Below are 57671 nucleotides of genomic sequence, written 5' to 3'. Positions count from 1 at the left end.
TGGCGCCGATGCCAGCCGTGAATCCGCCGCCTTTGCCCCACAGTTCATATCGGGCCTTTTTATCATCATAATCTCTCACACAAGCCAAAAATAATATAGCCACATAATCTTGCACCTTCTTTTCGCTCGTTTCGATGGCACGGACAATCCAATCTTCTCTGGGAGGATACCACCATTGCGAGCCGAAAATCTGATGATGAAACAGCGGCTCATCAATGATGATGAAATCGTTATCGATGAACAGGTTCATGCCAGAGTTCATCCAATAAAAACGGATGCCATCCTCGATCTGGGATCGGATACGATCCAATTCCTCGCGCGGAAGCGGAGGGAGCGGTGGAAGTGATGGCTTCCATCTGGATGTATCTAAGACATTGGTGAAAATGATGGTCGCCATGGGCAAACGCCAATAATGCTTTGTACCAGGCTCGGGTGGTGTAATAAATGCGTACTTTTTTGACATCGCTGTGCTGGGAGGAACTGTTTGAAGTGCCGGGGAGAATTGCAAATGGTAAACAGTCGATGGAGCTAAATGGTCGACGCGAAATTCATGTTTAGTCGCGCTAGAGTTTGAGCCTTTGAACACCAGGCTATCTTTTTTGACCAAGCTCACAGTCGCTTTTTCTGGTCGTTTGTATATGAGACGGATCACAGCCTCACTATTTGAAGGAAAACTGATCTCCGGACTCGGCTCTGTCAGTTCTTTATCCGCAATGATAAACCGACCAGTGCGATAATCCGCAATATAAATTTGCTCATTCTTATCAATACCCAGCCCAAATGGATAAAAGCCATTGATGGATTCAGCAGAGAATTTCTTGATTAGCGTCCCATTTTTATCGAATAGCCGCAGCTCATTTCCCACTGAGATATAGATTTTTTCATCGTGAACCAAGATATCGCGACCCTGCCCACTACCAAACACAAAATCGCGCTGCCATTGTACCTTGCGATTGCTCCATTGGTAGATTTCCACCTGATTCATCCCATTGTTTAAAACATAGATGGTCTGTCCCTCAATTGCCACTGCGGCCGGATGATCGAGTTCTTTCTTCCCGAACTCCGCGAAATATTGGAGATCGGCATCCCATACCTGAACACGATTATTCCCTTCATCCACGATGAAAATAAAGTTTTCAGGATCGACAGCAATGTCAACTGGGAGATTGAGCTGTTGTCGACCGTTACCGAAATAGCCAGCAGAATTTTTCCATTGGCCAGTTTTGGTGAATAGCAATATGCGATGTGTGCCCGCATCGCCAACGACCAGATCGCCGTTGCTTAATTGAGCGATGGAACTGGGACGCTCAAATTGACCCTTTTGGCTGCGAGGGGTTCCTATAGTCCCGATGAATTTCCCATCCCGATCTACCCTTTGAACCAATCCTCGGGCGTTACTGGGTATGATCAGCTCGTTTTTATCCGTGATCAAAAAATGCCTGAGCCAGCTCAATACCACTGCGGGGCGTTTCATGGGAAGCCGTTTGAGCACCACATTATCGAACTCGATGACGCCACCGGAGGATTGGAGCCCGCAATAGCCAGCAGGAAATAGAATCGGTTCATCTCGCGCAATTGGTTGCTCATCGAGCCAGATGCTGTAGCTTTTTTGATCTTGATCGACCCGGAGGGTCAATCGATGCCATTTGGAAAAAACTTGTTCATCGAATCGAGCGCTATGGCTGCATTCGTAGCCAGCCTGCATGAAATGGCCGATCAGCATGGTCTTATTCGATTCAAACCGGCTCATGTGGGAGAAATCTGTGACCTGCTTGTCCTCGGAATGAAAGAAAAACCCAGCGCCGGGCTCCCCTTCTTTGACCCGAAAATCAAAGGCAAGTTCGAACGAGTAATCTATGAAAAGATCGAGCATGGCGCCACAATCGTATTCATGCGTCTTTTGAACCAGACGTCCAGCTTCAATTTGCCAAAGCCCCTTTGAAATGGTCCAAGTCGGAGCACCATCGGATCCATTCTGATAGCTCTCGAAATTGTCCTGAAAAACCGTTGTTGCCTGCTGAGAGAAAATTTCAGGGACTATGGTGAACAAAATGAAGATCAATCCAAAAAACCGTTTCACATTACCTCCCTCAAGTTTGAACTCTAATAATTTAAAAGCCAACCAATTCGGAACCTTCCGAGCTCTCGGGATAATTCACTCAGAATTACTTGACAATCGACTCCAAAATTGAAATGACTTGATTCAGTTCATCGTCTGTATTATAGAAATGAAAAGCAAGTCGAATATGCCCTTCCCTGAGCGAACAAATCACCTTATTGGCCTGAAGATGCTCGAATAATTTCTGGCTGTCCATTTTGGGATGCTTAAATGTCACGATTCCCGCTCGAAGCGCCGCATCCAGTGGAGTCATCACGTGATAGTCCCGTGCCTTCAGAATCGTAATCGCTTGCTCAGTGATATTCAGGATGTTGTTTTCAATCACTTGTGGCGATATTTCATGGATCAGCTTGAGCGATTCCATAAGGCCGATCATCCCGATGAAATTATCATTGACTGGCTGAAATCGCCGGGCATCGGGATAGAGCGGCCGAACTGGGTAGAAGCTGTCCAAATTTTCATAAGCCGCGCCTGCCCAACTGATATGAAATGGGATCAAATCTGGGAGGATCTCATGACGAACGAACAAGATGCCTGTTCCCGCTGGTCCATTCAACCATTTGACACCGCCAGCAGTGAAGAAATCAATACTGGTCGAGTTCAAATGAACCTGAACCGCCCCCAGTCCTTGAATGCCATCAACGATCAGATAGCATTTTTCCTGTCGCTTCAACTGACTGAGCTGCTGCAGATCCAAACGATAGCCAGAAAGAAAATGCACATAATCGACCACAATGGCGCGAGTCCGATCATCGATCTGATGTTGCAATCGTTCATAAAAGTCCGCTCCATTGCTCAACGGGACATACCGCTTTTCCACGCGAGGGAAGCAATAGGCCGCGAGATAAAGACTGGCGGGGAAGGCGTCTTCCTGAACGACCATGTTCTCCCCTTCCTGCCAATCGATCGAATGAAGCGCGATTGCCAAACCGTCGCTGGTGTTTCTCACAAAAGCGATGTCTCTGGGATGGACGTTTAATAAACGAGCTGCTTCTGTACGAAAGTCAGACTGGAGCCCGAGCAGTATTTCCATGCTGGGTTCGCCAACCGAAGCCAGTGCCTCAATGTATTCAGTCATCGCTTCGACCGTGTTTCGAGGGAGCATTCCAGTAGAGGCATGATTCAAATAGATGAGTTCTGGGTTGAATTCAAATAGCGACCGATAATTCTCTGCCACACATCATTCCTTTCGAAGTATTTCCATAACCTAAGAAGAGATTCACGCACCAATCGGGACAAAGAAACTATGAACCGACCGTATGACATCATGCCAATTTTCTAAATTCCTGGATCAGCTCATTGCTCACCGCGTAGGGGGATCGTTGTTTGTTCAGGATTTGTTCGATCAGCGCAGCCAATCGCTTTTGCTGGGATGATTCCCAAAATTTCCGCATGATGCGTTCGTTGACGATCTGCCGGACATAGTTTTCAATGCGACGTTTCCTTTTTTGGATTCGAAGTTGGGTTCGATTTTGAAAGGCCAGATGCTGCTCCAAGCTCTCATGAAGTTGGGAAATCCCTTGCCCACTATTGGCGACTGTCTGAATAATGGGCGGTTTCCACGGCCGAGAATCCTCGCTGAATCCCAAGACGAATTGAATTTCCAGCATCACCCTATCGGCTCCTTCGCGATCCGATTTGTTAATGGCAAAAATATCAGCGATCTCCATCAGGCCAGCTTTCATTGCCTGGATGGAATCTCCAGATTCTGGGACTAAAACCACCACGGTAGAATCTGCAGCTTCGACAACATCCAACTCGGATTGGCCCACTCCCACTGTCTCAAAGATGACAACATCGAAGCCAAAGCCATCCAAAAGATCGGCGACCTCCTGGCTGCGACGTGCTAATCCACCTAAGCTGCCACGACTGGCCATGCTGCGAATGAATACCCCAGGATCAGTGGCCAGGTCGTTCATCCGAATCCGATCGCCCAAAAGCGCCCCACCAGTAAAGGGGCTGGTCGGATCCACAGCGATGATGCCCACTGTTCGATTCTGCTGACGATATTGTTTCGTCAGTTGATCGACAATGGTGCTTTTCCCAGCACCCGGCGGCCCCGTGATGCCAATGCGATACGCTCGTCCAGTTCGATCATAAATTTGATCAAGTATGATAGCTGCCTGTTCGGCTTCATTTTCAATCAAAGAAATCAGTCGAGCCAAGGCGCGCCGATCTCCCGACAAATAGCGTTGAACAATGTCTTCCATCAAATCGTTGATTTCCCAGATTGAGTAAATTTCAGATCAATTTGGTAATTGGATTCATTCAACCGAAGAGCGTTTATTCTTTTCAATCTAATTCAGCGCTCCACCAATTCGAAAAACATTGAAAACTTGAATGGCAATATATGAAAAATTTGGCTTTTTGTCAATGAAAGTTTTGGCTATATGGCAGATAAAAAGCGCATCGAAGACGATCCAATAACAAAGGGAGCAGATCATTCACCGCTCCCTTTGAACAAAATTGACCGGTCGAAGACAGTGGGCGAATAAAAAGCTATTTGAGCAACAACATCTTTCTAACAGCAGAGAATTGGCTGGCTTCGATGCGATAGAAATATACGCCACTTGGCAATTGTTTGCCGGATTCATCCACTCCGGACCAGCAGACTTGGTAGCAACCGGCAGCCTGTTTTTTTTGGATCAATGTCGTTACGCGCTGACCCATCATGTTATGCACTGTCAGCTTTACCATGGTCTCCTTTGGCAATGTATATCGGATTTCGGTCACAAGATTGAACGGATTGGGATAATTTTGTCCCATGCTGAATTCGGTCGGCAAATGAGATAGCGTCGTTTCTTTTACGGTGCTGGGAATCTGCAAATCGAAATTCCAAGCGGAATATCTCATCGGATCGATACTTCCAAATTGGGCATCGATGGTAAAAGTAGGTTCGGAATCATCGATATTTTCGATGTGAATGTTCCCGCATCCGCCCTCGTTATCCCCGCCACCGATGCCGAATTTAAACTCCTGAGCCGACGCGTCGACACCGGCTCGGTACTGAATCTGCATGGTAAAAATGCTATCCCCAGCAACAGCATCGCCGTGAGTGCCGTCATCGAACATCTGATGAGCTAAGTTGTTCATCAAACCAACACCCCAAGTTTCCCAAGCACCAGTTGCAGGGCCATTCATCGCTACTCCCAATTGCAACACTTGATCGGGATCGAATATATCAACAGTTCCCTGCATATCCTTCAAAACTGTGCCAGCTTTAAGCTGGTAGATCGCTGGTCGCACATCGCACAAATAGGACACCAATACATCTCGAGCCAGCAACGAGGTGTTGCGGAACAGCGGCATGCGATGCATCTCGACCTTGCTATCCAATATGTCTTCAATCTGAATGGCGTTCCCGACGATCTTCTCCACAATCCTCTTCTCTGCCTCTCCAGCTTTTCCTCCAGTATACAGGAAGTTGTAATAGATCTCTGGGTACTCCTCCCCATTTTTGATTTTATAGTATTGATAAGCAAGATGGGCACCGACGGTAGTTATGATCGTATCAATCGCCGAATAGCAAGTCGTCGACCCCTGTCGCATCATCATCTTGGAACGAATCTCCGTAGCTGTGCCATAAAATCCACTGCGAACCACCAAGGTATCCCCAAAAGCAAATCCTTTTTTCTCGATGGCATTCTTGAGATCCGCCATGAATGCAACAATCACCACATCGCGATGGATTTTCGTCTGAGGTCGTTTGTTATCGAACCAGAACCAGCAAACGGTGGTATCCACGCCCGACAGCGCTACCTTATTCTGCAAACTCGGATTATAGGCCAGTTTGCTCCAATCCTCATCCAATGGAGCGCCAGCATTATGGACCACTACTTTGAACTCGATCCCAGCACCTGCATATTTTTGGGGGACATGAACTGGTCCGCTGTAAAAATAGTGACCAGGATATTGCTGGCTATCCTTATTAACATGGTCCGATTCCTGGTTCAACAAATAAGTCTTGTTCCAAGAAAGTTCGCCGGTTGGTCCCCAATCGATATTATTAGATCCCCGTACTCCGATCTGCTGGCTGGATGGATCAAAGTCCTCCCAACCTTGGCAATTCACTCGAATCCAAACCACAAAGGTGGAGTCATTAGTCGTATAAGGCCTTTCATATTGTCCTGCCTTATGCTTCCAGCCATTGATGAATTGCAGCGGAAGTGTGGTGTCAGATGATCCAACCACTAATAATCGGTTGCCGGTGCTTGTGGCGAGATCGCCCTCCCAGCCCTGATCTTCCCATTCCACTCCGGGGAAAACGGTGTCATGGGAATTGGTGAAGAATTTGAACTGGACCGACTCCCCTTGCTTGAACTCCACAGTTGCCTTCCAATAATCCCCTCCGATATTTTGCATGAAAATTGGTGAAGCACTATTCCAGGTCAAGGGTCCCCCGACACCGCGAATTTGAACCACAGAATTCGGTCCGATGGTATCCGGCACAGTAGCCGTATTGGCAAGAAAAGTTACTTTAGCTCTATTGCCAATGGCCGAGCGGGGCGTGGGATCAGCCTCAATAAAAGCGATCGCTAAATTTTCGCTGGTCTCGTCGTGCCCAGTAATGCCGTTACCTCCGATAAATTTTTCTCCCACCTCAGCGATAGGTTTTCGCTGCAAAGATTTGCCATCTCGATGCAAGCGACTTGAGTTCAGCGATTTGAGCAAGATTTGATTGGCGAAGGGGGTATCGGGCAAATATTCGGAAGGATTGGTATCAGGATCAGGGCCATCTTTTTTTACCCCAGTTTTATCCACCGCCTCATCGGTATCGCCCCACACCAGATAATCCACATCCTTTACCAGATCGGAAATCCCATCCCAATAGAACAGCACCATAACCTCACTGGCATCAGTGAAACCAGTATTGCTGGCGATGTAGTTATTCCCGGGCGCAACCATATCGGGAACGGTATCCGACTGTGGGATCAATTCAAAATCTGGCTCGATCCCATAAAGCTGATGAAAATCTTTCCCTTTCACGGCCACGACAATGAACTGGCCATGTTCAATTTTAGAACCATCTGGAAATTTTGCCAAGAAATCATAGGATGCGGGGGTATAGCTTTTATCAACAATATTCACGTAGTCATTGTCGCCCTTATTAGGACAATCGGTCAGGTAATATTTCGATAGATCCACCGTAACCCCAGTGCCATTGTAGATCTCTACGAATTCCCCGTTCAGCGGCGAATTGGGCCGATTGGCGATCTCTGTGATCAATAAATGATCCTGAGCAAGCGACCTGGCAATCATCCCCAGCAATACGATCAAGGTCGCTGGTATCAACGATTTGTTCATACCGCGCCTCCTCTTGATGGGTTCATGTTTCTCTGTTACATCGGTGAGCGAGAATGGAGCATATCTTTAAGCTGCAGTCACCTCCATTTCAGCAGTTATGTTGCATAACGTTGAAAAAACCTACATTATCATGCCGTCCGAGAGTCAGCGGACAAGAATAACATCGTTTCTTTAACTCCCGCTTTTTGTGATAGAAGCTAATTAGTTCTTGTTGGAAAATTATCAAAACATGATAAATTGTCATGCCTGCGCATGCAGGCATCTCACTTTTTAGTTGACTTAAGCATCAGTTAAAAAAGAGATTCCTGCATTCGCAGGAATGACATCATTTCATTCGATCTCGATTTTTGCAACAAGAACTAATTCGCCAAACGTGTCTCGATGCCTGGCAAAAGGATTATTCCCGAGAAGCGATCGATTTTCAGCTCGATTTTTCCGTCGACGGCCATAAATGAATTTGCGGTCAGCGCATCAATCCAATATCGGCTATCCACATTTAAGGTTAGCGTTTGGGCACGATCAGAATTGTTAATCACGATCAATGCTGAGGCATTGAGATAATTCCGCTCAAAACAAAAAAGAGAACGGTCATTATCAATCAGGACACCTCTAAAGCTCCCTACCATTAACGCTGGATGATCTTTTCTGATTTTAATGATTGACCTGTAGAAATCGAACAGCTCCCGATCGAACAAAACCTTATCCGCTGGCCGAGGCTTGCCAAATGGATGGCTAACTTCGTCTTCATAATTCAGCTCGGGCCAAACCATAGGCTTGCGGCAATCTGGATCATCCCCTCCCCACATGCCGGCTTCATCGCCATAATAGATCATCGGCGCGCCTGGCAACGTCATTTGGATCACCACGACCAACCGCAATTTCGCCCATTCTGACTGATTCGGCTTGCGCACATCATAATTAGGATTATCCTTCGGTGCTGCCCAATGATCGTACCATCGATCAGGATTTACAATCTGAGAAGCCAAACGATCCACATCATGGCTGTCTATCAGGTTCTGACAGACCAGACTGTGATCCCATCCGTAATCCGAAAAGATGGTCTGCAATGAATCCAGAAACGCCCGCGCTGAAATCTGGTGTTTCTGATCGATAATAAACTGTTTGATCGCCTGAGCCACCCGATAGTTCATCACCCCATCAAAAGCATCTCCCTGAAGCCAAGATTTGGCGTTCATCATCTTGTTTTTCCCCCAATCTTCCCACCAAATTTCTCCTGTAATATACGCCTCAGGGTTGATGGACTTCACCCAGTCCCGAAAATCTCGCCAGAATGCGATACTCACTTTTTCAGCCACATCCAAACGCCAGCCATCGATGCCATCCGAGGGATCACCATCGCCATTGGGATCCATCCAGCGCTTCACAATAGCATGAATGTGCTCCCGCGGCCCAGTCACCAATCCATTCTGATCTTCCCGGAACTCCGGCAGATCTTTCACCCCATACCAGCCTTCGTAATCGAACTCATTCTCTGGCGTGTTCGGATCATCCCAGCATTTGATGGTAAACCAATCTTTGTAGCGCGACGCTTGCTGATTTTTCATCACGTCCTGAAACGCCCAAAATGTCAGTCCCACATGATTGAACACGCCGTCCAAGATGACTTTGATGCCGCGCTCGTGGCACTGCTGGATGAGCTTCAAAAATAAACTATCCGCCGTGGTCCATTGCCAGGTGGAAGGATCTGCTGGATGTTCGTGCACCCAAATTTGGCGGTCCATTTCAGGATCAGGACCGAAATTATTGTCGATGTGATGATACATCGTTGCATCATATTTGTGCAACGACGGCGACTCGAACAGCGGATTAAAATAAATGGCGTTAATTCCCAACTCTTGAAGATAATCTAGCCGATCAAGCACGCCCTGCAAATCGCCACCATAGCGGCGCAGGCCAGCGCACCAGTAAAAATCCTTCTGATACGCTTTCTCCCACGGCTGCAATTGGTACCAGTCCGAGGTCCAGGGATGAATTTGCCACTGTTCTGGCTGAAAATGGGGCCAGCCGCCGGCCAGATCGGTTATTTTTGGATCATTGTTTTTGTCACCATTCCAGAAGCGCTCTGGGAATATCTGGTACCAAATGGCTTGTTTCGCCCAGGAGGGAACGACTGGAATTGTCGCTTTTTTCGGAGAGGTGCAATTCAAAATGATTAATGCCATAATAAGACACAGATTTGATATTTTTTTCATGAGCCTTACCCTTACTTTTTGATATCGCTATTTGCCCAACTGATAGAGGAAGCCAGCGGATTTTTCATGATTATCGCATCCCTTGCCACTTTTATGACGGAGCAAAGCAAGCAAAGTATACTGGTTCCGCAGGAGATTTTTAAAGCGAATGCTTGAATTTCCTCATCCGTTGGTTTCATCAATCCGTTGGGGACGATTCGGAACCAAGCTATTTGATCTGCCATACCTGGATTTCGAATTTATCCAACGACACCCGAATTTTTTGTGGATCAATCTGCAAAGTTTTTTGAGGAGAAGCTTGTAACAGCTCTGTTGCTTCTGCCAGATCTATCTTCATCGGAAATTGGGACAAATCGAGGCTGACAGAATCACTTTTATCACTCAAATTCATCAGCACCAAAATTGCCTGGGCCTCATCCCAGCGCAGGAAGGATAAAACATCGTCATTTTGATCCTCCAAGAATTCTAGGCTTCCAGTTTGGAGCGCGCTGTTGCCGCGCCGCAAACGGATCAACTGCCGATAGCAACTCCAGAGCGAAGTCGGATCTGATTGCTGCTCCTCCAAGGAAATGCCGTCATTATCCTTCAATTCCGATTGATCCCACCAGGGGCCAGTACTTTTGTACCAGAGTGCCATGCCTGGGCCATCAACCGTTCGATACCATTCAAACGCTTCCCGTACTGGGATGTCATTGCCATCGGTCGAGCCAAATTGTCCCAGGCTGTTCGCTCCAGTCATCCCGATCTCCTGCCCGTAATAAATGATCGGCACCCCTTTCAACAGCAGATTCAATGCGGCACATACTTTTAATTTGGACAAATTGCGATCCAGAACTGAAGCGATGCGAGGCATATCATGATTCTCAATGAAGATGAATTGATGCTTGCCCATCGGCGTGATCTGAAAGGTTTTCAACCATTGCTGTTGAACCTTTTTCGAATTAAATTTACGGATCGCCTGGCTGAGCGGAAAAGCGAACACGGCATCCAAATCCGCTTTGGCGAAATATTCTCCCCCATAGCCCCATTCCGCTTGCTCTCCGATGATGATGATGTCCGGATTGATCGCCCGCAATTCTGCAAATAACGGCTTCCAAAAATTGGACAATAGACCAGTCAATTTGCCCTTCCAATCCAGATCGTCCATAATATGATCGATCCGAAAACCGTCGATGCCGTCTTCAAAATTGCCATCGCGATTGGGATCGACCCAATATTTGAATAACTGATAGTGATAATTCCGCACGCTGTCATGATACAAGTTCGTTGTTGCGACCTTAATGATTTTTCCATCATAGGACTTCAGCTCAGTGAGGTTATAGATGATCGATTCTGGATCGGTATTATTGGCGTCATTGTAAAGGATATGGTTGCTATATGGCGAGGCGGGATTCTGATAAGAATCTTTATACCACAGATGATCTTCGGTCACATAATGGATCTCCATATCCATGATTAATTTCATTCCGCGGCGATGCATTTCCTTTAGCAGGCCGAAATAATCCTCTTTGGTGCCGAACTCTGGATCGATCTCCTCAAAATCAATTGGGAAATAGTTGTGATAAAAATCGGAATGATAGAGCGGAGTGATCAAAACCGAAGTGATGCCCAGTTCCTGGAGATAATCTAATTTTTCTTCCAGCCCTTTGAGGTCCCCATGTCCATCGCCATTGCTATCGTAGAAGCTACGGAGAAAGATGTGATAAAACACTTGAGATTCTGGGGAGTTTGATTTTACCACTTGTGCGATAGTTATATGGTTGAGACAATCAAGGATCACAATGAACGCAATAATTGAAATAATCTTGAAGATAAATTTCATTATTGTTCCTTTTTAGTCTTTTTTTTGAGAGACTGATTCCATCGCTCGGAGCGATGGAATCAGCTTTATCTGCCCTTGCGAAAGCGCAAACTCTTCGCAAGGGCATCAGTCGAACTCATTGAGATAAAAGATCGGCTTTGGCTTGCTTCAGGCCATCGCTAATGGCGCTGATTCTAATTTTTCCCTTTTTATCCTTTTCCGTGCGAATGATCAGCATGGCTTTGCCATTGAACAACCGACATCGATCGGCCACGAACGGTTCCAGCGATTGCGGATTGCCGTTGCCCACCCCAGCGATGGTCGCCGGTCCTTCGACGACAAAGCGGACCAAATTATCTGCTTTGGGACAAAGAATCTGATTTTGATCGTAGGCTTCAACCAGGAGATAACATAAATCATCCCCGCTTGCTGCAATGGCCGAGCGATCTGGAGTTAATTTTAAATAGGCCGGCTTTCCAGCGGTTCGTACGACCGCCTCGCCAATCTTCTGACCCTCTTTGTATGCCACAGCCTTTAACTCGCCCGGTTCATAAATCACTCGCTGCCATATCAACCGATAGCGTTCCGCGGCCACATCGGATCTGGGATTTTTCATCTTCATCCCCAACGATTTGCCATTCAAGAACAGTTCGGCAGCATCGCCATTGGTGTAGACAAATACTGGGATCGCCTTTCCCTCGCTTCCCTCCCAGTTCCAATGCGGCAAAATATGAACTGTTGGCTTCTCTGGTGCCCAGTAGCTGCGGTACAAATAATAGCGGTCTTTTGGAATGCCACAGAGATCGACAATGCCGAAATAAGAATTGCGCGAAACCTGTAACTGAGTGATCTTACCCTCCCTTGCCCGCCAATCATCGTATGGCGTCGGCTCACCCAGGTAATCGAACCCCGTCCACACAAATTCGCCGCAAATATAGCGATCTTGTTCCTGCCACATGAAATTGTCGTCCGGTAGATCCGCCCACCAGGGCGCATTCAGGTCATACGAGCTGACCTGTCTGGAATCCGTGAAATCAGTTTTGTGGATTGGCAGCGGCAGTTCATAAAAACCTCGGGTGCTGACGGTTGACCCAGACTCGCTGATGATCACCGGCTTGCTCGGATCGGCATTCCGCGCTGGTAGATAGCGCCGGCCGTAATTCCAGCTATGGACATCGTAATAATCGAAATGGCGCAGATGAACCGTGTTCGGCATGTCGCACGCCATGGTCACCGGGCGCGTGGGGTCGTACTTTCGGACATAGCTGACCATGGCCTGCAATTTCCGCAAGCCACCATTGATATTGGGCTGGACATCGCGCATCTCGTTGCCCACGCTCCAGATGATCACTGAGGGATGATTGCGATCCCGAAGGACAAAATTTCGAATATTGCGCTCTCCGAACTCATAAAAATCGGTCTCTGGCAAAATATCGGCTTTCTCATCATATTTATCGAACGCCTCATTGAACACCAAAAATCCCATGCGATCGCACAGTTCAAGTAATTCTGGTGCGCAGACATTATGGCTGGTACGGATGGCATTGCAGCCCATCTCGCGCATGATCTCCAATTGCCGTTCCATCGCTCGGGGATAAAACGCCGCGCCCAACGGTCCATGATCGTGATGCAGATTGACGCCCTTCAATTGGACGCGCCGGCCGTTCAGATGAAAGCCGTCATCAGCCGTGAACTTGAACGTCCGAATCCCAAAATGGGTGATCGTAGAATCGCAAATTTGATTATCCCGCATCACGATGGTTTTCGCAGCATACAAAACTGGGGTCTGGATATCCCAGCGCCGCGGCCGAATCAGCGTGAACCATTGTTCAAACTCTTCACTTCGGCCAGCAGCGATGCTTTTATTCTCCACCCGTGTGCTGAGAGCCTTTCCTGTCGGATTCAGGATCGCCGTCTCGATCGTCACGTTTCGATCCTGTTGGCCAAAATTATTGACCGTGGTCACCACTCGGACATCTGCCCATGTCTCTCGAACATCTGGCGTGCTGACCCAGGTGCCCCAGATGCCCACATGCACTGGATCAACTATGATCATCTGGATTTTGCGATAGATGCCCGCCCCGGGATACCAGCGACTGCCATGCTTTCGCGTGTCCACATAAACCGCAATGACGTTTTCCCCTTTGAAGTCGACCAGATCGGATACATCCAGATAAAAGGAATTGTAGCCATAATCCCATTGCCCGGCCAGTTGTCCGTTGACGTAAATTTTCGGCTGGGCCATGATGCCATCAAATAGAAAATAAACGCGCTTGCCAGCATCGGCTGGATTCAGCCGGAACTTTTTTCGATACCAGGCTTCTCCGCGCCAGGGCAGCTTGCCGGTCTCCCCATCGCCCAGCGAATCCACCGGGCCGTATATGGCCCAATCATGCGGCAGGTGAATTTTCTGCCAGTTAGCATCATCAAACTCGGCAAATTGGGCATTGGGGGGATTGCCTTTGCTGAACTTCCAATCGCGGTTGAAGTTGATGACCTGTCGAGCCTGGCTTGTTTTCAAGGAGAGAAAAAGCAGGGGTAGAATCAAAACAAGCTTCATCAATTTTGGCTTCATTCCTCCGACTCCTTTAAGATTGAACGTCTATATTTGATTTAGCCTTTGAATTAATACAGACATCTGCCAAATCCGAAAACCCGTCATTCCGAACCGCCATTTGGCGGTGAGGAATCTGGTTGATTAATTGATTTCGTGACAAATAAAGATTCCTCACTCCTCCGTCCCCCAGTCGGCCATAGGCGTCAACTTAAGCGAATACATGGTGAGACGCTGTCATTCTGAGGATCCGCCAATTAACGGAGACGAAGAATCTCTTCAATAAACCCACCCAATTTCGTTAAATTAAGAGATTCTTCGCTCCCTGCGGTCGCTCAGAATGACTTCGTACTCTTAAGTTGACGCCAATTGCCAGTCGGCGGACGGATCCGTTCGGGATGACACGAAAATTTCAATTTTGCAGCAGCCTATTAAAAAATTTTCATCCGTTGGGTTGTTTCAATCCGTTGGAATAAATAAGATTTCGCCCCACGGAATGATGAAGCCAACAGATTTGGTTCTTACAAACAACAGAATCCTATGCTCTCATTGAGAAAGAATCGTTTTCTCTGCGCCAATCAAATTCGGATGACGTGCGCGCACGATGATCTGCCCGGGTTGTTCCCCTACCCGAATCAACGCTGCGGCTACGCCCGCTTCTGCCTGAACCCGATTCGGACTGACCAATCGAGCTGCCCCGGCAACTTCAAACTCGATCCAATCGGAAAAAGTGGGGACTGTTGTCCCATTTTGATCGACCACATGCGCATAAACAAAGAACATGTCTTCACCATCAGCCTTGGGCTGATGGCAAATTTCAAATTTTAGATCTATCGATTTTGGCGCCTCTGGCGTTCGCCGGGTATGCTGGGCCATTGGCTTCCCAGCCAGAAAACCGATCACTTGCAATTCGCCCGGCTGCCACGGGATTTCTTTGAATGTAAATGGCGGATGGAGCAGGTGATCCGAAATGGAATTTTGATCTGGCGTTTGAGTGGCGATCCGTTCGCCGTTCAGCAGCAGTTGCACGCTATCGCAATTGCTGAACACGGTCACATCTCGCGGCGAATTTTCGGTCCAATAATTGGCGATGAAAACCATGGGACCGGAATCAATCCCCTCGACCTTCAAACGCGGATTGCGCTGGCTCTGGTAGAAATAATAAGAAAACTTGGGCAGCCGAAAATAATCGATCACGCCCGAGGGATAGGTCTGGAAATCGATACCCACCCATAGCCCATCGCCGCAGAGGAACGGGAGCGCACGATTGGCATTGAGCGATTCCTGGTGATTTCGCGCCTGGACCAGCATGGCGAGTTCGCCATCCATCCGATCCACATCGCTGGTGCTATTGCCCTCGCCATAGTCCCAATGGCCATATTCGCTGATCACCAGGGGTTTGTTTCCCGAATAAGCTCTGGCCCCATGCTGCGTGGCACGGATGAACACATCGTAAATATCATCGTGCTTCCACCCCGAGACGAAGCATTGGTCCCCGGGGAACTCCTCATGTCCGATCTCCACCGCCCTTCGGGCAAAGCTGGAATCGAACTCGGTCTCATTGAGCGATAGCTCCCATAAAATCACCGAAGGATGATTGCGATCGCGTCGGATCAAATCGCGCATGTCCTGAAACGAGTGCTCCCGGAATCTTTGTCCGCCGATGAACTGAAAACCGGGAATGCAGGCCATCACCAGCAAGCCGAGTTCATCGCAAGCATCGAGAAACGAGGGGTCCTGCAAATTGTGCGATAGCCGCACATATTGAAATCCCGCCTCTTTCAGATGAATAGCATCCCGACGTTGGGCAGAGTTGGGAAACGCCCAGGCCACATAGGGATAATCTTGGACCCGATTGGTGCCCATGAAAACCAATCGCTCTCCATTGATTGAAAAGCCAGCCGTTGGGCTAAAATCGATGCGCCGAATGCCGATGCGGGTCGTTTGACGATCGACCCGTTTGCCTCCATCATAAACTTCGGAGACGAGGGTGTAGAGATAAGGATGATCCGGATGCCACAGCCTTGGATGCTTAATTTTAATAACCTGAACAAAGGTACGATCCTCTTTCCCATTGAATCGATGCGTGGTTTCGGCCACTCCAAAATTTTGGTTGTTCGAATCTTGAATCACGGATCGAAGCCGGCATGTTTTTCGCGATGGGTGTTCATTCAAAATATGGGTTTGAATTCGCACCTCTGCCATTGAATCGGTAATCGAAGGATAGGTCACAAAAATGCCGCCGCCAGCAATCTGATTGGCATAAATGGGGTCGGTAATGTGAAGCCGATCGGTGATGATCAGATGGACATCGCGATATAGCCCGCCATAGCTGATCCAGTTGCCATAGGTCGGAATGTCCGGGTCCCGATGATTATCCACCCTGACGCAAATTAGATTTTCAGCATCGCCAAATCTCAAATGCTCCGTCATATCGACGAGAAACGGGGTAAAAGAGCCAGTGTGTCGGATCAATTTTGTGCCGTTAAGCCATACTTCTGCGGTCTGATCCGCCCCTTCGAAGGATAGGAAAATTTTTTTGTTGGAATATTGAGGCGGAAGCTTAAACTTTTTTCGGTACCAATTTATCCCATGGTTATCTGGGATTGGCCAAGGGTGGCGCAGCGGAGTGATCCTTGGCGCATGAGGCAAATGGACCTGCTCCCAATCATCATCCTGAAATGAGATTTTGATCACCTCCTCCGTGGGCAAATCGCCCCGATAAAAGGACCAGTTAGGATTGAAATTGAGCTGCTGCCGAGCTTGAGCAGTGACATCGTTCCAACCGCTATTGAACAAGAAAATCATCACGATCAAAATTACGAAAATGACGCCTTCGTTCCTTGCCATCGTTTCTCCCTATTTGACTAATGCTAATTTCATCACCTCGATTTTTCCAGCCGCGATCAGGCGACAAAAATATACACCAGCGACAACTGATCGCCCATTCTGATCTGTTCCATCCCAGGTGACCTGATAATTCCCAGCATGCTGCCGCAACTGGACGAGCGTGCAGATCAGCTTTCCGTTTATATCATAAATTTGCAGCGCCACGTCGCTTGCGATTGGCAGACTATAGGCAATCATGGTCATGGAATTGAATGGATTGGGATAGTTCTGGTGCAAAATAAAGCGCTTCGGAATATCTCGATGAATCGTTTCTGCTCTTGTCAGAGGATCGAGCTCGTCGAAATAGACCCAATGCAATGTGGTATCTTGTTTTTGCTCGATCAGCGTTGCTGTGTAAACGAATTCTCTGTTCGGCACGTTTGCCTCCCAGCCATTGAACGGATCGTTTTCGATGTAAAATTTGTACATCAAAGTTTGACCAGGCTGAACCGCCGAGCGTGGGACGTAGCAGGCACCCGACCAAAACGCCCCATTTGAAATGCTGTAAGGTTCGCGCTGCAAAACAATTTTGGTGCTATCCCAACTCAAAGCGCCGGCCGAGGTTCCTGGATCGCCCCTCACTCCCACTGGCCCATGGATCATTGGGTCAAAACGGCCAGCTTTCATTGCGCCGGCCATATTGACTCTGAAGTAAAGCAGAATCGAATCGTGTTTGGCAACGAGAGGAGACCAATACTGCAACCGGCTCTCGCTGGATGAATTGTAGTATTGTACAGCCAAGACCGTATCATGGGAACCAGCTTGGAAAATGCGGGTGTTCTCGCTCGCGCCGGGATATGGGATGATCGGCCCTTCCCAGCCGAGTCGTAGGTAAGTCGCTTTGCTGCGGGTGTAGCCAGTCCAAATTTTATAGGCAAGCTTATCGCCCGGGTACATCTGAAAACTCACCTGCCAATAGTCCCCGCCCATATTTTGCATGATCAGATCGGAGCTGGCATCCCAGGCAACTTTTTTTCCATCAGGCAAATTCAAATATGAGATGCCCTGAACTTCGCCCCGAAGTTGTACAAAATGATGGGGCATGAGCGTATCCCAATGCGTTGCGGTATTCACGATCATCGTTACATTGATCGGGGCTAACGTATCTGGCTCTTCCAGAAAGACATCCATCGACTTCAACACATTGCCATAAAAATCGAACAGCGCATTATTCTCCCAATTGGATGGAAATGTCGGTGTCGAAATATATTCAGGCGCCCAATAGAACAAGCCCTTCCCTCTCCCATCTTTCGTTTGCCGAACGATATTCATCAAATCGCGGATAAACAAAGCCTGACCTTCCACTGAGGCGGGATAGCCAGCATGGAGTTGGCTTTGGCTTCCCACGATGTTATTTTGATTATCGAACCATTGCAACGTCCAGGGATAGGCGTATTCAGCGATGATAATATCCTTTTTATAGCGACTTGCCAGATCGTTCAAATTGCTTTTCACCTGACCTAATGTGCCGTGCCACCATGGATAGAAAGAAAGTCCGATAACATCGAAATTCACTCCATTGGCGACGAGATTGTCGAAGAACCAGCGACAGGTGCTGTTATTTGCAGCATTGGCAATATGGATCATGATTTTGATAGAATCGCCCCAGGCACCGCTTTCGCGGACACCGCGGATTGCCTCTTTCAAAAGCGATGCGAAATTTGGCCAATTCGTATCAAAATTGCCACCAACGCGACCATCGTTCCACAGCATCCCAGCATTAATTTCATTCCCAAGCTGAACCATATCTGGAGGCACCCCGTGCAGTGCTAAAATTTGGATCACTTTTCGGGTGTATTGATAAATGCTATCCTTCAAAGCTGCAAAAGAAAGATTCTCCCAAGCCTTGGGCTTGCGCTGATGCCCAGGATCTGCCCAGGTATCGGAGTAATGAAAATCGATCAGGAGTTTCAGCCCTTGCGTTTTGATTCGGCTGGCCATGTAAAGGATCTTTTCAAGATTATTGTAATTTTCATTCGGAGAGTGCCATAACCTCAGTCTGCTGTAATTAATGCCATGATCCCCAAAAATTCCGATCGGGTCTTTGGGCATGCCTCCCTCTTTGTAAACGCCCCCATTATCCTCAATCTGAGGAATAAAGGAAATATCGGCGCCTTTAATAAAGGCAAATTGATCCGATTTGATCTGCCTTTCAATGCTGCTTTGAATACCAGCAATTCCTCCAGTCGAGGCAAAAATGCTGACATATACCACAAGCCAACGTATCCTATTTTTCATGTGCGCTTTTCCTAACGATCAATCACTTTTTCATCACGCGATCTAATTGTTCTTTGAGATTGTAAGGATCCTTGAAATCTGGGGCAATTTGATACAATTCATTCAACAATTTCTTTGACTGTTGGTATCGACCCTTCAATGCGTAAACCCCGCTCAAGGTGTAAAGCAGTTGCGGATCGCTGGAATTTTCTTGAAATGCCTTTTCCAAATAATGGAGCGCCTGGTCAATCTCATTGAAATTCACTAAGATTTGACCGATCCATTTATTGGCAAAAAAAGTTTCTCCTAACGTCAACGATTTTCTCAGCAAGATGAGAGCCGATCGAAAATTTGCCCCATTGATCAGCATCTCCGCAGCTTTCAAGTAAGGGGAAAGGTTCAACGGCGTCAGGCAGATCAATGCTCGGTACTCCGCATATGCCAGGTCGTATCTACCGGCTGTTTCATAAGACATAGCCAGATCCACATGAGCGTGCTCCAAAGAATAATCGCCTCTCGACCAGACTTTTACTGCGAGCGACTCCGCTTTTGAAGTTGGCACATAATCCAGCATCTCATAACTGAGAGCCGATTTTGGTTTGAAGGGCCAACCGGCCTGCAATATTTTGATCCGAAGATTGCCGTACAGGCTATCCAGCGCCGTCAGCCCCCAGTTCTGGCGGTAATAAGAAGCTGGCGAAATTTTATAATCCAGCCAATAAGGAGCAATCATCCGATGTTGACGCATTGTCTCGAAAAAAGCATCGGCCATTCGAAAATAGCCATCGATATTCGGATGAAGATGTTCCAGGAATAAGTTGTTTCCCATAATTCCCTGAGGCGAAGCGGCTTCGAAATAAGATTTCATTGGAACCACCACGGCCTCGAATTCCTGGGCAACTTGGCGAATAATGTCATTGAACTCTTCTGGCGCACGAAAGCGCAGCGCGTCCAGATCTTTTGCCAAATAATATTTCAATTTTGCCTCTTCAAAGCGCCCTTGCTCTTCCAGTGCTTTGGCCTCCTGATAGACCTGATCCGCAGCAGGAAAATTTTTCGCAGCTACTGAGACAAAGGGCCGTTGATCCCGAATATTGCTGACCAATTCGCTGATCAGCACTGGCACTTTTGCCTGTTTCGCTTTTTTCAAGATGTCGCGAAGGTTTTCCCGGTACTGCTTTTTTCCCGCTTCATAGAGGGCGCTCTGATACGGTATCGTTTGTTCTGCAACAAGTCGCTCCATCAGCGTCGCCGAAGGATTGATTGCATTCTCTTTTTTTGATATGCTAGAAATCCCGTTCCTCACCTGCCAGATAGCGCTTCTCAATAATTGAACTGTCTTCAAGCGTTTTAGTTTTAAATAGATTCTAATCAGTGGCCGAAATCTACCCAACGTTTCGGTCGATCCCACACCCAATGCGCCATAGAATTCATTATGCCCCGCATAAATCAAAATCGCATCCGGCTTTTTTTCTAAAATTTCATCCATGAAGTCTAACACTGCAAAGGAATTGATGGCCGCCATAGCCGTGTTGATCACTTCAATATGCTTCTCAGGAAAAGCGTCGGAGAGCCGCTGATGAAGAATTCTGGAAAACATCAAATTGTTTCCGAACGGATATCCGGCAGCCGTTGAGCCCCCCATCACGAAAATTCGAAAGCCGTTTTCTGGTTTATTTATCAGGAACAAATCGTTGGGAGGAGTGGGAACATTTTTTTGCTTGGCAAAAAAACGGCGCGCGACATTTGGATTTACTTTAAAATATTTCGAATAGTCTCCAGAGGCGGGAATGAACAGATCGGCGTTGTGCCCATAACTTACGACTCTTAAACCAAACTCTAAGATTAGAAATGTGAGTATTGGGATCAATAGCATAATGGCAGTAAATAAAAGCCGGCTATTGGGATCAGTAACCACCATCGATGAGTGAGGTTTTTTATGTCCTTCTTTTCGAAGATTTTTAGAGAATTTTTTTTTCATAGAAGATCAGGATTTAAACGCGCGTGGAATGATCGGATTTTTTGATTTAGATTGAATATAGTTCGATAATGTCTGCAGCCATGGCAAGACCATTCAATTTCTTTGCGCTGTTATGGCCCGATCGGCCTTGGCTTGTAACTTTTCGACAGCCGCTGAAATGAGCCAATTGAGAAATGTTGCATGAAACATCCACTATCGCTATAAATGAATCAGACAGTTGGCAGAAATGAATGAAATTTTATTTGCTGTTGCAAATATTGAATAGAACAGATTCCTCCAAATTTGCTGCTGGTCAGAGTAACATCTTTTTTGTTGAAAACGATAACGATCAATCACCTTCATTCTGTTTATCTTAGCACAAAAGGGCATAAGCCCCAAAGCAGCTTACGCCCTTTTGTTATCAAGCTAGACATTTTTTAATATCTGAGCTCATCGAACCAACATGATCTTATTCACCTGGTTGAAGTTTTCGGTGACCATTTTCACCAGATACATGCCAGAGCCCACATCTTTTCCAAAGGCATCTTTGCCAGTCCAGCGAACAAAATGATGTCCCTGAGGCTGGAAGGCATCGATCAGTGTGGCCACTTCCTGGCCTGCCAGGTTATAGATTTTAATGGTGACATGGGCGCCCTTCGCCATGGTGAAATTGATGGTCGTGCTGGGGTTAAACGGGTTCGGATAGTTTTGTTCCAAAGCGAACTCCAGCGGTTTTTCGGTTGGTCGATTGCTTACTGCCGATGGCTTGGTGAGATCTGGTGGTGGGAATTCGACAAACAGATGCGTGTCGCGCCACGGCACCACGGGCAGATTGTAGCTGGTCGGCCATACGGTAACAGGCCAAGGTGTGCCTTCAAGGACCTTATCAGGATGGATGTACTGCATATATCGTCGGCCCAGTTCTACACCACCGCCAGTATTGACCACATAAACTCCCGGCTCGGCTGTGGAATAAGCGATCTTGTAGCCAAGCTGATACCAACCGTGGGGGAATTTGGGTGAAACTTTAATGGTGTACGAGCCAGAATAGATCATATCACCATCGGGATCTGTGAGTTGGAGAAATCTCCCGCCCCACATATTTTGCCCTTGAGTGACCGCAAGCAATTCGCCATCCCACTGGACAAACACGCTATCAACGCCCGGCCGGAATAGATTACTGGCATTCGCCTGATTGGAGTCTGGATTGGCTGCATTGCGCATATCCACATTCCAAGTCACAGTGAGATCATGATTGAACACCCCGTTAGCTGGCACGCTATTGAAGAACTGGCGTTCAAATCCAAAATCCCCAACAGGATTTTGTAGCGGTGCATTCTGGAACACATGGGTTCTGTTGCCGCCGCCAGTAATCGCTGGCTCTTCCCAGCCGTTGTCCAAGGTGATATTTGGGATATAATTGGGGCTGGCAGGATCGACCCGAGAGGGATCCCAGACGATAAAATATTTGTAATAGATTTCAGTTCCTGGAGGAAGTTTGAACACCTCGTTGGCAGATGTCCACTCTTGAAGCAGCGGCTGATAGTACAGCTCAATTGCTTGATCCATACCCCAGCCGCGAGGTCCTCGCACTACAACCTTATCACCAACACCTCGGTCGAACAAGCCAAGCGCTTCCAGGGCCTCTGTGCTCAACCGCCAAGTGATGATGCTTTCAATGGGTTGGACACCCTTAACCCTCTTGCCGCTGAACCAGGTCCAATGGATCGTGGTATCTTTCAGACCAACAGGATAAGTGAACTTATGATTGGCCCCGTCTTCCCAACTAAAATCCTTGGTGTTCTCAGCGTAGAATTTGAATTCCTGCGTTGCTCCAGGAGTGACCCCAGTTTTTGGGAAATATGCTACGCCAGACCAGAATGAACCATTATAAACGCTCTTCTCTTCCCATTTAAGCAAAACCTTGGTGCTGCCCCAATCCAAAACGCCAGCCGACGCGCCAGGATCGCCGCGGAGACCCACTGGACCATTTTTGGTCGGATCGAAGCGCTCTGCCTCCATCTCACCGCCCATGTTCACTCGAAAATAGATCGCCACACTATCGGGCTTGGGAACGAAGGGCATTTTGTACTGTGGCTGTGGACCCAATCCGATATCAGGATTATAGTATTGCACCGGCACAATCGTATCGTTTTTGCTGGTGATCAAAATTCGCGTGTCGGCAATGGTGTTGTCGAACGGTCCTTCCCAGCCGCCATTTGGATAAGTGCCGATATCTGGCGTATGCCCGGTCCAGAACTTATACCGCAAGGTATCATCGGGATACATCTCAAAAGTGACCGTCCAATAATCACCACCGACATTCACCATGTCCAGATCCGAGGACTTGTCCCAGTTGATCACTTTGCCGCCGGGCAACACTGGACCAGTGGTCCAATTGTTCAAGGCGCCACGGACTTCAACAAAACCGTTCTCGCCGAGCGTATCCAGCACGGTCGAGGAATTGAACTGCAAGGTGACCTTGACAGTTTGTGCGATCGCACCCGAGCCAAACATCAACCCGAGGGCAATCAGCCCTAACATAAATAGCCTTGTAATTTTTTGATGCATAATACGACCTCCAATTTAGATGAAATGATAGGTGAATTACACAGTAAAAAATAATGAATTCAACTGCAATCTTTAAAACAGCAAAGTCAACGTGACTCGATTGGCATTATTCAAGTGAACGAAGCTTTGAAAAGCATATCCGGCAATGAACTTCACGTTGCTGGCGATATTGGTCTTAACGCCTGCCCCGAAGGTCAAACCCTTTTCATTGTCCTCAAGAAACAGTTCACTATAACCGCTCCGAAGCACCAATCGTTCGTTTAAAAAGGCGATCTCGGCGCCGAGATTTATGCTCTGGGCGTTATCGCTCGGATTGACACCATCGGCCGCGACGGTGAGCCGCAAATTCTCCGTCTTCCAAGCATCATACGAGAGGCCTAAGCGCATGACCAATGGGAGGTCGAAGCGCTCCGTTTTCAGACGGCCAACCACGCTCTGGTTATTTCCCAATTGCTCAGGCGCAATATCGACCCGCACATTTAAATCCTCGCCGTCGATGCGCATCTTGGTGCCGAAGTTCGATACACTCACTCCCAGCCGCAGGCCATTCAGCGGAGTATCATACAGCGTCCCCACATCAACTGCAAATCCTGTGGCCTTGCAATTGAAAATCCGCTCGGTAATATATTTCACAGTTCCCCCGATTGAAAATCGATCCGTCAAACTCCGAGCAAAAGAAAATCCGACAGCAATCGATGAGGCATCGAATTTTTCTCCTGTGCCCATTGGATTGGCTGGGGTGGTCACATCCATCTCCTGAGTGGATAAAGCTGCCACACTGATGCCCAAAGTGCCAGCCCCTTGAATCGGGACCACGACGCCGAAGAAATTATAACTCAATCCTGGCAGCCAGGGCGAGTGATCCACGATGAGAGCACGATTTTCATTTCGGGAGAGGCCCCCAGGGTTCCAATAGAGCGAGCTTGGATCATCGGCCGATGCGACAAAAGCGCTACCCATGGCTGCCCCACGAGCACCAACTGGGATCTTTAAAAATGCGGCAGAGGCGGTCCCCACTTTCTTCACTTCCTGCCCGTATCCAGCCATAGCAATTAGCAGTATCATAATGCCCAAAAATAGAATTCGACGGGCTTCTGGCATCTGAATTTTCATTATTGTTCTCATAGTTCTGCACTCATGAATTATTTATGCGCGATTGAATTTTTTGCTGATCATTTTTTTCTTAAAAATGATTATTGCTTGTCCTCCAATTGCCCATTCAGCAGATCAAAGTCCAATGGAACGGCAATAGGATGCATCTGATTTCATTTTATGATAGCGAAAGTACCGGTCTTCTCACCAATGCCGGGCGCAGAAACATGATAGATATAAATGCCATAGGAGATCTCAAGATTGTCCTTGCTGAGTAAATTCCAGATGGCCGTGCCATTATTCAACCCAGTATCGGTTCCATCGGTCAAACGCTCCAGACCATTGATTTCTGCCGCATTGCTTCTCCCGCTATCGTGCTCCAGCTTGGCAATCAATTCCCCAGAGACGTTGAAAATTCGAATGGTGCATTGTGGCGGGAGATTGATAAAATGAATTTCTCGCGGCCCGCGACCTCTGGAATAGGTGTTAAATGGCTCCCAAGATTCGGCCGCAATGTAGGGGTTTGGTACGACTCGGATGCGGGTGAGCTGATCTTTTGCCAACTCTTTCGATAACGATTCGCTCCGCATCCTGAACCGATAGACATCGCTGGAGAGGAACGGCTTACGTAGATAAAGGTTCAGCGTATCGCCAGCTTCTGGGTTACGACCATCGCGAGGCTGCAAATTCAAAATGAGTTGCCAAGTATAGACCAGTTTTCCCAGCCGATTCGGCTCCAAAAACATGATGACATCGGTGAGATTGGCATTTTTGGGATCGATCGAAAATTTGCCGTCATTGCCATGCACCTCTGCGAAGGCGAATTGCACCGGCTCGCCGCCTTTGGACAAATTGATGATTTTGAAATTCACCGGCTTCGACGGCAACTTCACAAAGCTGATCGAAGTATCCTTCGAAACCGACATGCCAACCTCTCCGAAAATCACCTGGTAATCCATTGGGTTCTGGATGCCTTTGATGGTGAGAAATTGAACTGGGCTAAATTGAAATTCGTAAATGCCTTTTTTGCTCCAGCGCGATCTTTCAGGATCGACCTTAACCCGTTCTTCATTTTGGAACGACAGTCGGAAGCCATCGATGATCGGCTGTTCAAAATCCGATTCCAGATGGGTGCTCTTATTGATCAAAACTGTGTTGGTCGTGAGATTGGTCAACGTAAAGTTTTTGGTGGTCAATACATCTAGCACCTTGCCCACAATCAAGGTGTCTTCAAAAGTTAATTGGTACTCGTGACCATTTTTCACCCAACGCGGATCAATGATTTTGAAGAAAATCTGTCCAGTGGACGTTCCGCTGACATGGTCGAACGATTCCACCTCAGACGGCAAGTAGCCGGCGACAGGTGCGCGAGGCCGAACAACCACAACATTCGTACCGGTCACAATATTGCCCTGTTCATCCACATCAATGCGAATTGGGGTCTCGGTCGGTGCGATCTCCGCCTCGGGATAGCCATAGTCGTAGGCGGTCACTGCATAGAAATAGCGCTGCCCATTGATCAAGCCAGAATCGACATAGGTGTGCTGGAGACCAGTGTCATTGCCCAGCCAAAACTTGACCCCGAAAATATCGATCGGATGGTAACCTTTGCGTCCATCTTTCAAATCAAACTGAGCAATCGGCTTGCGAATAATGGCTGCGCCCTGGCCATCGGTGATCACTAATGGATCTCGCATTGCGGCATCGGTGGAGCGATAGATCCGATAGCCCTCAAAATCCCGCGCCATCTCAGCAGCGTTAGGCAGATCCAGCCGCTTGATGAAATTATCGACCGAGTGCTCGGCCGCATCGTCCCAATAAAGCGTCACTTTGCGATCCCCGGGAACAGCGGTTACCGTCACCTGAAGCGGAGCCTGAGCAAAACGATAATCGGCTTCATAAGCAATCTGCGCCTGACGTTGCTTTCGAATCGCACTCTCGATATCGTCCATTTTTGTGACGCCATCCCCCGCCATGGCCACAGCTACAGCCATGCGCTGTCGCTCGCCTGGATTCAACGGGAACCAGCCAGAGGAGACATTTAAATCGTACTCACCAGTCCGACGCGGCAAGCTGAAATATCCCGGCCTCATGTAGCGGAACATCAGCGCCTCGTCTTTGATGGTCGAGAAATTGATGCTAAAGGCCGGATATTGCAGCGCACCGGTGATTCCTATCAAATCGGTCTCGCTCACATCCGTTTTGTCAATATTCGGCTCCCCAGGCCGATCCGTGCCAAAGCCACTCGTCGGACGACCATCTCCCTCCCCAGGATCGCCCGTCTCCTCGGCCCCATCCATCCCTACATCGTCCTGAAAGATATTCCAATCGCGATCGTTATCGAAACCGTCATCGCGAGACTCGTCGATCATGGGGGCGACATTGGCATAGTTTTGCTCTGCCAGCTTTCCCGGCACAACAAATCCGCGTTTAATAGTATCGCCAATAGCAAACGACAGGTAATTGATGTACCGAACCGGCTTGACCGTCTGCGTAATATCGTCAAAGCGCTGGAGATGCAAACTTACCATTTCATCGATCAAGCCATCGAGATCATCATCGATGGAATTAAATAAGGTGTCCTCCTCCACTGTAATCCCTTCGGGTGGCAAATTGATAAGGCGACCAAGGCTCTTGACCGTCCCCCCTCCAGCAGGATATTCTATCACGCGGCGCTCGAACGTGAGCGAATCGATCAGCACGATCTTATCACCTGGCTTGAGCCGCTTCGGGCCGAAGTCGTTTGCCGTGAATATGGGAATCCGTTCATTTGCATTTCCAGAGATCTCAGCTAACAATTGCGGGTGCAGATCCGCGTCTCCATCGTTGTCGATACCATCGAACTGATTACCTGGCGTCTCAATAAATTTGATCGATCCGAGACCGACCAGCGCCCCAGCCCAGGGATCGGTACCGACGCGATCATGATCGGTAATGAAGGCGATATTGGTCTGGAGGTCAACGTACGGCTCATCATCGTTGGAATCACCACCCACCAGATCTGCTACCCAAATGCTAAACACGGTCTTACCAACCCGTTTGGTGCCATCGTTCTTGATGTCGTTAATAAAAAAGGTCACATCATTGATGAGAATCTGGGTCCACGCCATGGCTCGAACATCCATGAGCAAGCCGAGGCCGCCTCGTGTCTTATCGGTATCGTCAGGATAATAATTATAGCGGCGATAGAGATCATCAGAGCAGCGATAGAATAGCTCCAAGTCGGCATTAAAGATGTTTTTCCCGAAAAAGCCGTTCCAAGAGCCGATCCAGCCGGGGTCAACTGGATCATCGCGCTTGTCACGCCAGCCACCATCAGCAGCCCGAGGCCACGATGTCGGATCATCGCTGCGGGCGATCTCCTTTTTGGGATGATCGGGATTAAGGAACCCAGGCACTGGCTGCAAGCTCCAAGGCTCCCCGGCTGGGCTGCTTCGCGAAGTCGATACTTCGGCGATGCTGATCTTTTCGCCAAGCTCATTATAGACTTCGCCGCCCAACCAAATCGATACAAACCAAATATAGGTCCGATTGGTGTTTTTCGGCCATTCGAACCCCCACTGTCCCGGCTCACTGCCCTCGTTGCCGTTCACACCAAAATTATGAACTGTAACCCGAACGTTGTTCCCATCCAGATTCGACCGCCTGCGGAAGTTGGGGTCCGCACGGTTATCCGATGGGACATGATTGATGATTTGCGCTTCTGCAATTCCTGAAAGGAGCAAAATGAACGCGAAAAGAAAGAGTCTGAAAACCTTAGCGGCTATTGAATGAGAATCTTTGACTGTATTCATACCATGCTACCTATTCTTATGGGTTAAAAACTAATTCGTGTGCCAACTTGTACTCGACGGGGTTCGGAATAGAACGACGGATTATCGAACCAGGTTGGGTCTGCCTGCGCGGCCTGGGACAACAACAATAAGGTATAATCCGGCCGCCCAGTATCTCCATAGACCACAATCGGATTCTCCGCATCAAACAAATTGAAGATCTTCATGAATAATTGAAAATTTAAATTTCGGAAACGGACGTTCTTATAAATATTGAAGTCCACTGTAAAGATATTCGGCTTGTTGCGACTATTATCGGGCAAGCCGGCCAGGATGCTTTGGCCAGTTCGCGTGGCAGTTACTGAAACTGGAGTATAAGGCTGACCCGTATTGAACCGCGAAATGAAGCTGGCGCCCCAGGTATTACCACCGACGAACAAATTGGCATTCAGAGTATGCCGCTGATCCCAATCCAATGGCGTCAAAAACTTAGTGGGCTCAGCACCTCCCTGCTGCGAGTAGAACTCCTCTTCTGGATTCGAGTTGGTACCCTCGACGATCTGGAATGTGTAGTCCACTGTGAAAGCATAATTATCGCTGAACTTCTTATCCAGCGAGAATGTAATGCCTCGGACATTGGCAAAATCGCGATTGTTATAAATCACGTAATTCACACCGCTCAGGATGGTTGGCTTCACAGGACTGGTTGAGATCCAGTTCCGAATATCCCGATAGAAGCCAGTGACATCGATCACGAGATTTTCCGCGATCTGTTGTTTTAATCCAAGTTCATACATCGTATTGCGCTCGGGTTTGAGATCAGGATTGCCATAGGGGCCGTATGTCCCGGCAGATTTGGATAGTTTAATCTGGTCGCCGATGTAGAGGCGATAATATTCCGGCACCTGTTGAAAGATCCCAAACGAGAAATGGATGACCCCATGTTCGGTGATAGGATAGGCCACGCCAAGCCTGGGGCTAAGTTGCGTCTTCGGTGTGCTGCTGCGATACCAGTACTTCTCCCGATCCGCTACTGTCAATTGATTATCGGCAGTCCGTTCCTCGAGCTCAATAACCCCATTGCCATTGGTATCTCGGTAAATATTGTTCAACTTGAACGGATTAAAAATGTTGGGATCTTCAGGATCGCGGGGAATTTTTCCATTCGCATCGAAGTAATCGTATCGTAATCCCAAATTGATAATCAGACTTTCGTATTCGATTTTATCTTGAATATACCCAGCGAACTTGAACGGCCTTCTGGTAAATTCGTTGTGGGTGAAAGTCGAAATATCATCGATGTACGGCTGAAACGGTTCCACTTGAATTCCATTTTCATCGACCTTGGGGATAAGGGTGATATCGTTGTAATAAACCTTATCCGATTGAAATTCAACGCCGAATTTTACCTGATGCCGTTTGCTAACCTGGCTGGTCAGATCCCACTTAGCAATTCGGCTGAGGCTATGGCGCTCGAACCAGCCCATATTGGTCCCAGCCTTGGCAAATTGTTGGGCACCAGTGTTAAGGGAATCTGGATGGACATATCGCGGATCATCGTATCGCTCATAGAGCTTGGAGACAAGATCGTTATAACGATATGCCATGGTTAGTTCGAAATAGGTTGTCTTGCCTAGAAGATAGGTGAACTTTGGGATGACACTGAGCCCTTTCTCCTTATCCCCTTTATCGCCGTTAGGATTCAATTTATAAAAGTGGTTGTAGTAGCGCTTTTTCTCGAAGCTGCCCAGTGCATCGATTCGGAACTTGAGTGGGGTAGCGATTTGCCATTCAAGCGCCGCCTGACCGCTCCAGCGATCGTTGTAATTCATGGGCACGGCACTGCTGTCGCCCCTCACCGCAATCGTATCACCGTCAACGATCTTCGATCTCCCCTGAGGCAGATAGGCATTGGGCCCATAAAGCCATCCTTCATTGCGCCACCGGCGACCAGTTAAAAAGAACGACATTTTATTTTTGATGATCGGTCCAGAGAGCGTCCCCTGGTAATTGTAAATGTCCGCAGGATTGTAATCATCAATGTTCCAGAAAATATCCTTTCGGCTGCTGACGTAGTCACCGCTCCATAATTCAAGATTGCCCTGCAATTTTCCGCTGCCGGTTTTGGTGACAACATTGATGACACCGCTCATGGCATTGCCGTATTCGGCATTAAACGTCCCGCTGATCACTTGCAATTCCTGGATAGATTCATTCTCTACTTGCAGCGCCTGGCTCCGCGAGAAATCGTCGGTAATGCTGATCCCGTTGACCATGTACGAGACCTCGGTAGAACGACCGCCACGGATATGAATGGCTCCGCCGGCATCCCTCGTGATGCCCGCCTGAATGTTGAGCAGATCGCCCACTTCCTGAACCGGCATTCGCTTAATATCCTCGGCCTGAACCCGTGCCTCGACCGAAGTCAAATCCTTTCGGATCGCTGGCGCCTCGGCGACAATGACAACTTCCTCCCCAGCGATCGCCTCTGGTTTGAGCACAAAGTTCACCGTGGTCGTCAAGTCAGTTAACACTTGAACATTTTGGATCGAAGTCCTTTGATAGCCAATATAATTAGCGATCAAGGTATAGCGCCCCGGTGGCACACGCATGATGACAAATCTCCCTTCCAGATCACTGGCAGCTCCGAGCATCGTCCCTTCTAAGATCACGTTCGCACCGGGTAAAGCAGCACCAGTCTCAGCGTCCTTCACTGTGCCAACGATCTTACCGGTGTTTTGACCAAGCAAGTTGGAGCTGATGAGTACAGCAAGCAAAATCCAATTGAGGCTGAAAATTTTTTTTCTTTCCATAGCAAATTTGCCTTCACCTAGTTTACCTTTATTTCCATTAATTTTGCTGGATATGAAATTACTTTTGCCTGCGCACGAAGCGAATCGACTTTCTCCTGTCGAACCTTGAACCATAACATTGCCCTTACTGTCTTCTCGACCTCATGCCTCGCTTGCTCAAAGCTTCTGAGTTTAGGGGGTATTTTGTCCACGCATTTCAGCAAAACATAGGAGGAGTTGATCTCCAGCGGGCCGATCCATTCCCCGATATCCATATCAAGCACTTGTTTTGACCAGGCGCCCAGATCGTTCGGAGCTAAATATCCCAAATCTCCTCCCTTTTCTGCCGTGCTTCGATCCTCAGAATAGCGACGCGCAAGCTCGTCAAACGGCCTTCCCCGCTTTAACATTTGGGCAATTTGGTCGATCGTCTCACGATTCGAATGCTGGATCATCTGCAACTGAATGCGCGGCGGCTCTGCAAACCGGCTCGGGTCTTCATCATAATAATGCTTCAAGGTATCCTCGGGAATCTCAAATCCCTGATACATGACCTGTTCCATCCGCTCCAGCAGCGCCGTCTCAAAATCATCCGCCACGCGCTGCCGATACTCCTGCGTCTTATGCAATTTATGCTTTTTAGCCTCTTGCAGAATGTAAGAGCGGACCACCAAGCCAGCGATGAATTCTTTTAGCGTTTCTTCATCCCGGATCCAATTACGTTCCTTGGTGGAAGTGAATTCCGCTGCTCGTTGCAAATCATCCACTGACCATTTGCCGAGCTTCGAGGAAACAATGATTTGCTCCTTCAGGTGGGAACTGGTTTCTCCCATGGGGCTGAAATCGGGCATCAGATCGGTTTGAGGGGTTTCTTTTATGATTTTGAGCAGCTCGCGCACCATCGGACCATTAAACGAGACATTCAGTTCCTTTCGCAATGAATCCACATGGCGCTGCGTCATTTTGTAGGTCTTTCTTTTTTTCCAGTATGTTTCAAGCTTGGAGCGATGTTTGGCGAACTCGGTTTCAGTGAGCAATGGTTTGGTGATCCGATCTTCCAAACGGATAATACTATATCCATCATTGGTTCGAACTGGCTGGGAGATCTCACCGACCTTCAATGCATACGCCGCATCTTCGAAGGCGGGATCCATCTCATCCACAGTAAAATAGCCCACCAGTCCACCAGATTCTTTCAGAATTGGATCATTAAAGCGAGTTTTAGCAATTGCGATGAAATCAGCCCCTTGCTGCAACAACTGATACAGAGAGTCCGCTTGGGATTTGGTAGGAGCATAAAGATGTCTGGCTTTAAGCCGGGTGTTCAGATTGATGAACAGTTGCCGGAGTTCGTCCTCAGAAACCTTGATTTGACCAGATACCTGCTGCCTATGATAAGCGTTCAATAGATGCTGGATCTTGATCCTTTCTAATTCGCGCTGACCGACAGGATCCGTGTCGTAATGGCGGTTCCGGGCTTCCCAGATGAGGACTGCCTCGGCGATCAGGTTATCCAGCACGCTTCGCCGCGCCAAACCAGTATCCTGGGTTCCAGTTTTCTCTCTGAACTCTTTGTAACGTCGGATGAAGTACTCCCGATCGATCACCTTTGTACCTACGACCGCCAGCGCATTGGCATGGTTTTGGCCCCTCTCGCAATGCAAGAAACCAATAAAAGTTACTGCCAATAACAGCACAATTGCTAAAGATTGAATTCTGAGAGCTGATTGTCTCATTGCCAAACAATATTTTTTGATTTATCTGATCTCAGATCTTGTCGCCATTCAGATCGAAACCTATTCCCTCACTCGATGATCGTATCAACAAGTCTCAACCTCGGGCTGGTTATTCAAATTGTATGATTCGAACCACAGGTCTCCCGGATCACCAGCTTAGTTGGAAATGTCATTTGAAAATGATCAGAAACCTTGCCATCAATTTTGGCGATCAACCGTTCGGCAGCCAGAGTACCCATTTCGTACATCGGTTGATGGATTGTGGTCAATCCCAGATACTCCGATAATTCGATATCATCGAAACCGATAATTGCCAAGTCATCTGGGACCCTCAGGCCACGTTCATTAATAGCTTTAATGGCCCCAGCTGCCTGAATATCGCTGGAAATGAACACCGCACTGGGACGATTGTTTCCCAGGTTCAGCAACCGATTCATCGCCCAGTAGCCTGCTAATTTATTGAAACCGTCGTTATAAAGGATCTCGGAATCACCATTGGAATTGACCGAGACAATGAGCGCGTCATCTTGGACAATTTGATATTGCTTCAGCGCCGCCTTGAATCCCGCTAAGCGTTGCTTCGCTGGCGTGCTAATCAGGCAACCATCAATCATGCCGATCCTTCGGTGCCCAAGCCGAATCAAATGCTCGGTGGCCAGAAATGCACCTTGCTTGTTCTCAACGGTGATGTAATCCAACCGATCGTGATAGCTATCCACCAAAACCACAGGCAATTTCGATTCAATGAATTTGGATGCCAATTTGTCTGAAACCGAGATGGAGATCACCAATACCCCATCGACCTTCCGTTCTCGAAGGGTTCGCTTGAGAATCTCCTCTTTTTTTTCGAGTTTATCAATGTTATAAAGAATGAGATCATAGCCGAATTGGCTGAGGACATGCTGGACACCATTCAGCACTTCGTAGTAGAAATAGCCAGTAAATCGAGGTACGACACACGCGATGATGTTGGATCTTTTGCGGGCTAAGCTGCGCGCCATAGCGGAGGGCTGATACTTGAGTTCGCTAATCACTTGCAGGACCTTGGCACGTGTGCTTGGAGCAATTTGAGGGCTGTTGTTGATAACTCGGGACACGGTTCCGATTCCGACGCCCGCTTTTTTTGCCACATCATAAATTGTGACGCTCATTTTCAGCTCCAAATTAGTGGAAGCCCTTCCACAATTTGGCGTAATAATACAAAAAAAATTCTTCTTTGTCAAGCAGTTTTTTTATCATTGTAACTTTTTATTTTAAAAAATGAGCATTCAATTGCTTCACCAACTCCACCAGGCAGCGCTCAACCCCCAAATTTATCCCTTGAACGATTTCAGCGGCCGTTTTTTTCTGCACCGGCACTTTTTGTTCAATCACTGTATGCCAGGATAACTGTTGACTTTTTCGATCTGTCACTTCAAATTCGATTTGCACGCGGGCGTACCATTGATCGCCTTCGTCCCATTCTTCCAGCGCTCGGATCGTCCCCTGCAATAGATAATCGATCCGAGAATATTTTGGAAAAGGAACGACCAGCGCAAATAAATTCGCAGCGCGCAACTGTTCGATTGTTTTGTCAGTAATCATCTGCGCTGGCTGGCTCACCCAGCGATGATAGTGATAATATTTCCCCTCATAAGGCGAATCGCGATAAACGAGTCTTTCTTCCTGATACAAAGGTGCAGCGTCAAAACGCATCACACCCAGTGTAATATTATGAAAAGGGGATTGATTTCCCGAAGCTTGGGTTATCGGAAAGTCGATGAGATAATAATGCATATCAGGTATTCTTCCCCCGCATCGCACTAACAGCAACGCAAGCAACATTACGCATAATGTGCTACGGATTTTCATAGTTTGCTCCTTATCTCTGAATAGCGCTTTGCATTTCAGCTCACCACTAAAGCCCCAATCACCCTTTTATCAGATCGTAATGCACCTATTAATCGCCTCATTGGTTACTACCAGCCCCCCCTGCTCATTCCTTGCCCAGTTTGCGCTCTGGCGGCGCGGATTTTCTGATTAAGCTCCAGGGTCGTTCTTTGATCGACCGAGAAAATTCATTCAAGTTCTGGGTTGTCCGCTGCAAATTTTCCATAATTTGGCTATAGTTGCTCGATTGCATGGTTAGCAACTGATCCGCATTGGCGAGGGTCTGTTGCAAGGTGAGCATAAGTTGTTGAGACTGACCTAAAGCTGCTTCAAGCTGATGAATGGACCGCGCAATGCTGTCTTGGTTCTCAACGAGTATGGTATCCAGTTGAGCGCTCAGATGGCTTAGATTGGCAACGACGTTTGAAGAATTGGTCATGAGCGCGGCAATTGCCCTTTGGTTATCCTCCAACAACCGATTCAAATTGACCAGCAGTTGCTGAATCTGGGTTTGATTTTCCTTCCCTAAAATTTGATTTAAATGTTCGATCGTCACTGATAGTTTTTCACTCAATTGATCGAAACTGTCGGTCAGCATCATCAGCGGGGTGACATCTTTGCAGAGGAGTAAACTGTTAGGTGGCAAGCGTGGTGCTTCTGGTGTACCTGTGCTGATCTCGATATATTCCTCCCCCATAATCCCAATCGAAGTAATGAACGCCTGGGAGTTTGTTTTTACTGGCACATCTGCTCCGACCTCAAGCTCAAATTGGATCAAAGTATTGTCCTCTGGAGCAATCGAAACTTTCTTCACACGACCAACTTCCATCCCGCCGTAGCGAACCAGTGACCCGACGTCAACCCCACTGGTGTATTTGAAGCGAGCGTAATAAATATGTTTGTGCTTGAACAAGTCCAGGCCAGAGATCAAAATGAGAAAGATGACCAGCAATACAATGCCAACGACCACCAGACAACCAGCTTTTATTTCATTGGAACGATAATCCATTTTTCACCATTATTCAATGAGAGAATTCAAATAGCTTTCCCGATCGATATTTTCAGGATCAGGAATTCGATTGAAGAACTGTTGAACCTTAGGATTGCTGGATTGTTTCAACTCTTTTACAGTACCCAGGGCGATGATGCGACCGGCATCCAGCAGGGCCACGCGATCGGCGATGAGAAACACTGAGGCCAATTCGTGGGTAACCACCACAATGGTCATGCGGAACGCTTTTTTCAATTTTAAGATGAGATGATCAATTCCGACCGCCACGATCGGGTCCAACCCTGCTGAAGGCTCATCACAGAACAAAATGTCAGGGTCCATCGCGATGGCGCGAGCCAAAGCAGCCCGCTTCTTCATCCCGCCAGACAACTGCGCTGGCATGAAGTCCTCGAAACCAGCCAGTCCTACCTGATCTAGTTTCATCCGGGTCATGATTTTAATGGTGGATTCTTCCAGCGCAGTATGCTCGCGGAGCGGCAGCGCCACGTTATCCCCCACCGTCATGGAGTTAAATAGCGCAGCCCCCTGGAAGAGCATCCCGATCTTGCGACGAATTGGCAGCCACTCCTCTTCCGATAGCGAAGTCAGGTCCTGCCCTTTGATATAGATTTTCCCAGCACTGGGCCGCGATAAACCAATTAGATGCCGCAAAAGCGTGCTTTTCCCACAACCAGATCGGCCCAAAATGGCCATGGTCTCGCCCGGCATAATTTCCAAATTGATGCCATCCAGCACCTTTCGGGTGCCGTAATGGGTCTCTAAATTTTCAATTTTGATGATCGGTGTCGGCTTCATTGGTTGTTTCTATCTGACTCACAGTTGTTTCAGATGAATTCTTATCTTTGGGCGTATGAAAACCCATTGTGGTTGCAGACGAAAATTAAAAGAAAATCGTTTTCGGATCCTCGTCCCCTTTTTCCCATGTGTCATAGCGTCGAATAAAAAATCATTGTCATGATAAGATCAGCCACGATGATTAAGAATATCGAAGCTACCACAGAAGCAGTTGTCGATTTTCCGACCCCCTCAGCGCCACCTTCCACAATAAATCCCTGATATGCCCCGACCTGAGCAATAATCATTGCAAAGAATATTGTCTTAATGAGCCCAGTAATGAGATCTTTCATCACCAGCGCGTCAGCCGTCTGATGAAAATAGCGGATGAATGAGATATTCAAATTGAATATCGCCAAAAAAAAGCCACCGAGAATGCCAACCAGATTGGCGATGATGGTGAGACATGGCAAAACGATCAGTAGCGCCAGCAACCTGGGAACGACTAAAAAACGAACTGGATTTAACCCCATGGTCTGCAGGGCATCGATTTCCTCATTGACTTTCATCGTACCGATCTCAGCAGCGATCGCCGAACCGCTCCGTCCCGCGATGATGATCGCAGTTAACAGAGGTCCTAATTCTCGCGTCATCGCTACACCAACCAGATCAGCCACATAAATTGAGGCGCCGAATCGCTCCAATTGATAGGCCGCCTGCATCGCCATAATTAGTCCGACAAAAAAACAGATCGTGGCAACGATAGGGATCGAATTGAAACCGATCAATACCATTTGGTGGATGGTGCTTTTCCAGCGAATGCCACCGCGCCCTTTCCATGGGGCGACAAAGGTCCAGAATAGCGCCTTTTTGGTGAGTGCGACCAGCCGCGAAATATGAACCAAATAACCAATAAAAGTTCTTCCCAGAGAACCCAGGGTTTGTCGAACAAGCTTCATTCGGGATTTGTTTCCTTTTGAATCATTGAAATCGTCGTGCTAATATCGATCGTGCTGCACTTCCCTCAGCTCATGGAGTCTAAATCACGAAATGCCCTCGCGCGCCTGCTGCTCGGTTTCATATACATCAAATACCCGATCGAGCCGACTTAGCTCGAATAGATCTTTAATCGGCTGTGCCAGATGAAACAGCCGCAATTTTCCTCCATTTCTCTTTGTCAATTGCAAAGTCTCCACCAATGTGGCAACGCCAGAGCTATCCATATAAGTAACATCCCGAAAATTCACCAGAATTGCCATATTCTTTTTCGTAGCCAATTTTAGCATCTCCTGGCGCAACTGCGGCGAGGTATACAGGTCAATATCCCCGCTCACATGGATCACCGCGTAATTTCGACCCCGTTCAATATTTATTTCCAATTTCGCTCCTATTCTTTTCGCTGAAGAAATTTCACCAACTGCAGTAAATTTCCCCCACCTGGTTGATGCTCGTATTTCACAATATCCATTACGCTTCTGATCAAATGCACGCCCAACCCGCCAGGCCGAATATCATCCAATTGCCGCGATTTGATTGCTTCTGCGCTGACGGTCTTTCCGACATCTTTTAACAAAATTTCCACCCTATCCCCATGCAGTAAACAGATCATCTCAATCACCTGATCTGTTGCTCCACCATAAGCATGCTTAATGATGTTGCTGCATGCCTCATCCACGGCAAGGGTGATATTGTTGCCCTCCTCCGAACTGAACCCCATGCTTTCGCAGATATGACCGATTGCAGCGCGGATGATCTTCAAAAATTTTGGATCCGAAGGAATTTTGATCTCGATGTTTTGTCCCATTGCTGTGAACCCTTTATGCTGTTGCCTGATCATCTTGTGATGACATAGAACTCGACACCACGCATATCACTATGCAGGTCAGATCATTCGTTCGTTCATCACCAATCCATCTAATTTTCTCCAAATTTTGACGCTGGGAAATCCAATTCAAACTCTCGCCCCGATTGACAGCTACTATCATTTCATATTTTTTAGAATGTTCATCTGTTTGATCATCTCGCAGTTTGCTGCCCATGATCTTTTTTGATCATTGCCATTTGATCGCCAATAGCGTAATATCATCATGCGGTTGCGTGCTACGACAATGTCTTTTCACCTGGCTAATCACGGTTTCGATGAGTTGTTTGGGAGTTTGCCACGGATGATTCAGAATCTCTTCCAAACGCCGGGACGAAAACATTTTTCCTCGTGCATTTCGTGCTTCAGTCACACCGTCGGTATATAGCAAAATATGATCCCCAGGCTGCAATCGAATCTGCTCCTGCTGAAATTCAGCATTGGCGAGAATTCCGAGCGGGACGCCAGTCGAGCCGTTGATGGTAACACAGCGCTGATAACAATTGCGATGCCACAGCGGCGGCAAATGGCCAGCATTGCTGATCATCAGTTCCCCATTCTGCCTGTTCAACAACATGAAGATCAGACTGACGAACATCCCCTGATGGCTGCGTTCCACCAAAATTGTATTGATCTTGCTTAATAATTCAACTGGCTGCGGCACGATGAGACTATAGTAACGCAGATCGCTGATCAACCGCGCCATGTAGAGGGCGGCCGGGATCCCTTTTCCTGAGACATCCCCAATCACCAACCCTAAATGGTGTTCATCAATGGGGATGAAATCGAACAGGTCGCCCCCCACAGAGGCAGCTGGGATATTTTTAGCATAAAGAAGAAACTTGTCACCAATGGCATGGGGATAGCTTTGGGGCATAAAGCTTTGTTGGATGCGATGAGCGGATTCCAATTGCTGTTGCAGCCGTTGTTGCTCCAGCATGTAGCGGTGCATCCGAGCGTTTTCGATGGCAAGCGCAACCTGGCGGCAAAAGGTGGTAAACAGCGCCAAATTGTCTTCAGTAAAGGGCTGGGCGTCGCGACGATTGATCACCTCGGCAACACCGATGACTCGATCTTTAATCTTTAATGGGGCTGCGAGGATCGAGCGGGTCTTAAAACCCGTTGAATTGTCGACATCTGAAAAAAATCGGCTATCGCGATCCACGTCTGGTACAATGATCGCTTCACCATGTTGCGCCACCCAGCCCGCAATCCCCTGCCCCAATTTTAAATGGATCTGATTTTTAACTTCCTCATGAACCTGACCCAAGGCGATTTCACATTCTAACTCACCAGTTTCCTCGTTGAGCAACATCACCGAACTGGCCTCTGCGTTCATCACCGCCTGCGCTTTTTCCATCACCAAGTTCATTAGCTCCTCTAAATCCAATGTCGAGCTGATAATTGCTGCCACATCTATCAAACTGGTCAACTCATCGATCTTTTTCTGCAATAATTCTATCTCTCTCATGTTGCCGTCCTGGTTGTCAACATGTTTTGCGCGCAATTTTCCAGCTTTATTGCGACCCAGATCCTATTGCCTGGGATTTCACCATAGCAAGGAGAACTCTTAAAAAACTTCAAATCATAGCCTCCACTTACTTTTTTTAGAAAACAGGTCAAAGATAATGCGGATAAACTTTAAATGCAAGTGGAAAATCCGCGATTTGCAGGAGAGTGACTCGAAAAAGCGGATTCGATCGCGTTGAGCCATCTGGTCAATTGCGAGGGAATCTTTGGTCCTTCACTTACTTCTGAAAAACCATTTTTCGCGAAACGCGATAAGAATCGGTTTCCAGTCGATAAATGTACACTCCGCCAGGCATTCCCGATGCATCCCAGGTGATCTGGTATACGCCTGCGTCCTGATAGGTATCGATCAGCGTAGCAACGATTTGACCGATGGTGTTAAAGACCAGAAGCTTCACCGAACTGGGCGTTGGCAATGCGTATCGAATCTGGGTAGTCGGATTGAAGGGATTGGGCCAATTCTGCTCTAACGAAAATCGTTCTGGCAGCGATGCATTGTCTCTCTCGGCTTGGATATGGGGCATCTGTTCGACTGCCAGTTCCTGGCCCGTGTTCGGATGTTTCGGCATCTCGGCCTTCAGATAAGCTAAAGTAGCAGCGATCTCGGCAGCGTAACTCCGTTCCACATGGTTTAGGGTCAATTTTAGCAGCCTAACCGCCGTTGCGGATGGGATCGAGACGTCCAATCCTTTAGTGATTTTCAAATACAACTCGGCAAGATTTGAGAGGTAGCTCGCGAGTTGGTGAACGATCTCGGCTTCCGATTGAAGCAAAATTCCGGCGTAGGTGGTCATCAGGGTTCGATGTGCTTGTTCTGCAGATAATAGAATGCCCGAGGCGGTGACCACGTTGAGATCAAACTCGCGCGCAAAATCTTCTGCGTAAGCGGCAACCAGGAGTCCAGGGATCGCTGATGATCTGAGCTGCGCCGCTAACAACATCTTTCGGCCAATATTGCCATCCTCGTTTCGCTTGATCAAAATATCAACTGCCAGTTCAGAAGCTATATGGGCCACTGAAGGGGCAAATTCAACGGCAATCGTTTTTGCTTGTTCTGGGTCAATATTGCTTTTAACCAGCACCTGTTCGATCGAATCTTGAAATACAATTTTGAGAGTTTCAACTTGAGCAGAAATATAACCAATACCTGGCGTGGTGCGCCCAGCGTGATGACTGGTGAAGTCCGCTCCCCAGACATCGTTGTGGCTGGCAAAACCAAGGGCGAACGAGTTCAACGTCGAACCGAAAGCTTTGCGCACCACTTTGTCAAACTGAATATGAGTCTCCGACTCCAGATAATCGTAATAGGGGGTGCCAAAAACGCTCTTGTACAGGTCGGGCACCGTCGCGCCGTACATCTCTTGATAGTTCCAAAAGCCAGGCCCTTTGCCGAGATGATCTCCGAAATAAACATGTGTGGCAATTCCCCAGCCAAATACAGCCCAGGGGGCTAATGATATTAGAGCTAAAACTGTGATGCAAAGGTTCATTTTGCTCATGATTGCACCTCACTTTTTGATTTAATGGGTAGTTAAGAAGAGCAGATGGATATTTTTTCGCATTGAATTGCTAAATTCAAGGTAATAACTTTTTTCTTATCAAACAAGCAAAAATTTTGCTCGAATGAAAATATCCGCTTGGTTCAAGAGAATGCGGATCAACATCGGAGCATTCCTGGTGATCGAGAGGTCGGAAAAACCTCATCAGCGACAGTGCCAAGTGATGCACTGGAAGATTGCGGTTTAGTTGTAAAAAAGATGATACACACCGACGTTTACCGAGCCCATTGGCTGGCTGACCAATGGTGTTTTATCTGGTTTTTGTGCGAAATTTTTTGCAGCATTATTGCCCATCTGATCAATGCGGCCCAAACTGTCGATATCGATTACCTCCCCTTTTCTTTAGCTGCGTGAGTGACCGCCATCTGCCAGATCTGATGGATCATTTTCGAGATTTAAATTTGACCACTCATTTCAATCGAATATTTAATAAGCAATGCCTACCGCGCTTTAGCCAAGAAGCAAACATTTTTTTACTCGAATAGTCTCTGGCTTTGATGCATAAAATTTTAAAAATTTCTCTTGACATGTTCAAATTTATTTGTTATCTTCATCACGTGTTTCATGGTGGACCTCATAATATAGATGCCGCTGGGTCTGAAAAAGACCGGCGGCTTTTTTTTTGAACTATCAGCCATGATTCTACTCGCTACAATGATGATTCTTGAAGACTAATTCATAAGCAAGATCGCCGACTTTTTTTGGAGATCAAGGAGATGATCTCCCGATTTTTGATTGTGAGGCATCTGCAAAATTCATAAACTGTAGTTCTACCAAATTAACTTCTTTGGATGCAAGGGTCTCGTTCATTCCGAAAAATAGCACTTCGATAGATGGCTATCTGCCAACCGTCAGACGGCATGACATCAACATTTTGAATTGATCGCCTTCTCATTTGTGGGGGTCTTTTAAGACCTGTTATTTTAATAGCATCCAATCCCGATATTCGATGACAAATCAAATGCGCAGATGATTTATCAGTCTCGTGGAAGAAGGTTCGATCCCACCTTACAGAAATCTCCGCACTATAAAATCGCGTGACTATAAGCAATTCAAATAAAAAGGTTGATTGTTAACCAAATATTTTGTATAATTGGATAATGTTGGACTAGCAAAGGGCTTAATTTAGCTCATGAGAATGAGAGATAAAAAGCATAAGTTTTTTCTGTTCATGATCGGTTCCTGGCTGGTGGCGAAGCTTTTGTGGACACTTGAGGTTTCGCGCCTTGCATTTCACCGGGTGGTAGTTACTAAGAAAATTGATCAAATAGTGTATGCCTCTAATCTACCGCCAGTGAGTGAATGGAGCTATGAGGATGATCGACTGGCGATCGTCAATTACGATCCAGAGCATGGGGCGTTTGTCGTTTACAAACTATCCGAATTGAGCCGGAATTAAATTAGGATTTGAGTCATGGGACAAGTTAAAAAGGCCATTATTTGTCCTAGCTGCGGGAGATTGATCAGCGGTGATGCTCCGGAGTGCATTCATTGCGGTTTGAAGAACCCGGGAAGAATCGGTGCCTTGGCCGGGATGCATAGGCTTTTTCGAGGCAATCTCGATTTCACCACAACGGTGATTTACTTTTGTACTGCTCTCTATATCCTCAGCCTGCTCATCGATGTGAGAGGGATATTCCATGCACGAAATATCCTCTCGTTTCTGGAACCAAGCCAGAAAAGCATTCTCATCATGGGAGCCACTGGCAGCTATCCGATCCATTTCGGCCGTTATTGGACCTTGGTTACTGCCATTTTTCTTCACGGCAGTATTCTCCACATCATCTTTAACATGCTCTGGGTGCGACAAATAGGCCCAATGGTGGAAGAGTTCTTCGGTATTCCCCGATTGATTATCATTTTTCTTGTTTCGGGGATTGCTGGTTTTGCACTGACTACACTTCGGGGCACACAATTAACGATTGGTGCCTCGGGAGCTATTTTCGGATTGCTGGCCGCGTTAATCTATTATGGCCGCGCGCGGGGCGGTTTATTCCGACAATTTGTCTATCCCCAGATTTTAACCTGGGCAATTGTTTTATTCATCTATGGCTTTTTGGTCCCTCAAGTCGATAACCTCTCCCATCTGGGTGGATTCATCGCTGGATATCTATCAGCAAGCTTGTTGGGCTACCGAGAACTAAGGCCAGAAAATTTGATTGATAAAGTGATCGCAACGGCCCTAATCATCGTCGTTGGCGGTGCTTTTATCATTAATTTCGGGGCGCTATTGCTTACACTTAAATGGCTTTAACCCATGAGTGATCCCTTGTGGTATTATCCCACTTGGTGATCATTTTTGAATCATTTTCAAAATAGTGCTTATGACTCATTGGTGGCTCTATACAAATCGAAAATGGACCAATCAGAACATTGCTGCCCTGATCTTCATCTATGCACTGCACCTATCCATTATGAGCCGTTCTCATGCTCAAAACTCTATCAAATTCGCTGGTGTAGAGAGCATGGTAGATGAAGCAATCGAATTGGTTTATCATAAAAATTATGAGGCAGCGATTGAGATGTGTCGAAAGGTGATTCAACGCTATCCGGATAACCCGTTGGGTTATTTTGGTCAAGCGGGCGTTTATCATATTCTTATGCTCAATTATCGCGTGAACTTGTTCGATCAGCAATTTGATAGCCTTTTATCTTTAGCTATACAAAAAAGCGATCTTGCGCTCAAAAAATATCCCAATGATCCGAATGCTTATTTTGTTGCGGGCGCCGCGTATGGCTTTCGCGGATTGAATCGAATTCGCAAGGGACAATGGTTTGGCGCGTTTCGTGATGGTGTCCGCGGTGTATCTAATATGATGAAAGCCCATGAGATGAACCCAGAACTCTGGGACGTTTATTATGGCTTGGGCTTATATTACTATTGGAAAAGCGCAAAAGCCAAAGTATTAACCTTTCTCAAATTGATGAAGGATGAGCGGGAAAAGGGGATTGAATATTTAAAAGTAGCAATCGAAAAAGGTCGCTTTAGTGCGACAGAAGCTGTGTTTGCACTCATCGAAATTTACTATTTCGAAGATCGCTACAAGGAAGCGCTTGAAACCGCACTCTCTCTCGAAAGCCGTTTTCACGACGATCCGACCTGGATCTATCTGACGGCCAAGATTCTTGATAAACTAAATCGCTACTCAGAATCGGAAACGTATTTTCGGCGTCTCCTTGAAATCTTGGAATCAGCTCCATATCAGGCTTATAGCTACTTAGCGGAATGCCACTATGGGATCGCCAGATGCCGATTCGAGGTTGGAGATTATCGCGCGGCCCGTGAATCCTTAACTACGGCCTTTGCGTTCAGCAGTCGCTGGGATAAGCAGCGCGAGCTCGAAGGACCATTACTCGATTTCGATAAAGTGCTTCAGCGGATGAATGAATTGCAACTGAAATTGGCAAGCCTCCCGAATGAATCTTCAAAGGAATAAAAAATGATGATAGTTGATAAACCGCCAGCTCCTTCTATTCACTTGAAAAATGCATTTTATCATTCTCCGATTGGCTGGCTAAAAATTGCTTGCGACGATGCGGCAATCGTAAGCGTTCAATTCGTTGATAACGAGGGAGAACCGTCCAGCCAACAGCCGCCACTGCTGCAAGGATGCATTGCGCAACTGTGCGACTATTTTCAGGGATTACGAAAGAATTTTGAGCTGCCCTTAGCCCCCCAAGGCACCGCCTTTCAAAAATCGGTTTGGAAAAAACTGCTGGAAATCCCCTTTGGAACTACTGCCAGCTATGGGGATATTGCCCATCGCATCGGTGAGCCACGAGCGGTTCGAGCTGTTGGTCGGGCCAATGGTCAAAATCCGATTGCGATCATTATCCCTTGCCACCGCGTCATCGGCGCCGATGGCAAATTGGTTGGATATGGTGCTGGATTATGGCGCAAACAATGGCTGCTCCAACATGAACAACGCATGCTGATTTAAGCATCACTGCTAAAAATAACTGGAGTCATGCTTATCCAAAATTTCATCTGGAAAGTAATTCACTGAAGCTATGGAACTGCGAAATAACATTTATGTATGAAATAACACCGAATTGGTATCAAGAGCTATTTGATAAACTAGGTGAAAAATACCTGGATCTGCCGTTCATTAAAGGAACAATCCAGGAAGTGGACTTTATAGTGGAGCTATTTCAATTAGAACCATCAGCCAAAATTCTCGATGTCGGCTGTGGTGTTGGCCGCCATGCCATTGAACTGGCCCGGCGAGGCTATCAGGTCACTGGTCTGGATTATTCGCAGCGGATGATTGCCATTGCTAAAGAGCGAGCTAAGAAAGAGGGACTCTCGGTCCAGTTCGTTCACGGTGATGCGCGGGTCATGTCGCTTGAAAACAATTTCGATGCTGCGCTATCGCTTTGCGAAGGCGCTTTTGGCATTATGGAAACCGATGAACAAAATATCGCTATCCTAAAAAACATATATAACGCGCTAAAGCCCAATGGCCAGTTGCTATTGAATGTGTTAAACGCTTCTTTTGTGTTTCGCCATCCAGAGCAGGACACCTGTTTCGATCCGAAAACCTGCATCGGTTATTGGGAGGAGAAATTCATCACTGAATCTGGAGCTACCGAAAAGCTTTTATGCTCCAATCGATACTACACCTTCCCTGAGATGAAATTCATCTTGGAAAATATCGGTTTCACCGTGATCGATGGATTCGGATGTACCACTGGCGATTTCCAGCGACGCGATATTCTTTTGGATGATTTCGAAATTTTGATTCACGCCGTCAAAAAATAGCGCGTCTTCCATTGATCAAAATTGCTTTTATCGCTCAATTGCTACATCAGCTTTTAGACACCTACCTGACAAATGATCCTATCCTTCACATCATCCGTGCATGTCCAAAAAGACAGAGCACATAATTTTTTATTTTATGAGATTTCAACGGCTCAATTTCTCACCCCAACCAATCAAATAAATCAAGTTTTTTCCTTGCAATATTCCCTCAAATATCCTATATTTGGATTGCAATGTGGGAATATGAGTTCGGGACAAGATTTGTTTGGGCTTGCATAACTAAAGAGAATCCGTGCAGGCTATCCGTGTTGTACAAAAGCGCGAAATTACCACTATCATTTAATAAATTTGACCAGCTCATTCCTGCAAATTGGTAACGAGTGAAGTGGAATTGTTCGAACAGCTGAGCACACAACCAATATGCTTTCATCAGGGCGCTGCATCTGCACTGAAAGCTAAGAGCTTGTAATCATCCAAAAATAATAGAAAAATTTATGGCAAAAACTGCAAACGCAATCCCACCTTCGACGGTGATCGATCAATTAAAAAAGGGTGAGATCGCGCCAGTTTATGTGCTATTTGGCGAGGAGAAGTTCCTTCAGGACGATCTGGTCGTCAGAATTACACAAGCTTGTTTGGATGGCGCACCGCGCGATTTTAATTGTGATATATTTTATGGTGGGGAGGTTTCGGCTGATAAAATCATTAGCATCGCACGGTCGTTTCCGATGATGGCTCAGCGCCGAGTAGTGGTAGTCAAAGAGATGCAGCAACTGAAAGCATCAGATTTGAAGTACCTTTCGGACTATGTGAATCATCCGTCGCAATCATCGTGTTTGATTTTCACATTGCCAGAAAAGACCGTATCAGGCAAATGGCTAAATGCTATATTCGAAAAAGCGGTAGCTGTGGACTGTCGTCGTCTTTATGACAATGAAGTACCGAGCTGGATTGAAAGCTATGTTCGAAGCAAAAAACTATCCATTGAGCCAGATGCGGTTCATTTGCTTCACGCACAGGTTGGGAACTCGTTGTTAGAACTGGTGAACGAACTGGTGAAAATCGAAATCAATATTCATCCCCGCACTACGATCACCCTTGTGGATGTTCAGACAGTGACTTGCATTTCTAAGCACTATAATGTCTTTGATCTTTGCAATGCAGTAGGTCGGAAATCTCTGCCTCAATCGTTGGGCATTTTGAATAACCTTCTGGACCAGGGCGAGTCGCCCACTGGTCTACTGATTCAGCTCACAAAACATTTTGTGAATCTGATGAAAATCAAGGAAAATATGCAGCGAGGGATTCGGTCGCCGAATGAATTGGCTAGAGTGGTGGGATTGAGTTCCTATTTTGTTAACGATATGATGAAGCAAACGAACAATTTCACTATTGAACAATTTCGAAATTCGTTCCGTCAATTAGCCGAAGCGGATCTCCATTTGAAGACCAGTTATCAACGGCCAGAGTTAGTAATGGAGCTGTTAATATATCGTTTGATCAAAGGATTATGAGTCCGTTAACGCGGTTTTTCCGCTTCGAAAATTTCGGGAACTTTTGAGAATCGGTTCGGTTAAAATTTTAGCAAGGAATTCTGATGTACGAGGAAGAAAAAGGTTCAAGGCTTTCAGACGAGGACTTAATTGAAAAATTTCAGAACGGGGATCTGTACGCTTTCGATTTGATTGTGAAGCGATATAAGAACCAGTTGCTGAATTTTGTGTATAGGTTTTTGGGGAATGCAGAAGAGGCTGAAGACTTAGTTCAGGAGACATTTTTGCGGGTTTACCGGAATCGTAAAGCCTACCAAAAGGTGGCAAAATTTTCTACGTGGATTTACACGATCGCTGGTAATTTAGCAAAAACGGAATTGCGAAAAAGAAAGAGGAGGAAATTCTTTTCAATTTCGGACTTGGGTTATAATGAAAAAGATTACGACATCTCAGATGATGCATTCAATCCCGAAAAGGATGTGGATGGTCGAATGAAGGAGGAGATCATCCATCGGGAAATTGAAGATCTATCCCCTAAATTTCGCGAAGTGATCTTGCTCCGAGATGTTCAGCAGCTCTCTTATGAAGAAATCAGTCAGATTGTCAATATACCGCTGGGCACTGTGAAATCCCGAGTCAACAGAGGAAGGCTCAAATTACAAGAGAAATTGAAGCACATGTTAGAACGTTGATGATCGCGTCAGGTTCGGCAAAAAAGCCATCAGCTTTTGGTCACGCGATTAAGCTGATAAATTGGATGATTTGTTGGGATCGGTGAAATTTGTAGTCATCTAAATTATTTACAGTCGCCACAACTCCTATTATATGAGGGATATCAATGGACAGTTGTCAACGGTTTAAAGAAATGGTCTCTGACTATATCGAGGGAGGGCTTACCCAAAACGATCAATTGCTAATGGAGCAGCACCTGCGAGACTGTGTGGGGTGCGAACAGAGCGTCAGACGAGTGAAGAATTTAATTCGACAATTAAGGACATTACCCAAGCTTACGGTATCTCCAGATTTCGAGACAATCCTCCGAGCCCGAATCAGTTTAGAACGTCATCGTCGAGAGCGATGGTTTGCTTTTGGGGAGTTCAGGATTCCAGCATTTGGTTTTGCTGCCCTAGTGGTTGTCTTAGTCGTGTTGGCTGCGTTGGCGTTTCGACATCCGAACAAATCCATCACCATCCAGGGGAACATGAATAAAGAATGGTATCAGGCCGGCGTCGAAAAAATTGATCCTACCACCAATCAGCGCTATATTTTCATCTATGAGACTCAGCCCGTTGCCAGGATCAACTTTCAAGCACCCGTAGAACCGAATCGCTCATTTAACCAAGCGGCATATTTAGATTCAGCCCAAGCGGTAAAAAGTGATTTGCTTTGGCATGAAACGGCCGAGATACTAAAGACAAAAGTTTATTAATAGCCGTTCAAACCGAAAAAACAAGTAAATCCATTTTGACTCTTCTTTAATAGATCATTCCAAACCCTGGTTTAATGATTCTGCTGCTTGGACGGACCAGATTAAGCCAGGGTTTGGGCTATCTTGATGTAGCTCCGAATTTGAATCAGTTATGAAAATAATATCCATTATCAGTGTGATTATTTTGTTATGGGTAACCATTCTTTTTTCCCAGCAATCACCTACATTAGAAAGCCTTCAATCAGAAATCAGCCGATTAATTCAGTCAGCTAAAAACGCTGTTGTCACCGTTACTGCCAGTTCCAGTCACTCATACACTGTTGAAAGGGATAACGGGCTTTTTTCATTGTTTCGGAGTGGGTCGGAGCAACGCGAGGATAAGTTTTGGACTGTCGGATCAGGAATTATCTACAATGCCGAGGGATATATTATCACCCGCGCCTCGATTTTGGCTGATTTCGATGAGATCAAAGTGACATTCTGCGATGGCACATCTGCAGCGGCCGAGTACATTGGTACCGATGAAATGACGGGACTCGCCCTTCTGAAAATCGATGGAAAAAATTTAGAGGGCCCCAAATTTGGAAATTCGGATCGCTTGCCGCTTTATTCAATGGTTCTCGTGTTAGGCAATTCCATGGGGCTATCTCCCTTTGCAACGTTTGGGTTGATCAATGGCTTTACAGAAGAGGGCCGAATGATCCTTTCCGTCTCGATCAATCCTGGAAATGTCGGGGGCGCCGTGTTTAACCTCAAAGGAGAAATCATTGGCATCATTTCCGCGCAGATCGAGCCGCAAATTTCGGCTGGGGGCAGTGGTCTGCTTGATTATTCCAGCAGCCTTGCGATCCCCATTAATCAGGTCATCACTACCATTAATAACGTTATCAAATTTCATCACCAACAGATGAAGTGGTTAGGTGTGGAGTTAGATGCGGATTCATTACGCAGCAACAAACTGATTGTGAAGCGGGTGTATCCTGGTTCCCCAGCAGCACGGGTTGGCCTGAAGCCAGGCGATCATTTGGTGAAATTCAATGAAGTCACGCTCACTAATCCAGAAATTTTGAAGGCCCAAATCGGGCAAACAGCGCCTGGAACCAGTGTCTCGATCAACTTCATCCGCCAGCAACGGGCATTGAAAGTATTTCCGAACATTGAACGCGTCTGGCCCGAAGGTTTTAATGTCAATAAGCCTCGCCATTTCTCCCTCAATCTGAATTCAGATGCCACGCGTTCCCCCATTAATGCGCCGATTATTATTTCTCCCGAAAGCTTTCAACAAATCCATTCGAAGATGATCCAAATGGAACAAGAGATCCGAAGCCTAAAAAATCAGATCAACAAATAATTCACCAAAGCTTTATCCAAGCTAATAAAAAATCCCACCGACCCCCCATACATGGCAGTGCTGCAAGATGGCTACATGAACTTCTCAGCAGAGAAATTCCAGACAGATTTGCTAAAGGAACACACGAAAGGCCGAGGAACCAATCTCAGAAGACTGAATTTCCGTGCAATTCCATGGCTTCACAAGTCGGAGGCTTTTTTCGAAGGCATTTTGAATTCGCTTTAGAAATTTAGACTCTTATCTTTTCTTTTCTGGATTTCGTGGGCAGTGGAATCTAATTTTTAACTTTTGTGGTTGGCTGTTAAAGTTTAGCTGAAGAATTGATCTGCCTGGAGCGTTGCCAGGCCGATTTGTGACTTGCCCCCTTTCAAATAGCTACCATAGGGTTCGAACCGTGCTGTCCCGCCACCATATCCCTCATACCAGAGGTAATACAATCCATTGATCTTCTCGACTGTTGTAAACCAGATCGCACCCTCATCCCATTCACCCTCTTTCCCCCGAGTAAAAATCGGATTACCATGATATTTGCGCCAATGCATCAGATCGGTCGAAGTTGCCAGACCTGCGTACCACGGATAATCGTCATATCGATCTGAGCCGCAGTACATCATATAGTAAGTTTCGTGCTCTTTGAAAATGCGGGGCGTCTCTACGCTGTGGCTATCCCATGTTCCGGGGGCACCGACTGGAAGCACGGGTTGAGGCGAGATCGGTTCGAAATGAAACCCATCTTTTGAGATCGCGAGATGGATCTCAAAACCGGTCCCTTGCGCAGCAGAGCTCCAATAAAACAAATAGAATTTCCCGTCATGATAAACGACCTCTGGACAGCCGCCGATGAGGATGGGATTGTGCAGATACTTTTTAAAATGAACGCCATCATCGGATATTGCCAGACAAATGGCGCGTGGACAAGTTGGCGAAACTCCGGAATAGTAAAGAAAAATTTTCCCATCCACGAAAACCGCTGCGGGATCGAGCGCATGAAGCTCATCTGGCGTCCCTGGACCTCCCACATCGATAATCGGGTGGAGGAAAATATCCCATGTCGCTCCATCAAACCGATCTATTGAGATAGTTGCCACTCCAATTCGGTCATGACCTCCCTGCTGGCCGCGAAAATACAAGAAATAGTCAGTTCCGATCAAAAGCAAATCTGGATTGGCTGTTTGGGCCTCCATCCACGTATTGGGTTTGACAGGCAGGATTGGATTGCCCGCATATCGTTTCCATTGAAAGCGATCGTTCATCCCTTTTCCAGACATTAGCTGACAATCCCATTCTCATCGATATTAAATAGTTCGCTGCGAAATGCCTCCTCCAATTCTTGCTGAAGGGGGAACAAAATAACATCTCTCGGCTGTTTCCTCGTCACCCGACGCTCCAGGATTTCGTTGATCTCTTTCGCGGTATGAGAATACATTCGGCAAAAGATCACCGCCGCCTGTAATCGTGGAGGACCCGTGAGCTTCATTGAGATCGCGAGGTTGAGGTTCTGGATATCGTTATCCGAACAGGCGAAAATGAGCATCTGCTTATTTGATGGCTCATCCAATTTAGCCAGCTTATCCCACAATTCCGGATTGTTCATATCAAGATAAGATGGTGGATGAATTTTGCCAGGAAACTTGGAACGGTTAGTGGACCATGAATATTGGGATCTTTCTAATTCAAAACCTGATTTAGATTTGAGGGTGTCGATGAAGATCTCGTCCTGTTCGGAACGATTTCGATCGGCAATAATGTGGGAATAGAGCATTTGGCCGAAACGACCGAATCCCAGAATCACGAAAATATTGCCATCAGATCTCAAATAGTCCTTCTTGAATACCCAATCGTAATACAGCCTCCGGGTGACACTCCGATAACCGTTGAATGGGATCACATCAGCAAATTTTGGTTCTTTAAATAATGTGGCAGCGAAATTTTCATGAAGGTTCAAATCGCCCAAGTGGCAATAAAGCTGGAAACCTCTGGCCTTGGGCTCGATATCAATAATTTCAACCAGCGTTTTGAGGTTAGCTAAATCGCGATTAGTGGTGAGGAAAACCTGTTTAGCGCGCTGCACGCGAGCTTTAAGCAATACTGGCAATTTCGTGAAATCATTTTTAATTAGCCAGGTATGGCGATCCCGGCCCAATTCCTCTAAATAGGGATTCTGGGCATCGCTGTCAATCAGGACAATTTTGTGGTTGCGAGGGGCATATCGCCGGACCAGATGATAAATAAGCTTTCCGTTCCTGCCGAGACCGCAGATGATGGTATGGCCTTTTAGCCCAGGCAGCAATTGACTGAAAAATTTCTCCTGAAGGATTTCATAGACCAGGCTTAATGTGAGCAAAGGTGCGAAGAAATAGCAGATCCAAAGTACGGCCAATGCCAGCCTTGGCCCTTCCTGAGGAAAACCGATATCCAACGCCCCAAGGATAAACAGATTAATCGCGAAATAAAGCGACTCGAGACAGCGACTGAACCCAGTTGCTTCGGGAAGATCGGTTGCCATAAAAGAAAGCCAGGAAGCCAATAATACTATCCCAATCAAAATTGGCTTCCAAAAACGGATGAATAAGTTCAACATAATGCGAGATTAGAGATTCGATCGATTAAATGAATTAGGGTCTGCTTTTCCCTGTTGATATTTCGCTATTTTGCAACTAAACGAGAATTTGTTTCGTTATCGCTCTGCCCAAATTTTGATCAGGTTAATAATGACATCCACTGCCTTTTGCATGTCACGTACCGATATCCACTCTAATTTCGAGTGGAAATTATGACCACCAGTGAAAATATTGGGCGTCAGTAGCCCAAGATAACAGAGCCTCGCGCCATCGGTGCCGCCTCGCACGATATTTTTTCGAGGCGTGAGCCCGCTTCTCCGAATAGCCTCCAGCGCATTCTCTACAACTTGCGGTTGCTCATCCAGCTTATACTTCATGTTCCGATAGGATTCCTCCACATGGAAATCGAACCAGGCACCTGGATAATCAGCCACGATTTGATCGCAAAGTTGCTTCAAAAACTCTTCGTGCTGTTTCAACCCCTCCAGCTCAAAATCTCGAATTAGAAACTTGATTTCAGCTTGCTCTACGCGCGCGGTCATGGTGTTCGGATGAATATAGCCCTCACGCCCTTCGGTGGTTTCTGGCGAGAGCCGGTCTTTGGGCAGCGCAGCAATCAATTGGCCGGCGATCTTCATGGCATTGATCATCTTATTCTTTGCATAGCCTGGATGGATGTTTTTGCCATAGATCGTAACAAAAACCGTATCTGCACAAAACGTTTCATCCTCCACTTCACCGACTTCCTGCCCATCAATCGTATAGGCGTAATCGGCATCGAATTTTTTGACATCAAAATATTTTGTACCTTGACCGACCTCCTCATCGGGGGTGATGGCGATCCGCACCCGACCATGCTCGATCTCGGGATGCTGGACCAGATGATTCACAGCATCAAAAATTTCTGCGATGCCAGCTTTGTTGTCCGCCCCCAATAGCGTCGTACCATCTGAGGTGATGATATCTGTGCCGATTTGAAGCGCCAGCGATGGGTTCTCGGCCCAGCGAATAATCTGGGTTGGATCGCCAGGCAGTACAATATCGCCCCCCTGATATTTCCGATGGACGATCGGCCTCACATTTTTGCCAGAGACATCGGGCGATGTATCCAGATGGGCGATCAAGCCAATAGTTGGAACCGGGCGGGTGGTCGTGGCCGGCAGCGTGGCCGTGACATATCCGTATTCATCCATCTGGGCATCGGCCAATCCCATTTCGATAAGCTCTCTCACCAATTCCTGTCCCAAAATCTTCTGCCCCTCGGTACTGGGATATTTATCTGTTCCCTCCGCAGATTGGGTGTCGTATTGGACATATTTTAAAAATCGGTCCACTACAGTGTAGCTCATCATCTCATCCATCCTTGAATTCCTGTCTATTGATACCATGAAGCAAAACCAATCCGGCATTTCATGATCGCGCATTTTTTTCTCTCGCGCGCCAACCATCCACAACTAAAGCGCCGGAGCGAATAGAAGCTCATATCCCGCGCGATAGCCAGCGGGAGGTGTCCTATTTCCCAATCAAGATGAAAGCGTCTGGAATAGGTTCATCAAATTCATTTCTATGGCTTATTCGCGCCGATCTTTTCGATGAACTCCTGAATTTCCCGTTTTGTCAGGCCGCGATTTTCAGCTAACGATTCCCAATTAATTGACGAAGCGATCTGGTCCAGTACCTGTCGGACTAACGCCAGCTCCTGTCGAGAGAAACTTCTCGCCTCGAGCACATAATCTTCAAACGCCTCCCATGTCAACGGAACCGCAATTTTGACAATTTCTGCGATGGCACGGGCATAAACTTGAATCTCATACTGAGCTGCCGGGTCCAATCTCAGCTTTAAAAAATGTAGCAAATTGTGAAGATCGATCTTCCAATACCATTCCGTATACAATGACACTGGCAGTTGAATGCGCGCCAATTCCCGAGCAATATCCATCTGTTGAAACCGTTCATAATCTTGCCAAAGCTGCTCAATGTGCTTTCGCATTGTCTCAAGGACTTGTTGCTGAAGTTCCTCCGGAATTGATTCTTCTGAGCGGCCTTGGCGATTGGTGGTGGATTGCCGGCGGATCATCTCTGGCGCGGGGAAATAAAACTCATCCCGGGCCTGGGAATAGCGCAAGGAGTATTCATTGACGCTCGCCATGCGATGCCGAATCCATTGCCGCGCTACAAATATCGGCAACTTACAATGAAATTTGAATTCCACCATTTCAAATGGGCTGGTATGCTGATGCCGCATCAAATAACGGATCAGATCTCGATCCTGCTGCAATTTCTTGGTCCCTTTACCATAAGATACCCGCGCCGCCTGGACAATGGCCTCGTCTGAGCCCATATAATCGATCAGCCGGACAAAGCCATGATCCAGACAGGGATATTCCTTGCCCAGAATTTCATCTAATTGTGGATTGCTCGATCGTTGCATTTAATACCAATAGATTCCTCTAGTTCATTTTGTCTTCGCACTGCTGAATTTCGGCCACAATGCTTGTCCTAAATCGTCCCCCTAACTCAATGATTAGCGCCAATGTCATAACTAACAATTTGCCATTTACGAAAAGGATTGGAGACAACATGGCGTATCGATTACCCCTTTGGCTTCACCTCTTCTTCATCTTTGCCACTCACCATTCCAAGCATTTTAGTGCCAAAGTAAAAAGCGATCATCAATTGAAATGCGGTCAGCAGCGGATCAAGTATTTTTTGGATTTTCTCATATTCATCCATATTGATCAATGCATATCCCTCCATCAGCACGACAGAAAACAGCAGCGATAGCGTAAGGATGACGCGAAATACCCCTGGCGGTAAACTCATCGTCTGGTTAATGTAGGGATTATCCGGATTGGTCAAAGGGTCATATTTCAAAACCAGATATATGAGAAACAAAATAACTCCCAAAAACCAAACGATCAGCAGGGCCAGAACAAAGGTCAAATACATATTGCTGATGCCTGGCTTGGCTGAGCTGTAAAAATATTGATGAATAATATAGAAAGCGATGATCAAGATAAAAATAAAAAAGGCAGTGACGCCCCAGCGGATCCTGCGGCGGACCGCTAATGAAATCGTGCTGTTTTCGCTCGGTACTAATGGCATATCATTCTCCTTTGCGACAATTTAATAGACATCTTCAAAATCCAGAAAACCCTGATTCCGCACGAAGTAAGCACTGCCAGAACTTTTTAACTCACGTACATGGAATCGGCTTTTGGCGGCCTCCCGCATTGGCTTTTGTCTGTGACTTTGTAGAAATCTAGTGATATGGGCTTGATTCCACTTGCCAGCCAGCGGTCTTACGCTTGAAAATTCATTTGACCTGGCAGACCGTTATAAATCAAGGATAGCCCACTTGGTCACCAATCATCTAATTTGAAATAAACTGTGGAGGATCGAAATCCTTATTCGACAAAAACTCATTTAATGCCCAAGAACAAGACAGATCAACTAAGTCATCACCAACACCAGGATCAATAACATCGCTTCCAGCCCAGATATTCCCAACAGCACTTTCTTATAAAATTTCTGTTTGGCCAGATCTTTCTGACATGCTTGGGATTCATCTGTGCATTGGGATAATTTTTGATTGGTATGGGCGAGCGTAGAATCGAAATTCTGTTCTTTTAAACGCAGCAGTTTGATCACCGAATCTTGATGACTGGTTTTCAGTTGCAATAAACCAATTCGCTTTTCGCAATTCAAATAGAGCGCATTGACTTTGAGACAACTATCCAATTGCGTCTCGGTGATGATATAGACATTTTTCTCTGGGACGAAATTGATTCTGTTGCCAGCTTCGTAAAACTTCGGATAAAGTTCTTGGCTAAAAGCTATGACCGACCATAGCATCAGAATGGACAGCGATACTATTCGAATGATCATCAGTGCCTCCATTTTGGGAGTGAAGGTATGTTATTGTCCGAACGTTTCGCGGAACAGCTCGATTTTCTTTTCTCTTGGCATTTGCTCAATTGCCTCGAGGATGGTGCTGCGCTGTTTTTCGAGCATCTCATATCGCCGATCGATAAGCGCGATCTCCTTTTCCAAATGAGCGATCTGCTTTTCCAGCAACTCGCGGCGCTCGGCCATCCGAGCCTGGTATTCGGCCTCTTCCCGACGTCGGCGCTCGAATTCCTCATCAATTTTAGCAAGTTTTTTTTGTAACGCCTGGCCGAATGGCGTGAGCCCAGCGATGCCGATTAGCACCTTCTGCCAGTCAACGACCTTGAAAATCAACAAAGCCAGCGCGCCAAGCACCAAAATCACCACCAAAATGAGAAATATCGTTCTTCTCATAACGTTCTCCTTGAGATCAAATACGGTCAGCTTAATGAACAATGGGATCACACCAGCTTCGGCGCAATTTTTCGAAATTGGTCTACATGCTGTCTTAATTTCTCGCCATAAGCAGATGCCTGAGCAGGGCCGTTATAAGCCTCTGCA

The 57671-nt window shown here is 46.9% G+C and carries 42 protein-coding genes (2 of these 42 running past the window's edge); 10 read left to right on the top strand and 32 right to left on the bottom strand.

Going from position 1 to position 57671, the window contains the following annotated elements; genetic code table 11:
• From ONB37_02440 to ONB37_02325, 24 genes are all read right to left on the bottom strand, one after another.
• Positions 1–2080, bottom strand: the 5' portion of a protein-coding gene (locus ONB37_02440) for a hypothetical protein (GenBank protein ID MDZ7399003.1). 1055 nt of this gene lie to the left of the window's left edge; only the first 2080 of its 3135 coding nucleotides appear in the window; its start codon is at positions 2078–2080; its stop codon lies off the left edge, out of view.
• An 85-nt stretch (positions 2081–2165) separates the two neighbouring features.
• Positions 2166–3296, bottom strand: a complete 1131-nt coding sequence (locus ONB37_02435; GenBank protein ID MDZ7399002.1) for an aminotransferase class V-fold PLP-dependent enzyme — start codon at positions 3294–3296, stop codon at positions 2166–2168.
• Positions 3297–3384: 88 nt separating this feature from the next.
• A complete protein-coding gene (gene meaB, locus ONB37_02430) occupies positions 3385–4329 on the bottom strand; it encodes a methylmalonyl Co-A mutase-associated GTPase MeaB (protein ID MDZ7399001.1) in 945 nt (314 codons plus the stop codon).
• Between the two features lie 289 nt (positions 4330–4618).
• On the bottom strand, positions 4619–7423 hold the full coding sequence (locus ONB37_02425) for a lamin tail domain-containing protein (protein ID MDZ7399000.1): 2805 nt from the start codon (positions 7421–7423) through the stop codon (positions 4619–4621).
• Between the two features lie 359 nt (positions 7424–7782).
• Positions 7783–9636, bottom strand: coding sequence for a glycoside hydrolase family 13 protein (locus ONB37_02420; protein ID MDZ7398999.1), 1854 nt, complete (start codon positions 9634–9636; stop codon positions 7783–7785).
• Between the two features lie 208 nt (positions 9637–9844).
• On the bottom strand, positions 9845–11458 hold the full coding sequence (locus ONB37_02415; GenBank protein MDZ7398998.1) for an alpha-amylase family glycosyl hydrolase: 1614 nt from the start codon (positions 11456–11458) through the stop codon (positions 9845–9847).
• Between the two features lie 115 nt (positions 11459–11573).
• Positions 11574–14012, bottom strand: a complete 2439-nt coding sequence (locus ONB37_02410) for a DUF4982 domain-containing protein (protein MDZ7398997.1) — start codon at positions 14010–14012, stop codon at positions 11574–11576.
• Positions 14013–14537: 525 nt separating this feature from the next.
• On the bottom strand, positions 14538–16841 hold the full coding sequence (locus ONB37_02405) for a DUF4982 domain-containing protein (protein MDZ7398996.1): 2304 nt from the start codon (positions 16839–16841) through the stop codon (positions 14538–14540).
• Positions 16842–16850: 9 nt separating this feature from the next.
• Positions 16851–19118: a glycosyl hydrolase 53 family protein gene (locus ONB37_02400; GenBank protein MDZ7398995.1), complete on the bottom strand. Its 2268-nt coding sequence runs from the start codon at positions 19116–19118 to the stop codon at positions 16851–16853.
• A 22-nt stretch (positions 19119–19140) separates the two neighbouring features.
• Positions 19141–21078, bottom strand: a complete 1938-nt coding sequence (locus ONB37_02395) for a GDSL-type esterase/lipase family protein (GenBank protein ID MDZ7398994.1) — start codon at positions 21076–21078, stop codon at positions 19141–19143.
• A 429-nt stretch (positions 21079–21507) separates the two neighbouring features.
• The gene (locus tag ONB37_02390; protein ID MDZ7398993.1) at positions 21508–23628 is read right to left on the bottom strand and encodes a T9SS type A sorting domain-containing protein; all 2121 of its coding nucleotides are present in this window, start codon (positions 23626–23628) and stop codon (positions 21508–21510) included.
• A 72-nt stretch (positions 23629–23700) separates the two neighbouring features.
• A complete protein-coding gene (locus ONB37_02385; protein ID MDZ7398992.1) occupies positions 23701–24741 on the bottom strand; it encodes a PorV/PorQ family protein in 1041 nt (346 codons plus the stop codon).
• A gap of 152 nt (positions 24742–24893) precedes the next feature.
• Complete coding sequence (locus ONB37_02380; GenBank protein MDZ7398991.1) at positions 24894–28514, bottom strand: hypothetical protein; 3621 nt, start codon at positions 28512–28514, stop codon at positions 24894–24896.
• A 23-nt stretch (positions 28515–28537) separates the two neighbouring features.
• Positions 28538–31306 carry a TonB-dependent receptor gene (locus ONB37_02375; protein ID MDZ7398990.1) on the bottom strand — a complete coding sequence of 923 codons (2769 nt, stop codon included), beginning with the start codon at positions 31304–31306 and terminating at the stop codon, positions 28538–28540.
• Positions 31307–31323: 17 nt separating this feature from the next.
• Positions 31324–33021: a peptidylprolyl isomerase gene (locus tag ONB37_02370; protein MDZ7398989.1), complete on the bottom strand. Its 1698-nt coding sequence runs from the start codon at positions 33019–33021 to the stop codon at positions 31324–31326.
• 113 nt (positions 33022–33134) lie between these two features.
• Complete coding sequence (locus ONB37_02365) at positions 33135–34172, bottom strand: LacI family transcriptional regulator (protein MDZ7398988.1); 1038 nt, start codon at positions 34170–34172, stop codon at positions 33135–33137.
• 97 nt (positions 34173–34269) lie between these two features.
• Entirely contained in the window at positions 34270–34872 is a 603-nt protein-coding gene (locus tag ONB37_02360; protein MDZ7398987.1) for a PqiC family protein, read from the bottom strand.
• 124 nt (positions 34873–34996) lie between these two features.
• A complete protein-coding gene (locus tag ONB37_02355) occupies positions 34997–35899 on the bottom strand; it encodes an MlaD family protein (GenBank protein MDZ7398986.1) in 903 nt (300 codons plus the stop codon).
• A gap of 9 nt (positions 35900–35908) precedes the next feature.
• A complete protein-coding gene (locus ONB37_02350; protein MDZ7398985.1) occupies positions 35909–36697 on the bottom strand; it encodes an ABC transporter ATP-binding protein in 789 nt (262 codons plus the stop codon).
• A 131-nt stretch (positions 36698–36828) separates the two neighbouring features.
• On the bottom strand, positions 36829–37635 hold the full coding sequence (locus tag ONB37_02345) for an ABC transporter permease (protein MDZ7398984.1): 807 nt from the start codon (positions 37633–37635) through the stop codon (positions 36829–36831).
• Positions 37636–37719: 84 nt separating this feature from the next.
• A complete protein-coding gene (locus tag ONB37_02340; protein ID MDZ7398983.1) occupies positions 37720–38055 on the bottom strand; it encodes an STAS domain-containing protein in 336 nt (111 codons plus the stop codon).
• Between the two features lie 8 nt (positions 38056–38063).
• On the bottom strand, positions 38064–38480 hold the full coding sequence (locus tag ONB37_02335) for an ATP-binding protein (GenBank protein MDZ7398982.1): 417 nt from the start codon (positions 38478–38480) through the stop codon (positions 38064–38066).
• Between the two features lie 247 nt (positions 38481–38727).
• Positions 38728–40008, bottom strand: coding sequence for a SpoIIE family protein phosphatase (locus ONB37_02330; protein ID MDZ7398981.1), 1281 nt, complete (start codon positions 40006–40008; stop codon positions 38728–38730).
• Positions 40009–40285: 277 nt separating this feature from the next.
• Entirely contained in the window at positions 40286–41566 is a 1281-nt protein-coding gene (locus tag ONB37_02325) for a T9SS type A sorting domain-containing protein (GenBank protein MDZ7398980.1), read from the bottom strand.
• 138 nt (positions 41567–41704) lie between these two features.
• On the opposite strand from ONB37_02325, the gene ONB37_02320 reads away from it, so the two are divergent.
• The 10 genes from ONB37_02320 to ONB37_02275 all read left to right on the top strand — a co-directional run bounded on the left by ONB37_02320 (position 41705) and on the right by ONB37_02275 (position 50661).
• Positions 41705–41980, top strand: coding sequence for a hypothetical protein (locus ONB37_02320; GenBank protein MDZ7398979.1), 276 nt, complete (start codon positions 41705–41707; stop codon positions 41978–41980).
• A gap of 784 nt (positions 41981–42764) precedes the next feature.
• A complete protein-coding gene (locus tag ONB37_02315; protein ID MDZ7398978.1) occupies positions 42765–43025 on the top strand; it encodes a hypothetical protein in 261 nt (86 codons plus the stop codon).
• Between the two features lie 15 nt (positions 43026–43040).
• Positions 43041–43880: a rhomboid family intramembrane serine protease gene (locus ONB37_02310; GenBank protein ID MDZ7398977.1), complete on the top strand. Its 840-nt coding sequence runs from the start codon at positions 43041–43043 to the stop codon at positions 43878–43880.
• 70 nt (positions 43881–43950) lie between these two features.
• Positions 43951–45063, top strand: coding sequence for a tetratricopeptide repeat protein (locus tag ONB37_02305; GenBank protein MDZ7398976.1), 1113 nt, complete (start codon positions 43951–43953; stop codon positions 45061–45063).
• 42 nt (positions 45064–45105) lie between these two features.
• Positions 45106–45567 (top strand): methylated-DNA--[protein]-cysteine S-methyltransferase, encoded by a 462-nt coding sequence (locus ONB37_02300; protein MDZ7398975.1) that lies wholly within the window; start codon positions 45106–45108, stop codon positions 45565–45567.
• 92 nt (positions 45568–45659) lie between these two features.
• Entirely contained in the window at positions 45660–46388 is a 729-nt protein-coding gene (locus ONB37_02295; protein ID MDZ7398974.1) for a class I SAM-dependent methyltransferase, read from the top strand.
• A 494-nt stretch (positions 46389–46882) separates the two neighbouring features.
• Positions 46883–47902 carry a DNA polymerase III subunit delta gene (holA, locus tag ONB37_02290; GenBank protein ID MDZ7398973.1) on the top strand — a complete coding sequence of 340 codons (1020 nt, stop codon included), beginning with the start codon at positions 46883–46885 and terminating at the stop codon, positions 47900–47902.
• 83 nt (positions 47903–47985) lie between these two features.
• Positions 47986–48573, top strand: a complete 588-nt coding sequence (locus tag ONB37_02285; GenBank protein ID MDZ7398972.1) for a sigma-70 family RNA polymerase sigma factor — start codon at positions 47986–47988, stop codon at positions 48571–48573.
• Between the two features lie 146 nt (positions 48574–48719).
• Positions 48720–49310 (top strand): zf-HC2 domain-containing protein, encoded by a 591-nt coding sequence (locus tag ONB37_02280; GenBank protein MDZ7398971.1) that lies wholly within the window; start codon positions 48720–48722, stop codon positions 49308–49310.
• Positions 49311–49461: 151 nt separating this feature from the next.
• Positions 49462–50661, top strand: a complete 1200-nt coding sequence (locus tag ONB37_02275) for a trypsin-like peptidase domain-containing protein (GenBank protein MDZ7398970.1) — start codon at positions 49462–49464, stop codon at positions 50659–50661.
• Positions 50662–50969: 308 nt separating this feature from the next.
• Here ONB37_02275 and ONB37_02270 read toward each other — a convergent pair whose 3' ends face one another.
• The 8 genes from ONB37_02270 to ONB37_02235 form a co-directional block, all read right to left on the bottom strand.
• Positions 50970–51914, bottom strand: coding sequence for a hypothetical protein (locus ONB37_02270; GenBank protein ID MDZ7398969.1), 945 nt, complete (start codon positions 51912–51914; stop codon positions 50970–50972).
• 14 nt (positions 51915–51928) lie between these two features.
• Positions 51929–53206: an NAD-binding protein gene (locus ONB37_02265; protein ID MDZ7398968.1), complete on the bottom strand. Its 1278-nt coding sequence runs from the start codon at positions 53204–53206 to the stop codon at positions 51929–51931.
• A gap of 132 nt (positions 53207–53338) precedes the next feature.
• Positions 53339–54574, bottom strand: coding sequence for a peptidase T (pepT, locus tag ONB37_02260; protein ID MDZ7398967.1), 1236 nt, complete (start codon positions 54572–54574; stop codon positions 53339–53341).
• Positions 54575–54786: 212 nt separating this feature from the next.
• Positions 54787–55653, bottom strand: a complete 867-nt coding sequence (gene thyX, locus ONB37_02255) for an FAD-dependent thymidylate synthase (GenBank protein ID MDZ7398966.1) — start codon at positions 55651–55653, stop codon at positions 54787–54789.
• 161 nt (positions 55654–55814) lie between these two features.
• Complete coding sequence (locus ONB37_02250; protein MDZ7398965.1) at positions 55815–56327, bottom strand: hypothetical protein; 513 nt, start codon at positions 56325–56327, stop codon at positions 55815–55817.
• Between the two features lie 348 nt (positions 56328–56675).
• Complete coding sequence (locus ONB37_02245; protein MDZ7398964.1) at positions 56676–57110, bottom strand: hypothetical protein; 435 nt, start codon at positions 57108–57110, stop codon at positions 56676–56678.
• A gap of 30 nt (positions 57111–57140) precedes the next feature.
• The gene (locus tag ONB37_02240) at positions 57141–57524 is read right to left on the bottom strand and encodes a hypothetical protein (protein MDZ7398963.1); all 384 of its coding nucleotides are present in this window, start codon (positions 57522–57524) and stop codon (positions 57141–57143) included.
• Between the two features lie 47 nt (positions 57525–57571).
• A protein-coding gene (locus ONB37_02235; protein ID MDZ7398962.1) for an N-acetylmuramidase domain-containing protein crosses the window boundary here: on the bottom strand, positions 57572–57671 show its 3' end. It continues 1484 nt past the right edge of the window; only the last 100 of its 1584 coding nucleotides appear in the window; its start codon lies off the right edge, out of view — the gene reads right to left on this strand; the stop codon is at positions 57572–57574.

Source organism: candidate division KSB1 bacterium (genome assembly GCA_034506395.1).
GTDB lineage: Bacteria > Zhuqueibacterota > Zhuqueibacteria > Thermofontimicrobiales > Thermofontimicrobiaceae > Thermofontimicrobium.
The sequence above is the reverse complement of the archived record's forward strand: the minus strand, read 5'-3'. Positions and strand labels throughout refer to the sequence as shown.

What these genes read in the sequence shown, in the direction of transcription:
- meaB (MDZ7399001.1), bottom strand. Translation starts at nt 4,329, where the DNA reads ATGGAAGACATTGTTCAACGCTATTTGTCGGGAGATCGGCGCGCCTTG.
- ONB37_02425 (MDZ7399000.1), bottom strand. Translation starts at nt 7,423, where the DNA reads ATGAACAAATCGTTGATACCAGCGACCTTGATCGTATTGCTGGGGATG.
- ONB37_02420 (MDZ7398999.1), bottom strand. Translation starts at nt 9,636, where the DNA reads ATGAAAAAAATATCAAATCTGTGTCTTATTATGGCATTAATCATTTTG.
- ONB37_02415 (MDZ7398998.1), bottom strand. Translation starts at nt 11,458, where the DNA reads ATGAAATTTATCTTCAAGATTATTTCAATTATTGCGTTCATTGTGATC.
- ONB37_02410 (MDZ7398997.1), bottom strand. Translation starts at nt 14,012, where the DNA reads ATGAAGCCAAAATTGATGAAGCTTGTTTTGATTCTACCCCTGCTTTTT.
- ONB37_02405 (MDZ7398996.1), bottom strand. Translation starts at nt 16,841, where the DNA reads ATGGCAAGGAACGAAGGCGTCATTTTCGTAATTTTGATCGTGATGATT.
- ONB37_02400 (MDZ7398995.1), bottom strand. Translation starts at nt 19,118, where the DNA reads ATGAAAAATAGGATACGTTGGCTTGTGGTATATGTCAGCATTTTTGCC.
- ONB37_02395 (MDZ7398994.1), bottom strand. Translation starts at nt 21,078, where the DNA reads ATGAAAAAAAAATTCTCTAAAAATCTTCGAAAAGAAGGACATAAAAAA.
- ONB37_02390 (MDZ7398993.1), bottom strand. Translation starts at nt 23,628, where the DNA reads ATGCATCAAAAAATTACAAGGCTATTTATGTTAGGGCTGATTGCCCTC.
- ONB37_02385 (MDZ7398992.1), bottom strand. Translation starts at nt 24,741, where the DNA reads ATGAAAATTCAGATGCCAGAAGCCCGTCGAATTCTATTTTTGGGCATT.
- ONB37_02380 (MDZ7398991.1), bottom strand. Translation starts at nt 28,514, where the DNA reads ATGAATACAGTCAAAGATTCTCATTCAATAGCCGCTAAGGTTTTCAGA.
- ONB37_02375 (MDZ7398990.1), bottom strand. Translation starts at nt 31,306, where the DNA reads ATGGAAAGAAAAAAAATTTTCAGCCTCAATTGGATTTTGCTTGCTGTA.
- ONB37_02370 (MDZ7398989.1), bottom strand. Translation starts at nt 33,021, where the DNA reads ATGAGACAATCAGCTCTCAGAATTCAATCTTTAGCAATTGTGCTGTTA.
- ONB37_02365 (MDZ7398988.1), bottom strand. Translation starts at nt 34,172, where the DNA reads ATGAGCGTCACAATTTATGATGTGGCAAAAAAAGCGGGCGTCGGAATC.
- ONB37_02360 (MDZ7398987.1), bottom strand. Translation starts at nt 34,872, where the DNA reads ATGAAAATCCGTAGCACATTATGCGTAATGTTGCTTGCGTTGCTGTTA.
- ONB37_02355 (MDZ7398986.1), bottom strand. Translation starts at nt 35,899, where the DNA reads ATGGATTATCGTTCCAATGAAATAAAAGCTGGTTGTCTGGTGGTCGTT.
- ONB37_02350 (MDZ7398985.1), bottom strand. Translation starts at nt 36,697, where the DNA reads ATGAAGCCGACACCGATCATCAAAATTGAAAATTTAGAGACCCATTAC.
- ONB37_02345 (MDZ7398984.1), bottom strand. Translation starts at nt 37,635, where the DNA reads ATGAAGCTTGTTCGACAAACCCTGGGTTCTCTGGGAAGAACTTTTATT.
- ONB37_02335 (MDZ7398982.1), bottom strand. Translation starts at nt 38,480, where the DNA reads ATGGGACAAAACATCGAGATCAAAATTCCTTCGGATCCAAAATTTTTG.
- ONB37_02330 (MDZ7398981.1), bottom strand. Translation starts at nt 40,008, where the DNA reads ATGAGAGAGATAGAATTATTGCAGAAAAAGATCGATGAGTTGACCAGT.
- ONB37_02325 (MDZ7398980.1), bottom strand. Translation starts at nt 41,566, where the DNA reads ATGAGCAAAATGAACCTTTGCATCACAGTTTTAGCTCTAATATCATTA.
- ONB37_02315 (MDZ7398978.1), top strand. Translation starts at nt 42,765, where the DNA reads ATGAGAGATAAAAAGCATAAGTTTTTTCTGTTCATGATCGGTTCCTGG.
- ONB37_02310 (MDZ7398977.1), top strand. Translation starts at nt 43,041, where the DNA reads ATGGGACAAGTTAAAAAGGCCATTATTTGTCCTAGCTGCGGGAGATTG.
- ONB37_02305 (MDZ7398976.1), top strand. Translation starts at nt 43,951, where the DNA reads ATGACTCATTGGTGGCTCTATACAAATCGAAAATGGACCAATCAGAAC.
- ONB37_02295 (MDZ7398974.1), top strand. Translation starts at nt 45,660, where the DNA reads ATGTATGAAATAACACCGAATTGGTATCAAGAGCTATTTGATAAACTA.
- holA (MDZ7398973.1), top strand. Translation starts at nt 46,883, where the DNA reads ATGGCAAAAACTGCAAACGCAATCCCACCTTCGACGGTGATCGATCAA.
- ONB37_02285 (MDZ7398972.1), top strand. Translation starts at nt 47,986, where the DNA reads ATGTACGAGGAAGAAAAAGGTTCAAGGCTTTCAGACGAGGACTTAATT.
- ONB37_02280 (MDZ7398971.1), top strand. Translation starts at nt 48,720, where the DNA reads ATGGACAGTTGTCAACGGTTTAAAGAAATGGTCTCTGACTATATCGAG.
- ONB37_02275 (MDZ7398970.1), top strand. Translation starts at nt 49,462, where the DNA reads ATGAAAATAATATCCATTATCAGTGTGATTATTTTGTTATGGGTAACC.
- ONB37_02270 (MDZ7398969.1), bottom strand. Translation starts at nt 51,914, where the DNA reads ATGAACGATCGCTTTCAATGGAAACGATATGCGGGCAATCCAATCCTG.
- pepT (MDZ7398967.1), bottom strand. Translation starts at nt 54,574, where the DNA reads ATGATGAGCTACACTGTAGTGGACCGATTTTTAAAATATGTCCAATAC.
- thyX (MDZ7398966.1), bottom strand. Translation starts at nt 55,653, where the DNA reads ATGCAACGATCGAGCAATCCACAATTAGATGAAATTCTGGGCAAGGAA.
- ONB37_02250 (MDZ7398965.1), bottom strand. Translation starts at nt 56,327, where the DNA reads ATGCCATTAGTACCGAGCGAAAACAGCACGATTTCATTAGCGGTCCGC.
- ONB37_02245 (MDZ7398964.1), bottom strand. Translation starts at nt 57,110, where the DNA reads ATGATCATTCGAATAGTATCGCTGTCCATTCTGATGCTATGGTCGGTC.
- ONB37_02240 (MDZ7398963.1), bottom strand. Translation starts at nt 57,524, where the DNA reads ATGAGAAGAACGATATTTCTCATTTTGGTGGTGATTTTGGTGCTTGGC.